Below are 56,689 nucleotides of genomic sequence, written 5' to 3'. Positions count from 1 at the left end.
CAACGCGATGGCGAGGGATCGCCCCTTCGATTCAGAGTCAGTGATGTCACGCTCGAACTCAGCATCGAGTTACGACACTCGGCGTCTGCGAGCGGAGGGGTCAAGGCTTTCGTCGTCTCTGCTGACACACGTGGTGAACGGACAAAGGCGGAGACACAAAAGCTGACCGTGAATCTGCAGGTGGATCGGCCAGACGACAACCTCATCGGGGATGAGGGACGCGGCTTCGATCCCCTGCCTGGCGAAGTGCCGCTGGGCTGAGGGCCCGAGTGAGCGCACACCTCCGCCAGCGGGCCGTAGAAGTCAGCAATCCCCGTGACAAGACATTCGGTTCAGGAACCATCATCGCGCCTGGCCTCGTGCTCACCGCAGCCCATGTCGCATGTCGCCAGGGGCCGGATGGTCAGCCTGTGCTGGTCCGCGCCCTCGACGGAGGACCGGCAGTCGATGCGCGGGTGATTTGGCATGACGAAGATCTCGACAGCGCCATCCTGCAAACCGATCGGCAACAACTCGGTGTGGACGTACGGATCGTGAGGTGGGGCGAACTCACCTGCGAGCATCCGGCCGAGCGGCCTGTCTGCACAGCAATCGGTTTCCCCAAGGCGATGCGGCGACGTTTCCTCCGCAGGTCGCGGGAAGTCGTGGTCAGCGATCCGAAGGTCGTCAACGGGTACATCTATCCGACGACGGCGGCCCGGTCCCAGCGTTACGCACTCGAAGTGAGTGACGCACGTCCATCCGAGCGCACCCTGTGGCAGGGGATGTCCGGTGCCGGCATCTTCTGTGAGGGACTTTTGGTGGGTCTGGCAACTCAGGCGCCCGAGAATTGGGACGCGTCGCTCCTTCTGGCGACTCCTATCTCGTGGCTCCTCGCGGCCGAAGGCTTCGCCAAGTCGATCAGCGCTGCCACTGGACTGCCGGCCCAGCTTCAACCTGCCGATCTACAAGCACTGCTCGACGACGCCCCTGACCCACGGCTATCTGCTTCCTACCTGCTCTCGGCCCAGGCCCAGGTCGTGCCCATGTCAGGGTTAGAGGAGCAGTCTGAACTCTTGGCGCAGTGGTGTCACAGCGGACGTCGGATCGACGTTGCCGCAGTCACCGGCACCGGTGGCGCCGGCAAGACTCGACTCGCCAGCGAATTGCTGCGCCATCTGGGCGAGCCCCAGACCGGCATCGATTCACCACGGCCCTGGGCAGGCGGATTCCTCTCCGAAAGGCCGCTGCGGACGGCGCAATACGAGGCCCTCACCACGGCGAACCGACCGTTGCTTTTGATCGTCGATTACGCCGAAACGCGCCTCGATCAGGTCGACGAGCTGCTGAACATCGTGAGCGGCAGCGGCGGCACCGCTCAGCCCATTCGGCTCCTGCTGCTGGCCCGCGATCAAGGTAGCTGGTGGCAGCCGTTTCGCCGTTCGCGCCGGGGCACTGCGTCGATGGGGGCGGGTCTCGGTGTAGAGGTGAACGACTGCATCGACGCCGCCGCCCCTGGATCGGCATACGAAGCCGCAAGGCATGCCTTCGCGGAGCGCATCCGCATCTTGAAGGGGGCAGGGATTGAGGACGACTGGGATTCCGCGGCAGCCACACCGGCAACGTCAAGGCGCATTGCGCCGCCCGAAAGACACTCCAGCGTCCTGACCTTGCACATGAAAGCTCTTGCGGATCTACTCGCCGAGATCAATCCAGCATTCGCCTCGTACGGGCACCCAGTCGACGTGCTCTTGGCCCACGAGGAGCGCTACTGGCAGCGGATTGCCCGTGCTCGCGGCCTGGACGGGACCTTCCAACGTCAGCCTGGTCTCCTGCGCACCATGGTCGCAACGCAGAGTCTGGCCGGTGCCGGCGATCGAGCACAAGCACGAGCAGCCATCGCCGCGGGACTGGAGGCCCATCACCATGGACTTCCCACAGGCGCCGGTCCAGATGCCCATCTCGTCGACGCCGTTGAGGACATGCTCGCTGTGCTCTATCCGTCCGGCAGCGGCGCGCGGTGGGGGTCCATCGGCCCGGATCTGCTCGCCGGAGAGGTCATCAGCGAGGTCGAGGAGGAAAGCGACCACCAATTCATCGCCAGCCTCCTCCAGCATCCGTCGCTGGCGCAGGAACAACGGCAGCAAGGGCTCACAGTTATCTCCCGAGCGGCCGATGCTCAGCCCGAACTCGCGGCGAGTGCTGCGAAGGCCGTTGCAGAAGCACCTGATGTACTTCTTTCACTGGCGACTCATGAGGTTGCCGACCAACTTGGCACGGACTCTGCACTGCGGTGGATCACTGAGGTCAAGACTGCCGTGGAGGACCGGGGCCGGCAAGCATCCATCGACCCAGCGCTCTCCAAGTGGGCGACCAGCATGGCCGACCACGCACTGAACAGGCTCCGCACCAGAGCAGCTGCGGCAGCCGAGCCGGTAGCTGTCACTGCCCCTCCAAACTGGGCAGATGTCCAGGACGAGGCCGAGCAGGTTCTCTCTTTGCTGCAAGACGCTCGGTCCCATGCCATTGAGCACGGTCTGGTGTCCAGGAAGGACTGCTCTGGTTCCTTCCAGCACATCGCCGACGTGATCGCGCAGCTCAGTTGGATTATCGGGGCACACGTCGATGCAACCGTTGTAGAGGGCACCTTCGGGGGCAGGCTGGATTTCCTTACGGATAAGCCGGTCGTCATCGGCATCGCCAATGCCTGCCACTCGATTGCTGGCGTCCCCTTCGACGACGGGCACACACGCGCACTCAGCGAAGCAGTTGACCGTGTGGTCGCCCTTTCAAGGCGGGTCCAAGCATCAGAATCGAGACCCAGCCCCTCCCCTCCTGCGGGCCGGGTCGGCAGGGGTGGCAGCTACATGTCGCTCGATGATTTCCTCCGTTTGCAGGGCGATCGCTACCGCAGCAGGCCGGAAAACCCGGACGAATAGCCGATCTACCTTCCAGGGGGACGACATGCTGTCGTCCCCCTGGAAATTTCAGGCTTCCTTCGCGACCTGCCGCTGAGACGCCGCCTTATCGCGTGCAGCTCGCACCCTCGCGTCGATGCCCCCGGCAACCTCCTGTTGCCGGTCGTCAGGAGAATGCTGGTAGATCAACGCTGCCTTCTCGGAAGACTGACCCGCCCGGACCATGGTGTCCTTGAGCGTGGCTCCGGACTGGGTGGACAGCGTGTGTCCGGTGTGGCGGAGGTCGTAGAAGCGGAAGTCGTCCGGCAGGCCGGCCTTGGCACGGGCCCGGCGCCATTTGCGGCCGAAGGTGGAGCGCCGGAAGGGGGCTCCCTTCTCGCCGACGAACAGCAGGCCGTTGGGGTCCTTCTCGGCGAACCAGTCGAGGTGCCGCTTCACCTCGATGTAGAGGAAGGCGGGCAGATAGATGGTGCGCACGCCTGCATCCGACTTGGTGTCGCCCTCGACGCGTCGGCCGGTGGTCAGCTCTGGTGCCGCCTCGCTGACCTTCACAGCGAGGGGTTCCAACGTGACGCTGGGCCGTCGCAGCGCCGCCTGCTCCTCCGGCCGCATCGGGCCGTACGCCCCGAGGTAGACCATCAGCCGCCATCGCGGACCCATGGCGTCCGCGACCGCGTCGACCTGCTCGACGGTGGCCGTCGGCCGCTCCTTGGCCTTCTCGCTGCCAGCACCCTTGATGCGGCAGGGGTTGCGGCGGATCAGCTCGTCGTCGTTGGCCGTCTCCATGATGGCCTTGAGGAGCCGGTAGGACTTGGCGACCGTCGTCGCGCCCGTTGCCTGGAGTCGCTCGGCACGCCAGGTGCGCACGCCGGGCGGCGTGATCTCGTCCAGGTCCATGGCCCCGAATATGGGCAGGATGTGCAACCGCAGGAGCCTGCGGTAAAGCTCCTCGGTGGTCGCGGAAAGGCCGCGCTCGTCGACCCATTTCAGCGCGTACGCCTCGAAGTTCACGGCGCCCACGTCGGGGTCGATCCAGTGGTTGCGCTCGATGTCGGCCTGGGTAAGGGTCAGCCAGGTCTGCGCATCGGTCTTCGTGGCGAAGCACTGGCACCGCAAGCACCAGCACGCCCAGCAGGAGGCGGCAGCCCAGCAAGCCCTCGTCCACCTCCAGGCCGCCTACGGAACGGTCGCCGAACCCGTACTCGGCAACCTCACCCGCCGCGCTCCCGGCCAGCAGACCAAGCACCGCTACGCCCACCACCTCCAGCAGGCCGTCCCCGAACACGCCGAGCGCATTGTGGAAGACCGGGCCTGGGACGCACTCGCCACCGTGCTCGCCGAGGCAGAGGCGCGGGGCCACGACGCGGCCACGGTCCTCGACCAGGCGCTCAGCCAGCGTTCCCTGGACGACGCCCGTCACCCCGCCCGCGCGCTGACCTGGCGCATTCAGCGCCTCGGCCAGCGCCACGCCCCTGGCCCTCGGGCGCAGGCCGCCATGGCCCGCAGCACCGCGCTGCAGCCCACCGCGCCGGCCTCCACCGCAGCAGCGGTCCCGTCCTCGCAACAATCACCAGCCCGACGGCGCCGCCCCTGAGCGTGGGCCCTTCAGTCGGCTGAGGTGCTGCCGCACGCCGTCGGCCAGTTCGGCGTAGAACGGCACGCGTGCGGCTGCCTGGAGGATTTCCGTGCAGGCGGTCAGTTCGCCGATCCGGCCGGCCGGGGTCTCCAGTACGTGGGCGAATTCCTTGCGGATCCGCTCGGCGACGTCCGGCACTGGCAGGGAGTGTAGGTAGAGGGTCGCGGCGTCGTAGCCGAGGGGCGCCGTGCCCCAGCCCTCCCAGTCCAGGAGGGTCAGGGCAGGGCCGGTGAGGTTGGCCCAGTGGAGGTCGCCGTGGGCCGTGGTCCAGGTGATCTCGCCGGGGTTGACGCCGGTGAACTCCGGTACGCGGCGCCGGATGTACTGCTCGCGCACCGCCTGGCGGCCCGTACCGACGAGTGCGATGTGTGCCAGGGCCTGGTGGAGGTCCTGCCACCAGGTGTCCGGGAGATCTGCCTGGCGGTGGAGTACCGGGCTCTTGGCCACCGGCGGCGTCGTGACGAACTCGTAGTGCTCCGCCCGGTAGTCCCAGCCGTCTGCCGACCAGTCGCACAGCCCGAGCAGCCGGGGCCGGGGCACCGCGGGTGGGAGGGACCGTTCCGCCTCCCGGGGGCCTTCCCACAGTTTCCCGCCGCTCTTGCCCTGGGGGTCACTCACCAGTCGCAGCCATGCGGCACCCGTGGGCGTGCGGACTGCGCGGGACAGTGTCCTTCCCGCGTATCCCCATACTTCTCCGCCCGTGGTGTCGGCGAGGCCCAGCAAGGCACAGGCGTGGCCGCGGGCGGAGAGCATGCGGTCCCTGACGGCAGGCTCAGGGGCGGTGAACATCGTCGGCTACCTTCTCCGGCTGACGGCGGCGATACCGGCCTCGACCAGCTCGGAGACGAGGGCTGCGACGTGGCCGACGGGGAGCCCGGAGCTTACCGACAGTTCGCCCAGGGTTGCGGTGTTTCCGTCGAGGAGGAGCTTGATCACGGCGAGGACGGGCCTGCTGAACGTCCACTCCTGGCCGCCGGCGCTGAATACGACGTGGCCGATCTCGTCCACGCCGTACCAGGCTCCGGCAGCGGTGAGCCGGACACACAGGCTCCCTTCCGCGGGGATGGCGTCCACGAACGGCAGTGATGGCATCGGCCGGCCCGGGTCCGTGCTGCCCCGTGCGTTGATGAACTCCTCGATCACCCCCTCGTGCAGGGCATCGGTGAACTCCTTGTGCAGGGCTTGGAGATACGTGGTCCGTTCGTCCGGCGGGGCGAAGTACGGCAGGTTCGCGCGGACGGTGTTCGAGACCCGCAGCTGGTCCGCGAGCCACGACAGGAGGTCCGCTCCGGTGGTGGGTTTCAGGCCGCATGTCAGGTGGAGGGACCGGCCCTCGGTGGCGGCGACGGCGTGCCACCACCCGCGGGGCAGATAGAGCATGTCGCCGGCCTGGAGCACGACCTCTGCGACCGGGGCCCCGGTTGGTGGCTCGGGTGCCTCGGTGTCGACGCGCAGCGGGTCGACCCGGGTGGTGCCGTAGATCTTCCACCGCTTGGCGCCTTCGAGTTGGAGGACCACTACATCGTGGTCGTCCCAGTGGACTCCGAAGCCTTCCTTCGGAGTCCATGAGGCGTAGAGGTTGACCTGCACGTCGGTGCGGAAGTGCCGCTCCAGTGCAGTCGCGAGGTCTTCCACGCCGGGGTGCAGTGCGTCCACGGCGTCCAGGACGAGCGAAGCGCCGTCCTTGAGCTGGTGGTGCAGGTTGGCGGGCTCGATCCGGTGCCAGACCGTGTGGCGCTTGGACACCACGGGGTGGGCGTAGTGGTGTTGTGGGATCTGGCTGCCGTCGTTGAAGAGCCGCAGCCGTGGGGGTTCGAGGCGGTGCCGGGCGATGATCTGGTTGAGGTCGTCCCACGTGAACAGGTCCGAGAAGTCGCCGACGCGCGGCCAGAGACGGTAGGCGCGGCCGAACGCCTCGGCGGGGAAGTCCCCGCCGAGGCTCCGGACCGCCGAGGAGATGGCGGTCATCTACGGCTCCGATCAGTCGTTGCCGTCGCCCTTGCCGGTGCCGCCGCCGTCGCTCAGCCGGTCCTGGCTGCGGGCGGCCTGCACGGAGCGCTTCGAGACGATCAGGTCGTTCATCGCGTGTTCCTTTCTCTCCGGTTCTCCCACCGGGGTTCCGGCGGGAAGTCTGTGGGCGCCTAGACGGGCGGCGCCGGGTCGGTGTCGGGTGCGGAGGCCGGGGCTGTCAGGGTGTGGTCCGCGTCCTGCTGCACGGTCAGGGTCAGGAGCGTGAGGGTGGCCGATGCCCAGCAGCCAAAGGCGCCCCAGCCAGATGTCCAGCCGCGGCTCCCCGCTGCGGTGGCGGCCCCTGGCTCCGTGCTCGGACCGCGTCACCTCACGCCCCCTGTTCGTGGTGGATCTGGCGGAGCATCTGCTGGACGGACCGGGCCAGCGACTGAAGGCGACGGGCGGCCGACACCAGCCCATCGCCTGGCCCGGACCGCAGCTGGATCTGGGCGTTGTCGATCTGGGCGTGTTCCCGGTACCAGGCGACCTCGCCCGGCCGGTGCTCCTGTACGTGCTCCTTGGCCTGTTCGATCAGCGGGCCGAGATGGCCCTTGAGGGTGTCGATCAGCCGGAGGACCTCGTCGTACGGGGGAAGGACGATGGTGGAGCGCAGAGCTGTGGCAATATCCGCCTGGATCTGGTCGATGCCGTCGGTGCTCGCCGGGCGCAACTGGCCCGGCAGCGGCTGCTGATCGGCACGGGTGGCATGCATGGTGCAACTCCTCGAAGACGGTGGTGGTCGTCACCGCCGCCAGGGGCGAGGAGAGGCCGGCCGTACGCGGCCCTTGGCGGCTGAGTACGAGTCAACCGCCGGAGCAACAGGCAGATCCGCAACCGGGTTGCGAGGTAGTAATCCCTTTGCGGGTGGGTCAGTTGACGGCCACGCCCGCGCGGCCGGCGAACGCCCGGACGCCCGGGAGGGCCCGGTCATGCCGGAGCAGACCGCTGGCCAGGTTCTTGACCGACCCGCGCCGGATCTCCTGTGGTGCGGCCCGTTCGGCCGCCAGCAGAGCCCGGTAGCACTGCTCGGGCTTGCCCCACTGGTCGAAGCAACGGGCCACGTCCGTGAAGAAGCGCCCCTGCCGCTCGGCGGTCGGCAGGGCAGCGGGGTTGATGGTCCTGGCCAGGTCGATCGCCTGCCCGGCATCACCGAGCAAGTAGTGGACCGACAGCTGGTGCAGCAGCACCTGCTGGGTGCCGGTGTCCATGTGGGCCTCAGGGCTCGTCCGGCCACATTCGGCGGCCTCGGCGGCCTCACCGATCAGCGCGTGCGCGGTGGGACGGTCGCCCATTTTCGCTGCCGTGTATGCGGCAGTGGCCAGAAGCGAGACATTCGCGGACAGCCGGGCGGTCTCAGGGTTGCTGCGGTCCGCGCGTACGTCCTGCGCGGCCCTGACGGCGATGTCGGTGGCGCGTGCGAGGTGGCCTTGGCGGCGCCAGGCGCTGGACACCATCCGGTGCGCCTCGGCAATCGTCAGGGCGTCCCCGCCGATCCGCGCGGAGGTCAGCGCGCGGTCCGCGGTGATCGCCACCAGGCCGTCCTCGCCGAGCTTGATGCACAGCCGAGTGGCGATGTTGTAGAGATCGGCAACCGCCGTGGCCGACAGCTCTGCCGGTTCCAGGGCCTGAGCTTGCGCGATCCGACCAGGCAGGTTCCGAGCCAAGGTGTCGTAGCGGGCGGCCCGGAAGTCCTGCCGGGACGCCTTCACCGCGGCAGCGACGCCGGCCGGTGACACCTCACTGTGCCTGGGCACGGTCGCAGTGCCGTAGAGCAGATGGTCTTCCAACGGCGCGAGGGTGCTGGCCTCGGCCGTCGTGGCACCGGCCAGGGGGGTAGTAAAGACCACCGCCGCAGCGGCCAGAAGTTCGCGGCGTCGCACGGGGTCGTCACCCTCCTCCGGACCAAGATTGCGATCAACCCTAGCCGAGGAGGCCCGACGCCGAGTCGATACTGGCGCTGGTCCAGGCGGCGCAGCAGCGAGAAGTTCAGCCAGGGAAATGCCCAAGGCATCGGAGATCTGACGCAGCGCATCCAGGCTGTTGACCGGGATCACGTCCCGCTCGACCTGAGACACCCAACTCTCCGATCGGCCGATCATCGCAGCCAGGTCCCGCTGCGGCCATCCCTTACGCCTGCGCGCCTTGGCGACCGTCTTACCGAGTGTCAGTTTGCTCCCCGCCACTGGGCACGCCCCCGAAGTCCCGTATTCGCATCGAGTGAGCATGCAACGGTACTGGCGGAAGGGGCCCGGCTGTAGAGGACAAGGCCAGCAGAGCCGCATCGCACCCCTTTACTCATCCACGCAAAACCCCAACCTGGCCCGTTGCGGCCCGTACCTTCCCCTCGTCAGCCCCCGCCAGGAGCGAAAGACAGCCCTGTGCCTGCACTCACCGCTCCACGACTACGGCCCAGGTCTGAGACCTGGGTCTTAGCCGATATCTGGACCGTTCGGGAGCCGCGCGCCTTACCGGTTCCATAACGCGCCGGGCATCGAACGGAGTTCACCCACGCATGCCCTTCCGGGGCGCTTCGGTCGGTACGTCAGAGCCGGCGGGCTCGCCCTGTGCAGCGGTAGGGCGGTGGATCGGCGTACGGCATCGCCCCTCCCCCTGGCCATCGGCGGACGGGTCGATGGCCAGGACCACAGTGCAGTCGGTGTAGTCCGCACCGCCGGCCCGGCCTTGCGCCGCCCGGCCCAGCTCGACTGAATCGACTGGAGCACGGTCAGGCGGGCCGCCCGCGGGCCGGCCAGATCGCTGCCAGGACACCCGGCGACGGTGATCACGGCCCGCCCCCGACACCTCCCGGATGAGGAGCTCCAGCGCCTCCGAAGAGTGGAAACGGTCAGGCGACCGCCCCCTCACGCGTGGAATGACCACAGTGTGGGGTCGTGCGCTCGGACCGCACGGCGACGCGAGCAAGCCTGTCAGGAGGTGAGGACGGAGATGCCGTCTCCGAGCAGTTTCAACCCGAGAACGAAGAACAGGACCGCCATCACGGCGACATTGTGCTGGGCTGCCCAGTCTTTCCAACTGCCGAGCGTGGTTTTCGCTCGCTCTCCGCCAAGGAGGAAGACCCCCAGTGGGGCGAGCAGGCCGAGGGTGGCGATCAGCACGAAGATTGCCAGCGAGGCGATCTGCTGCCCGACCGGCAGTCCGGCCGAGCCGATCGAGGCGCCCGCGGCGATGGTCAGCGGGGCGTTCTTGGCGTTGAGCGCGGCCAGGCCCACTCCGAGCCCGGCGACCTTGACCGGCGTGAGGCGGTCGATCGCGCCCATCCACTTCGGCAGCTGGGCTTGCGAGGGATCCTTCGGGCGCCGGTGCCACTGCCGGGTGCCGAAGAGGACGAGGAGCACGCCCAGGACGAGCTTGAGGGCTCCCACCCAGGTGGCCGGGTGGTGATGTGCGGAGGCACCTGCGGGGGAAGCGATCGCCAGCATCACCGCGCCCAGCGCCGAGAGTCCCAGGACCCAGCCGGCGGTGAAGAGCACTCCGTTCAGACGTCCCCGAGGCGTGGCGAGGATGAGGATGATGGCGATGATCGGGAGCGGGCTGATCGCGACGCCGGCCGCAAGACCCAGCACGTCGCCGAGAACTTTGCCCATGGTTACCTCCTGTGGGTAGGCCCAGGGCGGCGATCGAGTAGAGCAAGGCTTGGCGGGAATGTGGGCGACCTCAACTGCCTGGGCGGACAGCCGTGCAATTGTCGTGAGCATGCACCGGAGAGCCCTGGGCCCGGGGCGCAGGCTTCCCGGAAGCGGTCCCTGTGAACGGCGAACCCCTCGGCGCTCAGCACCCGACCGGGTCTTCACGGCCACGAGGAAGCGGCTGGCGAGAACGTGACGACCACGTGCTCCGCGGCTCGCAATTCAATCTTCCTGCGCCTTTCCGGATCTGTCCTCGGGAGTCTCTCAGGACGCGGGGACACTGGCCGTGGCTCGCTCGCATACCCGCGTTGCTGCCGTCCCGGAGCGGGACAGCAGGACGGCACCCGAGGCTGTCTTCGTTCTCGGCACCCTGACGGGCGTGACACGCCCCTACGGCCTACCGGGCATGGACCAGCCGGCCATTGTGGATGTGTCGTGACCTGGTCAGGCCGGCTCCCCGCAGTGGTCGAGCTTCTAGCGAATCCAGCCCCCCGGCGGGTGGCGACACCACCCATGGCCGGAGGTGCGAGACGGCATGCATGGAGTAAGGATTAAAGAGATGAGGGCGATGGCGCCTCACACCCGAGCGCTTGGCGACCCTCGGACCAATACGTGGCAGGGGAATCTCCGATGACTGCGACGCCAGGTGCAGCCCAGCCAGCTCAGCCCCAGCGCCCCGGCATGAAGGATGGGGTGTGCAGCGAGTTCACGATCTTTGCCGAGATCAAGCCGGGCCATGCCGATGCGCTGCGTAAGGATCTCGCCACGCTCTCCGGAGGGATGGATGACGAGAAGGCACGCGCGGCACTGCGCCAGATAGGCACCTTGCACGAAGGGCGGCACGTGATCTTCGACAACGACACCCGGTTTATGTTCTGCAGCTCCTTCGACGGCTCCTGGGACACCTACATCGACGACTTCGCCAAGACGGTCATGGGGGACCGGTTCGCAACGATCTTCGCGCACTGCGAAGGATTCCCCGGCATCCACGATCCAGGAGCGAAGGACTGGTTCGTCGCCCACCAGGAACCCGCAGAGCTCTTCATCACCTCCTGCCCCGATCTGACCGTTCAGCAGATGTGGAAGGACCAGCGAGTGGACGAGGCGTTCGAGAAGGTGCTGGACACCACTGAGTTCCGGGCGGCGCTGGAGAACCCCGCCAACGCGGAGTTGGTGGCCACGCCCGCCTTCCAGAAGCTGCTGGAGGAAGCCTCGGTCTAAAACCCGGACACAACCAACACTCAGAGCCGACCAACATCGGCGGGATCGCGGCAGCGGGCGCGGGCCGGCCAACTCAGGGCTGCGCAGGCAGAGACCGATGCGGAGGCACAAAAGATCATGAACACGGCGGACAGCAGCAGCGCGGCCAGCGTGCACGTCGAGATCGACGACATCCAAAGCGGCGCACTGCGTCCGAGGCCCGTTCCCTACGAGGGAAAGTTCATCTTCCTGCGCGTCGACGACCGCCACGCCGGCCGCGCCTTGCTGCGGCGGCTGCTCCCGGTGACCTCAGGCGGTCTGCCCAGCATGGACCGGAGCCAGGGCGCCTGGGTGGCTGTGGCGTTCACCTATCAGGGGCTGAGGGCCCTGGGGTTGCCCCAGGAGTCCCTGGACAGCTTTCCGCAGGCGTTTCGCGAGGGCATGGCCGCTCGGGCAGAGCTGATCGGCGACGTGGGCGAGAGCGGCCCGGCCCACTGGGAGGCACCGTTCGGAACGGGCGATGTCCATATCGCGTTGAGCGCCCTCTCCTCCGATGCTGCGCAGCTGGACACGGAGCTGGAGCGAGCCCGCGTCGCCTACGAGGACACGCCCGGCGTCCAGGTGATCTGGCAGCAGGACGTCCACCAGCTCCCCACCGGGCGCACCACCTTCGGTTTCCGCGACGGCATCAGCCATCCCAACATCGAAGGGGTCGGCCTGCCCGGCTCCAACCCGCAGGAAACCCCCATCAAGGCCGGCGAGTTCATCCTCGGCTACCCCGACGAAACCGGCAATCTGCCGCCCATGCCCAGCCCCGACGTGCTGGGGCGCAACGGAACCTACGTGGCCGTGCGCAAGGCCCACACCAACGTGGCGGCCTGGCGCCGCTACCTGCGCGCGAACACTGCCAGCGCCGAGGAGGAGGCGCTCCTGGCGGCGAAGATGGTCGGGCGCTGGCCCAGCGGGGCGCCGGTGACCCTGAGCCCGGAACACGATGATCCGGAGCTGGCGGCCGATCCGCACCGCGTCAACAACTTCCTGTACCGGGAGAACGACGATCGTGGCTTCCGGTGCCCTGCCGGTGCGCACATCCGGCGCGTCAACCCTCGGGATTCCACCATCGTCGGCGACGCGCGGATGCACCGCCTGATCCGCCGCGGCACCACCTACGGCCCGCCGCTGCCGGAGGGAGTGCTGGAGGACGACGGCGCCGAGCGCGGCCTGGTCGGAGCATTCATCGGGGCCCACCTTGAGCGGCAGTTCGAGTTCATCAAGGCCGAGTGGGTCAACGACGGCAACTTCATCGGCTACCCCGGCGAGAAGGACCCGGTAGCCGGACATCACGATGGAACCGGCAGCGCCACCATCCCGGAAAAGCCGGTCCGGCGCCGCCTGCAGAACCTGCCCAGCTTCGTGGTCATCCGCGGTGGCGAGTACTGCTTCCTGCCGGGGCTGCGTGCCCTGCGCTGGATCGCGGAGCTGGAAGGCTGACGGCAGTTCCTGCTCCCGCCTGCGGCCCCACGACGGTCTTCGAAGAGAGGTCGAAGTCATGGCAGCACAGTTCGTCCGCTACACGCCGGACGTCGATATCGTTGAGCCGCACTTCGCCCAGAACCTGCAGACGGTGATCGAGAAGACCGAGAGCTACATCACCGAGTCGGTCGAGGCAGGTGGCACCGGCCGGGCTCTCCGCGACGCCCATGCCAAGGGCTACGGGCTGGTCCGAGGGGAAGTGGAGATCCTGGACGGGCTTCCCCCCGAGTACGCCCAAGGCATCTACGCGACTCCGGGAACCCACGATGCCCTCATCCGCTTCTCCAACGGCTCGCCGCACGCCGGAGCCGACGCGCGACTGGGCGCCGCCACCGGACTGGCACTGAAGATCTTCGGCATCGACGGCCCGACCCTGCTGGAAGACGAACCGGACACCGGCACCTTCGACTACGCCAACATCAACGGACCGATCTTCTTCTGCAACACGGTCGAGCACTACCTGTTCATCCAGGAACTGTTCCTGGACGCCCCGTCCTACTTCTCCCACGGCCGACCCGGCGCACACCGCTTCTTCACCGACTTCGTGACCGGAAAGGGAACCCTCGACCGGGACAACTGGGCATGGGACGAGTTCCTGGCCTTCCTCCGCCTGTCGAAGACCCCTCCGGCAAACGTGCTGCTGTCGAGCTACTGGACGATGGGCGCGGTCCGGCACGGGGACTACATCGCCAAAGTACGTATCACCCCCGACCCGCACTCCGCCGCCGCGGTGGTCCAGCGCGCCATCGACCCGACCTCGGCGGCAGAGGTCTTCCGGCCAGCCCTGGTGGCCGAGTTGCAAGAGCGGCCCTACGCCTTCGACATCCAGATCCAGCTCTGCACCGACCTGGCGCGGATGCCGGTGGAGGACACCACCGTGGAGTGGCCCGAGCAGCTCTCGCCGCCAGTCACCGTGGCCAAGCTGCGATTGCCGCGACAGGACATCTCCGGTCAGAACAATCTGGAGAAGATGGACGCACTGTCCTTCACGCCCTGGCGGGTCACCGCCGAGCACGCGCCCCTGGGCAACATCATGCGAGCCCGCAAAGAGGTCTACCGGCACTCCTCCATCGAACGCCACAAGCTCAACCAACAGCCGCGCACAGAGCCCCGCAGCGCCGACGAGATACTTGGCCCGGCTCACCATGGCGACTACGCGAGGGGCGAGTAGGGGAAGGCGCTCCTCGCCCCTGTGCCGCCCCGCGACTCAGGCTCCTGGCAGACGCGGCCCGTGGCCTCAGGTTCCCGGGTCGAACCACTTTCCACCCCGGACTTCTTGTCATGCCAGAGCCCGCTCATCTCGCGTGAGCCCGGCCGATTCCCAGATCCCTCTCAGCATGGCGCCGATGCCGTCTGGTGCCATCATGCCCATCCCCCAAGCGTCTGACAGTCCCGAGCCCATTCCTGGCCCCCCAACGTGGCCCCCCACGCGAAATCGCACCCCCGCCGGCAGCGGACCGGTGTGCCACAGGCGAGTGGACAGTCCCACCGAACAACGCGAAGTCCAGCTCGCCTTCCCCGCCGACCTGGTGCGTACCGCCGCGCCAGGGGTGCCCGGAAAGACCCCTGACACCGTCCCGGCACAGGTCACCGGGAGTACGCGGCCAAGTGCCTGACCAGCCCGACCAGTGCGAGGGCCCAGGCGGCGACAGCGGCCCAGAGCAGTACCTGGCCCGGCGTCCGCAGCCAGCTCACGGCTGCGGCGTCGGCGACGGACAGGGTGGCGACGGCCGTCATGCCCATCGGGAAGACCGTCGCCCAGCGCGCCATGTCGTAGCGCGGACGCGGCCAACGCACCTCGGCGAAGACAAGGACGGCGTACCAGCACACGGACAGGGCGAACGTGACCAGCGTGAGCGGACGCAGTACGTCGTGCAGAGCGGTGCCGCGCCAGGCGGGCACGGCCAGCAGCTTCGACCCGGCGAGCGCGCAGATCGCCAGCGTCCCGCCCGCCACCCACTGGTCGCCCGCGCCGGTCCGCAGCTGGCCGAGGTCGAAGCGGCGGAAGGCGAATGCATAGAGCGCCAGGCCGAGCAGGAAGCAGCCCAGCGCCGGCCAGGCGAGCCGCCCGGACGGCAGCGAGAGGGCCAGAGTTCCGGCCAGCACGGCCAGGCCCTGCGTCGCGACACACACCAGGAACACCGTCCCCGGCAAGCGCCGCCGCCAGTGCCGCACCACCGCCGTCAGCAGCACCGGCCAGATCAGTACCGCGACGACCAGCGCGGCGACGGCGACACCCGACCACCCCCGTAGTGCGACCCAGGTCCCGAGGAGGGTCGTCGCGGCCACTGCGGTCAGCGCGGGCGGCGTGCCCGCCTCGGCCTCCCACCGGGCCCGGTCGCGCAGCAGCTGCCGCGCGAAGTCGACGGCGAGCGCGAGCCACGCGATGGCGGCGAGGACGAACAGGATCCATGAGAGCGCTTCCCGTCCGACCAGGTGCAGCCCGATGGAGACGATCCCGGTCGCCATCACCGCTGTTCCTGCTCCCGGGGGCAGCTCCACCCACCAACCGACTAGCCCGTCCTCGGACGGCGCGCGATCGCCCATCTCCCCACGATGTGCAGCAGTGGAACGAGCCGCAACTGCAATGCGGTGTCCGACGGGTGAGCGGGCGTCATTCCGGCGGACATCCTTCTCCCACAGGAAATCGAACATTAGTTCGCGTGCCTGCCCCGTCAGCAAGGAAGCCAACGGCGAGCGCGGCGATCGCCCCCAGACCTTCCGGCTGCACCCACCCGACGATCGGACTTCTGCTTTCCGTTGGTCAGAACATCGGGGCGGGGGCGAATGGCGCAATAGATGATGACGACATCGTGGGTTCAATCCAGACCGAGCAAGAGGGCTTCGAGGGCGGCCGTCAACCTCTGTAAACGGTTGTACAGCCAGCCGCACTCGGGACCTCGTCAAGCGCGACTCGCTCCGCAGGATGATCCGAACGAAACGGCCTAGCATCGGCCAGGAGGCCCGGACGGCAAGGAGCCGGCGGGACGATGTGGAAGCCCCCGGACCCTCACGCAGCGTTGCACGCGCAATCTGACGGTACGGCGGACTCCTGGAAGCCACCCTTCAACACCGATCGGCAGCCGAAGACGCCGCACCACAAGCGTCGCGAACGACCGTGCCCCATCCGTGCCCTTCAGCCCGGTCAACACCGGTCACGAGGGGCACGACGGGACACTGCCGGAGGAGGGAGGTAAGCGGCATTTCCCCAGGTCAGCACCCAATGGTCGCCTCGGGCCCCATTGATTCCCAAGCTCAGAGCGCGAGTTCGATTCTCGTCACCCGCTCCAAAGACTCAGGCCCAGTTCAGGGAGCCAACTCCCCGACTGGGCCTCTGTGTTGTCTGGACCGAGCGAGGCGTCCCGTGCCCGTCGCGTGCCCGATCAGCCGGGACGGTCACCGCCTTCGAACGCCTTCCTGCAGGCCCGGTACGTGCTGCTACTCCCACCGAGCCGCCATCCTCGCCTGCGCGCTTCGGAACGCGCTCAGTCAGCGTGAAGTGGGCAACGCTCATCGGCTGCAACATGGGCGCCCCCTCCCAGACATAGAAGCCTCCGTCCAGCCACCCCATGCCTCCATGGAGTTGGGCCTGGATGGCCTTGCCGGCTCCGGGGCGGAGGTGATGGCCAGGTGGCTGGTGAGGTGGCGGATCATGTGCCAGCCGAATCCACTGCCGCCGTTGAGATCAGGTGTGCGGTCGCGGGGGGCTGAGCTGAGGTCGCCGACCGCGGCGGTCAGCGCGTCCGGGCCGGTAAAGAGGTGGAGGGCGTAACGGCCGCCGCCGCTTCCTGGTGCAGCTTCCCTCAGACATGGACGACAGAAGCTCGGCCATCACCTTCAGAGAAAACCTGTCACGGCGGTGGTAGACATGCCGCCACCCGGGGGTTAGGCTTTTCGTCGTAGCCAAGAGATCGATAGGCGCGACAGAGGTCGAACTGCCGCGCATGCAGTGCCAGAAGAGGCACGGCAGTGGAGTCGCGGGGCCGAAAGGTATGCAGGTGGGCCCCGCGACTGGCTGCTGGGCCGGGCGGCCCCTGGGGCCGCGAGCGGGATCACAGGATCCGCAGTAGCAAGCAGGCCGGCAGAAGGATGAGAAGGAGGCAGACGCCATCAGGATCGCCCGGGCGAGGAAGTGAGTCCGCTCGGGTACCGCAGGCCCCGGATTGGAAGGTGGTCCCCGGTCACGCATCCGCGATCCCCGCACTTCCCGCCCTCTCCCGGGCGACGGTGCGGAAACAGAAAGCCGGCACCGCAGTAAGCCGGCAGATGGTGTTCAATCCCTCGGGGCCCTGGTGCGTGTTCGGCACCAGGGCCCCACGATGCATTCCCCCATCAGAGGTGCAAATGACCGCAGAAATCTCTCACGACCGTCTCAACGACGAGGACTATCCCGCCTACACCATGGGTCGAGCCGCCGAAATGCTCGACACCACCCCCGCCTTCCTGCGGGCCCTCGGTGAGGCCAAACTGGTCACGCCGTTGCGTTCCGAGGGCGGCCACCGCCGCTACTCCCGCTACCAGCTGCGTATCGCCGCACGCGCCCGCGAACTCGTCGACCAGGGGACCCCCGTCGAGGCCGCCTGCCGCATCGTCATCCTCGAAGACCAGCTCGACGAAGCTCAGCGCATCAGCGAAGAACTGCGCACTTCACCCTCCGGGCCCCGCCTCAAGACCGACGTCTGAAGTCCGCTTCCGCGCCCGCGCACGGCGGCCGCGCCGGGGACGTTCAGTCGGCGTCGGACAGGCCGGCGTCACAGCTGACCCGCAGCAGCCACGCAGACGAGCTCCGTCGATATCGTCGCCGGAGCTCTTCGCCGTCAGCCTGACGCCAACCGGGCTGAGCACCGCGGTCGAGATGTCCCCTGATCTGGCGGCAACGTCCGAGGCTCCGCGCCTCTGGTTCCTCCGGGCCGGGCGGGCCATCGGGACATGGGACCGATGAGGCCCACGAGCCGGCAGACCGCAGTGGTCAGCCGACGGCGAGGGAGATGGCGACGTAGTGCGCGGTGAAGCCTGCCACCGTCAGGGCGTGGAAGACCTCGTGAAAGCCGAACCAGCGAGGTGAGGGGTCGGGGCGCTGGAGGGCGTAGACCACCGCGCCCACGCTGTAGAGGAGACCGCCGGTCACGACCAGGGTGAGTACGGCCACTCCGCCGGTGTGCAAGAAGTCGGGCAGGTAGCGCACCGGTGCCCAGCCCAGGGCCAGGTAGCAGGGGGTGTACAGCCAGCGGGGAGCTCCGACCCACAGGACGCGGAAGGCGATGCCGACCAGCGCCCCCGTCCACACGACCCACAGCAGGACGGGTCGCTGAGCCGAAGTGAGGAGGAGCACGGCCAGGGGGGTGCAGGTGCCGGCGATGATGAGGAAAATGTTGGCGTGGTCGAGACGACGCAGAACGGCCTCACCGAGCGCCCCCCAGGTACCGCGGTGGTAGATGGCGCTCGTCCCGAACAGCAGCAAGGCGGTGACGGCGTACACAGTGCAGGCCAGGGCAGCCTGCGGGGTCCGGGCCAGGCGGATCAGGACGACGCCAGCAATCAGCGCGGCGGGGACCGTTGCGGCGTGGAGCCAGCCACGAAGCTTCGGCTTCATCGGCTCCACCAGGTCGGCCCCTCGCTCCACCAGAGCGGCAATCGGGTGAGGGCCCTCACCGGCACTGGCGCGGTGCGCTCCGCGGGGTTGGCCGGCTGGAGCACGTTCCCCCCTCACCGGGGCGAGGGGCTCACTTCCGGATTCGGCGGCGTCGCGGGACACAGCTTCCGTCCTCCTTCGGGCTGTCGGGCCTCGCTGACAACCAGGTAGCCACGGCAGGAGTGACCCCGCAACAGCGTTCGGGGAGGTCAGCCTCGGACCGTCGGGCCTGCATCGCCACAGCCGTCAGGTCAGGCCCGGGCCGGGTGCCCCAGCAAGGCCGACGCCGTCTCCAGTGGTGTGAGACCGGTCGGCGGCACGAGCGCGGCAGCCGGGCGGCACACGAAGCCGAGGCGGCTCAGGGCTCGGGTCACTTCACCGGCGGAGAAGTCACGGCGGTCCTGCCGGGTGATGATCTCCCCGACCTGCTTGACGGGGTAATGGCGGCGGCCGATGAGCACGGACTCACCCGTAACGGGTTCGGGTTTGATGCCCTTCATTGCATCCTGCACCTCGGTCTTGAGCAGGTCGAAGGGGAAGCGGGCGATGACGACGCGCATAGTGCCTCTACAAGGTCGAAGAGAAGCCGGAAACGGATCGCCGGCCCGGGCGGGAGCGGTATCAACGGGTGAGGACGACGACGCTCAGGGCGTGCCCGTCCTCACCGATCACGGGCGAGGCCCCGCAGCGCGCGTTGCGTCGCCGGCTGCCTTGCCGGAGCGGTCCGCCTGGGGGTGGCTCTGAAGCATCGACGAAAGCCTCCGTGACGAGGGTGATCCGACGAACTGAGCGTGATTGTCCGGGACCGGCCTAGGCGGCCGGGGCCGAGGAGGTCTGCCGCGCAGTCGGTGTCGCGGTTCGGGCTGATCCGGCGGCACGGCGGGCCTGGGCGGGGCGGCTGCGGCGGCCGCGCGTGGAGGAGCCGCTGCGCTTGGCGCGTTCGACGACCGGTGCGGCGATGGTGACCGGGATGCCGGAGGGGGCCTGGGCGCCGGTGATGCGGCTCAGTTCGGCCTCTCCGGAGCGGACCTGGGTGGACTGCGGGGTGATGCCCGCGTCGGCCATCAGGCGATTCATGGTGCGGCGCTGGTTGGGCAGGACGAGGGTGACGACGCTGCCGGACTCGCCGGCGCGGGCGGTGCGTCCCCCGCGGTGCAGGTAGTCCTTGTGATCGCTCGGCGGGTCGACGTTGACGACGAGGTCGAGGTTGTCGACGTGGATGCCGCGGGCCGCGACGTTGGTGGCCACCAGGACCGTGACGTGGCCGGTCTTGAACTGGGCCAGGGTGCGGGTGCGCTGGGGCTGGGACTTGCCGCCGTGCAGGGCCGCTGCGCGCACGCCGCTGTTCAGCAGGTGTTGGGTGAGGTTGTCGACCGCGTGCTTGGTGTCCAGGAACATGATCGACCGGCCTTCGCGGGCCGCGATCTCGGTGGTGGTGGCGTGCTTGTCGGCACCGTGGACGTGCAGCACGTGGTGCTCCATCGTGGTCACGGCGCCCGCCGAGGGATCGACGGAGTGGACCACCGGGTCGGTGAGGTAACGCCGGACCAGGAGGTCCACGTTGCGGTCCAGGGTGGCCGAGAAGAGCATGCGCTGCCCCTCGGGCCGGACCTGGTCGAGCAGGGCGGTGACCTGAGGCATGAAGCCCATGTCGGCCATCTGGTCGGCCTCGTCCAGCACGGTGATGGCGACCTGGTCGAGGCGGCAGTCGCCGCGCTCGATGAGGTCCTTGAGCCGTCCCGGCGTGGCGACGACCACTTCGACGCCGCCGCGCAGTGCGCTGGACTGGCGGCCGATCGACATCCCGCCGACGACAGTGGCCGTCCGCAGCTTCAGCGACCGGGCGTAGGGGGTGAGCGCGTCGGTGACCTGCTGGGCCAGCTCCCGGGTGGGGACCAGGACCAGGGCCAGCGGCTGGCGGGGCTCGGCGCGCTGTCCGGCGGTGCGGGCCAGCAAGGCCAGACCGAAGGCCAGCGTCTTGCCCGATCCGGTACGTCCGCGGCCGAGAACATCGCGTCCGGCCAGCGAGTTCGGCAGCGTGGCGGCCTGGATGGGGAACGGGGCGGACATGCCTTCCGCGCTGAGGGCCGCCAGCAGCGCCGCCGGCATGTCCAGCTCGGCGAAAGTTTCGGCCGGGGGCAGGGCGGGAGTGTGGGTGACGGGCAGGGCGAACTCTCCCTGCAGTGTCGCGGGACGCCGTCCGGAGCCCCCGGAACGGCCCGTGCCCGAGCGGTTCGGCCCACCGGAGCGGTAGCCACGGCCTGAGCCGGACGAGCCGGCAGAGCGGGAGTAGCGGTCATTCGTGCGAGCTGTGCGGTTCAAGGAGAACCTTCCTCGATGGGGTACGTCGAGGAATTCCCGGCAGCGATGAGCCGCACACAAAGAATCGCAAGAACGAACCGATGAATTGAGATGAAACGAAGCGGGGCGGAAATATGTCGACCCTGCACGCCGAAGCGGGAACGGCAACGTCGCAAAAGAAGAGCGAAACAGTTGCCGGATCATGAATCCGGGCGGATTGCCCGCCGTGTCATAGCGGTCGGGAAGTCGAACTGACTGCCCGCACGCCGCGTGTGCGGCCGTTGTGGGGCACACGGGAAACACCGAAAAGCAACGAGCTGGGCCCCGCACCCAAGGTGCGGGCCCCAGCTACGGTGTACGCGTCAGCGTCAGGCGGGAACGATGTTCTCGGCCTGCGGGCCCTTCTGGCCCTGCGTGACGTCGAAGTTCACCTTCTGGCCTTCCTGCAGCTCGCGGAAGCCCTGGGCAGCGATGTTCGAGTAGTGGGCGAAGACGTCGGCGCCGCCACCCTCCTGCTCGATGAAGCCGAAACCCTTTTCCGCGTTGAACCACTTCACGGTGCCAGTAGCCATGTCATATCTCCTTCGGGGCAGTGCCGGAGCCCACACCCTGCGGACTCCGTATCGCTGCGTTGATTACCCGTCCGGAAATAAACACCGGAAAATACGAAAGCGCTCCGCCATGTACGACAGCGAGCACGCTTGAAGTCTTTGGGAACCACAACTGCAACTGGGATCGACGGTAGCACGGTACTGGCGGCCATGCGCGGCACATGATCCCGACGCTTTTGAGAGGGTAAAAAACCCTTACCGCACCAGTGGCCATTTCTGCAGTTGCGGCATGAGATATTCAGCATCGGCGCTCGCCCGTATTCGACCGGAAATGCGTCGACCTCCTCGGCCACCGCCCAGGCTCCGCAGGCACGGGCCGGGCTCCATCCGTGCCTGGCCGAACCACACCACACCGCGCAACCGTCGGGGGCGGATCGCGGCGCGGCACGGCCTGTACCGGGCCACCGAATCAGCAGTCCAAGCGGCGCGGGGGTTCAGAACACTCAAGATCACCCGGGAGGACGAGGGTCCGTGCTCGCGGCCACGGCAACCGCCTTCGCCCTATCTGCCACGTCAAGAACTTCGGCTCGTTCGAGGCAGGCCGCCTCGGTCCTGCAAGGTAAAGAGCGGGCGCTGTGAGCCGTGCCCGCCGGGGATCGTCCGACGCTGCCTGAGGCAACCCCGACGAACCTTTGCAAGCGGGGTGGTGAGCACGCCGGCCCTGCACACTTGCACCAGCAATCCCGCCGCGGGTACCCGCGTGCCCCTCTCTTCCGCCTGCCCGCAAGGGAATCTTGACGGCAAGCAGTTGCCTCCCGACGACGCCCGTGCCCTCCGCATGCCCCGACGAGCGGTAAATCACGGTCAATACGGGTCTCCACCGCCCCTTTTCACTCTGCCCCACAGCCCGCGTTTACGCAGGTCAGACCCGCAATGGCGCGTACGCGCCCCGTTGATTCCCAAGCTCAGAGCGCGGGTTCGATTCCCGTCACCCGCTCCACACGGAAGCCCCAGGTCAGCGACCTGGGGCTTGTTTGTTGCCTAGACCATTTCTAGGCAGCGTGCCATTCGCGTGCCATAACGCACCGACCACCGCGGCGAATTGGCGCCCGCAACCTCCTCTGCAGCGACTTGATCGTCCGCCATCTCGAATCGCGAGACGCGATCTACGTGGCCTGCGTCACATACCGCTGGGTGGCCTGCAACGATGCACCTGCGAATAGCCACGGCCGAGACCGTTCTGCACCGTCTGCGGTTGCACGCATGCCATCGAGCGTCGAGCGCCCTCTGGTTGCGCGAGAACTGCGAAAGTCCAGGTGCGCTGTCAGTGCGCGGCTCTAGCGTGCGGCCATGACCTTCACATACGTGCCGCCGGTCCCTGCGGAGCAGATCCGCCAGCTGCCCACCAGAGACGTCGCGCTCCTCCTCCTGCAGCACCTCACGGACAGCAACAGCCGACATCTTCAGTTCGGCGGGCTGGTCAATTCGGCACGCCAGGCTTTCCAGAGCGAGCCCGATGAAGACGCACTACTGGACGGGCTTGCGGACGCTTAGACGTGGCTGGAGTCACGCGCCCTGCTGTCACGAGACCACACGCAGTCCGACGCCTTCCGACGAGTCTCTCGGGAGGGCAAGGAGCTGGCGGAGGACCCGGCCGGGATAGTTCAGTACCACCGCCGTTCCGCCACCACGGCCATGACGCCGACCCGGCCGGTCCGCCGGGAGACCCGCTGACGCTGCTCGCCACCGAAACCGACCTGACCGGACTCGACTTCACCGGCCTGGACCTGCGCCCGGCACTGCGCCGTGATCCGCGCCCCCGGACGTTCACCCGCTGCACCTTCACCGAAGCCAACCTGCGCGGCGCCCACCTCGCCGAAGCCGTCTTCACCGACTGCACCGCCACAGCAGCCGACTTCACCGGCGCCCTGCTCGATCAGGCCCGCTGGCAGGGCGGCAGCGCCGCCGGCGCCAAATTCACCGACGCCGACTGCGGCGACCTCACCTGCGACAGCGCCGACCTGGCCAACACCAAGTGGGGCGGCGCCCTGCTCGCCGATGCCGCCTTCACCGGCTGCCGCATGATCGGAGCCCGCCTCACCGGCCACCGCGGACTGGGCCTCACTCTCGCCCGCTGCAACCTGGCCGTCGCCAACCTCAACGGCCTGAGCCTGCGCGGCACCCACCTCGTCGGCATCCGCTTCACCGAAGCCGACCTCGGCGGCGTCGACTTCCGTGACTGGATCCTCGAAGACTGCCGACTCGCCGAAGCCAACCTACGGGCCGCCGACTTCACCGGCGCCGATCTACGCGGCGCCGACCTCGGCGAACTCACCATCGCCATCGCCGCACAGTTCCGCGGCGCGGTCATCTCCCCGAGCCAGGCCGCCCAAATCTGCACCGCCCTCGGCCTGAACGTCATCAGCTGAAGCCACACCGCCGCGCGGGGCGCGGGCCGCGGGGCCGCCAGGGTAGGCGGGCCGGCCACGCTGGTCGCCCTCGTGGTCGGCGCCGGCGGCCTCAGCGCCAGACCTACGCCGGTACGGGGTCTCCCAGGATTCCGCGCAGGACCGTACCCGCGGACGGCGAGGCTTCGGCTACCTGCCTCAGTTCGAGGTCGACGTCCTTGCGACGCAGCTCCGCGAGTTCCTCGGGACGCATCGAGGCGAAGGCGCCAAGGAGGATCATCAGCCGCCAGCGCAGCCCGATCATGTCGGCTCCGCCGTCTGTGCAGTCCCGGAGGTGTCCGGGGCAGGTGGGCATGCGTCGGATGGTGAGCGTGCGGTCGGTCAGGTGATGGTGCAGAGCCGTTTGGTGGCCCGGGTGAGGGCGACGTAGAGGTCCCGCTCGCCGCAGGGACGGGCCGAAGCGATCTCCTCGGGGGCAGCGACGACGACGGTGTCGAACTCCAGGCCGCGTGCCTCGGAGGCGGGCACGAGGGTCGCCCACTCGGTGATCCCGGCGGCGGCCAGTTCCTCCATCCTGGGGTCGGCGCAGATCACTCCGCACAGGTCACCCGGGTTCGCCGCAGCCTGCGCCTTGAGTTCCCCGGCGATGGCGGTGGCGAGGGTGCAGGGATGGGCGGTGAGACTGCGTGGCGCATCGCCGTGGCGGATCGAGGTACTGGGGCTCTGGTCGGGGGCGATCCGTGCGAGCAGGTCGCGGGTGGACGCCAGGATTTCCTGGGTGGTGCGGTAGCTGACGGTCAGGGTGTGCAGGGCGAATCGGGTGCCCAGGTGCGGGCCCAATGCCTCGGTCCAGTCGCGGGCGGTGGCAGCAGGGCCCGCCTGGGCGAAGTCGCCGACCAGGGTCATGGACCGAGCCGGGCAGCGGCGGACGACCATGCGCCACTGCATGGCGCTCAGCTCCTGGGCCTCGTCGACCACGACGTGTCCGAAGGTGCGCGCGGGCGGGCCGTCCACCAGGCTCGTGGCCTCGTCCAGCAGCGGCAGATCGGCGCCCGTCCACGGCGCGTCCACCCTACGCAGCAGACGTTCGTGCTCGTGGCCGGTCAGCGACGGCAGCCGTGCTGCCAGCACGTCCGCGTCGGCGAGCAGAGCGTTGACGACGGCCTCGGGCGTCAGCCACGGCCACAGCAGTCCGACGGCGCGGTCCACCTGGACGCTCTCTGCTAGCTCCGCTCGCACGGTGTCCCGGTCGAACTCGTCGGCCACGTGTGCGGCCGGGCCGTCGAATCCGAGGGTGCGCAGGTCGGCCTGGGTGGCCCGGTCGAGGTCCAGGCCGGTGCTCTGGGCGACCTCGGCATCGATGCGCTCCAGCGCGTCGACGGCGCCACGCTCCACCGCGTCGATGACCGCGTCGATGAGCTGTTCCTTGAACACCTCCCGCGCCCGGTTGTGCGCCAATCCGCTCCGGACGGCCTCGTCCCGGGCCTCTGCGACTTCCTGGCGGTCCAGGCGAATCCATTCCTGGCCGACCTGCACGGCGAAGTCGCCGCTGGGCGCCTGGAGGGCGCGCACCAGACCGGCCAGCGCCTGGGCCATGGGGGCGTTGCCCTTGAGGCGTGCCACGTCGGCCGGGACGCCGGCGGTGGGTTGCGTCCCGGTCAGGTCCGCGGTGGTCGCCAGGACGACGTCGTTCTCGCCGAGTGAGGGCAGGACGTGGGCGATGTAGTCGAGGAAGCGGGTGTTCGGGCCGAGCACCAGGACGCCCTGCTCGGCGGCCCGGGGGAAGGCGTAGAGCACGTACGCCGCCCGGTGCAGGGCGACCACGGTCTTGCCGGTGCCGGGGCCGCCCTGCACCACGGTCACACCCCGGTGCGAGGAGCGCACGATCTCGTCCTGCTCCACCTGGAGCGTCGACACCGCTGTGCCCATCCGTCCGGTGCGCTGCGCCTCCAGTGCCGCCACCAGCGGGCCGTCGCCGACGACGTCACCGGCGGTGGGTGCGGAGCCGTCGAGCACTTCATCCCTGACCTCGCCCACCGTGCGTTCTTCCAGGCGCAGGTGGCGGCGTCGGCGCAGTCCCAGCGGATGGACGGGGGTGGCCGTATAGAAGGGGCGTGCCGCATCCGCGCGCCAGTCCACCAGCAGGGGCAGCTCCCGGTCCTCGGTGTGCAGGCCGAGCCGCCCGATGTGCAGGACCGTGCCGTCGGCGTGGTCGATCCGGCCGAAGCACAGTCCCTCCTCGGCCTCTTCGAGACGGCCCAGCCGGCCGGTCAGGTACTCAACGGCGATATCGCGCGCATACACCTCGCCGGCGTTCTCGGCGGGTGCCTTCCATACCCGCCTGAGCTCCTCGCGCACGTCGGTGAGCTGCTGGTCGAGCAGCTTGTACATGGCGGAGACATAGGCCTGTTCCGCCTCGGTCTGACCTGCGTACCCGGCGTCAACCTGCGACAACGTGGGCCTCCTCGTGGTGCGGTGTGCGTGCGATCCCCCGGCGCTGTCCGGGCCGGATCAGGCCGTGACGGCGTCCTTCGCGGCCACGGCCTGCGCGGTGCCGCCCGCCTCAGTACTGGCGGGCGGGGCGGGGATCGCGGCGGCGACCGCGGCCGCGACGAGGGCGACGCCGCAGCCGATCAGCAGGCCGACACGGAAGCCGTTCTCCGAGGGGAGGGGGTAGCCGCCCATGGTGACGGTCATCTGCGAGAGCACGGCGGCCACGACCGCGGCCGACACGGAGGTGCCCAGCGAGCGCATGAGGGTGTTGAAGCTGTTGGCCGACGCAGTCTCGGACAGCGGGACACCGCTCATGATCAGCGCGGGCATCGCGCCGTAGGCCAGGCCCACCCCGGCGTTGGCGACCAGGGTCGCGGCCAGCACGCCCCAGGTGGATCCCATCAGCGCGATCGAGAGGCCGTAGCCGACGGCGATGGCCAACGATCCGGCGATGAGCGTGACCTTCGGGCCGCGCGCGGCCGAGAGCCGACCGCCCAGCGGGGACACGGCCATCATCATCAGACCGCCGGGCGCCAGCCACAGGCCCATCGCCAGCATCGACTGCCCCAGGCCGTAGCCGGTGGCCTCGGGCAGCTGCAACAGCTGCGGCATGATCAGCGCCTGGGCGTACATGCCGAAGCCCACCAGCACCGACGCACCATTGGTCAGCAGCACCCGCGGTCGGGCCGTCACCCGCAGGTCCACCAGCGGGTCCGCGCTGCGCAGCTCCCACCGCCCCCACAGCAGCAGGATGGCTGCGGCGACGGTGAACAGACCGAGGGTCCGGGCGCTGCCCCAGCCCCAGTCGCCGCCCTTGGAGACCGGCAGCAGCAGGCAGACCAGCCCCGCCCCAAGGCCCAGGGCGCCGACGAAGTCGAAGCGCCCCCCGGCCGCAGCGCGGGTGGCGGGGGCGGGCACCAAGGACCAGATCATCACGATGATGCCTACGGTCAGGACGCCGGCGCCCCAGAACAGCGCACGCCAGCTGGCGTAGTCGGCAACCGCCGCGGCGATGGGCAGGCCGAGGCCGCCGCCGATACCCATGGACGCGCTGACCAACGCGATCGCGGAGCCCAGACGCTGGGGCGGCAGGACATCGCGCAGCAGGCTGATGCCCAGCGGCACCAGGCCCATGCCCATGCCCTGTAGCGCCCGGCCGATGATCATCGGCACGACGGAGGAGGTCAGGGCGCACAGCACCGACCCGATCAGCAGCGGTATGCAGCAGGCCAGCAGCATGCGCCGCTTGCCCAGCAGGTCACCGAGGCGTCCGCTGATGGGCACGAACACGGCGGCCGAGAGCAGCGTCGCGGTGATGACCCAGGAGGCGTTGGCCGGGGAGGTGTGCAGCAACTGGGGCAGCTCGCTGATCAGCGGGGTCACCAAGGTCTGCATGATCGCGGCCACGGTGCCGGTGAAGGCGAGCGTGGCGACGATCCCGCCGGTGCGCGAAGTGGTCTGTTCGGGAGAGATGACAGGCTCCTCAGGGGTGCAGGGCCGACGAATGATGTGCACCATACACATGGCGTGCACCACGCACAAAGATTGCGAAACGCACACAATGTGTGCCGCGCATAATGTGTTCACGCGACACATCTCTGTCATTCTTGAGACCGGACCCACGGAACCCGCAGGTCACCGCAGTAATGGGAAGGACATTCGCCATGGGCGGCCCCACGCATCTGGTCGAGCTCGAATACCTCGTATTCGGTCGGCATCGGTACCTCAGCGATACCGACAGCCGTCCCGCGGGCAGCCAGATGGAACGCAGCGTCTACATCCTGCTCAGCCGCATCGCGGCCCAGGGCCCGATGTCCATCGGCGAGCTCAGCGACGCCTTCGGCCTCGACGTCTCCACCCTGAACCGTCGCACCGCCGCCATGAAAAGCGCCGGCCTCGTCGACCGGATCCCCGACCCCGAGGGCGGCATGGCCCGCAAGTTCCGTATCACCGAAGCAGGCACCCGCCGCCTCACCGAAGAGCGCGAGGCCCATATCCGCGCCCTGGACCTCGTCATGGCTGACTGGCCAGAGGGAGAGATCGCCGCTTTCGCCGGCTACCTCCGCCGGTTCAACACCAGTATCGAACGCATCGACGGACGCACCTGGCCGCGCCCCTCACACCCCGACGAGACCTGACCCCAAGAGGCACCGGGCCGTGGCGCCCCACACGGCAAGCTCGCAGTCCCTTACGAGGCGACCGTCCTCGTAACAGCCATCAACGAGTGGCGGTGAACAGCACATTCGATACCGCATTAGGTGCACTGTCCCGGCGCATTGGCGGCTCGGCGCCGGTGACCCGACAGCATGCTCACGCCTTCCCCTCAGGGCGATCTCGTCGAGCAGTCCGCGAACGCGCTGCCCGATCCCGTCACGGGTGGCCGCCCGGCCTCGACACCCTGACCGGCGGGATCGGGCAACTGCCGGTCGAGGCGCCGCTTGCCGGGGAAGACGGGGCAGGTGTCGCCGCAGCCCATCCTGATGACGACTTCGGTCGCCTGCACGGCCTCGGGAGTGAGCACCTTGGGCACCTCGGCCGAGATATAGGCCGTCGGGGCCACCGCGTGAGCGCCGCGCCCGAGCACCAGTTGCGATCAGGCGGCCCCGGAGAAGGAGCTGGCAGGACGATGCGGAAGCCCCGGGAACTTTGCCCAGCGGTGCGTGCGCAATCTGACGGTACGGCGGACTCCTGGAAGCCACGTTTCCACACGGATCGGCGGCCAAAAGCACTACTCCACAAGCGTCGCGAACGACCGTGCCCCATCCATGCCCTTCAGTCCGGTCAACACCGGTCACGAGGGGCGTGACGGGACACCGCCGGACAATGAGGAAAGCAGCATTTCCGCAGGTCAGAGCTGAACGATCGGCCCAGACCCCGTTGATTCCCAAGCTCAGAGCGCGGGTTCGATTCCCGTCACCCGCTCCATAGTTGAGGCCCAGGTCGGCGACCTGGGCCTTGTTTGTTGTCTAGACCATTTTCGGGTCGACCAGCCCTCCACCAGCCCTATCCACCTAACGGAAGGGCAGGTTTCGCCAACTCCCGCACCGACTCAGGCACCTTGAGAGCCAAGCGTCTCAAATGGCAAGACACATCTTCTGTGGTTTGCGTCACCCGCGCCTAAGTTGTCGTGGGATTGCCGATGCAAAACGGGCCTGCGGCAAGGGCGCGCCCGCTGCCCCATGCCGACATCCGCGCCATGCGGGAGTTCGTCTCCGCAGCAACCCGCGACGGCCAGCCCGTCACCGAAGAAGCGGTCCACGACGGCCTTGTCCGCGAGTACGGCATGGGACGTAAGCCCCAGAGCGCCAACCCGGGGGCCAGGCCCTGCTGCGCGACCTCTCCAGCAGCGGCTCCATCGCCATCTTCGTCACCATCAGCGAACCGCCGCTGCCGCCCTCAACACGCCCACAGCTAAGGGCGATCACCACCGCCGTCCGCACCAAATGACCTGCCCCCGCGTCAGGACCAGGGCCAAGTGGTCCGAGCCGCCGACCGGCGGCGCAGTGCAGTGCACGAACATCGAAAAGCACAGATGTTCGCTTCCTGATTTTTAGTCAGCAAGGAAGGGGATTTCTGGAAGTCACCCCCCAGCATGGTGTTTTGGGGCGCGCCCCAGCAACCAGAGCCGCCTAAGCCGCGTCTTCCACGGAAAGTCACGTGCCCCACTGATCGAATTCGTCCGGGGTTGATCGAAATCTTCCGGGCGCCGCAGATCCGGCATAGGGCACGCGATCTGAGTAGCATGCTGGGCTTTAGGAAACGAGAGCCATTCAGTAATCGCACACACGAACAGTGGACGGGGGCTAACTCATGATCATCAGGTGCGGCAGGCAAAGGATGAGGATCATCCTTGCGGTCGCCACGGCTTCGGCAATGGCAAGCGGGTTGGTGGGCACTATCGGAGCCGGAACGGCTGGCGCGCAGTCGTCGCCCGCATTCGGCTATACGTGCTCGGCGGCCCTGATCGGCGATCAGCCTTTCACAGCAGAGATCCACTCGGACATCTCGAATTCGGTCGCGGTCGGCGCGCCCAGCAAGCCCATCGCCGTCAACGCGGTGGCGACGGTGGGCGCGAGTTTCACCCAGTGGCTCAACAGGGCGGGCATGAAGACCCTCGGGGGCACGGTGGACGCGAGGGCCCATGTAGCCGCGCCACAGGACGACTTCGACGTCACGGTCCCCTTCCACATGGCCACGACCAGCGTCCCGGCATCCGGTCCCTTCAACGTCACGGCAACCGCCGGCGCGACCACGCGCACCTTCAGCCATCCAGGCCACGGGACGGTCACCGCCGGCAACCTCACCCTCCACCTCCTCGCGAAGAACGCGACCGGCACCATCACACTCGCGGGCGACGCGCCATGCACCCTGAACACCGGCCAAAGCAACGTCGTGACGTCCTTCAACATCACGAAGCCGAGTTCAGCGCCCTCCGCCCCTCCGAGCCCTTCGACCGGACCGGTGGCCTCCGCCACTCCGCGGCCGACGACCGGACCGGTGGGCGCTGCCGTTCCCAAACCGACGATGTCAGAGGGCACCGGGCCCGCAAAGGACAGCGCGGCCACGCCCGGCAATCCGAGCCCCAGGGCTTCCAGCCCCACACCGGTGACGGACTCCCCCCGTCCGACGCCGAGGTCGACCAAACCCACGATCGCCCCTAAGCCCTCGACCGCCGGCCAGGACACCGGGGACCTCATCCTGCTGGCCGTGGGCGCGCTCGTCGCATGCGCCGCCGCCTTCCTCCTCGGCACGCGGCTGAAAAAACACCACCGCACCGGTGATGACGGAGGGGATCAGCGGTACATCAACCCGAAGCCTGACTGGCCTACCGAAGGTGCCAAGGCCGGAAGGGGCGACGTCAGTTGCCACCGGAAGGTCTTGATTGCCGCTGCCCCCCAGCATCGAGGGTGTGACGGTAGGGCAACATCGCACGGCAGCACGGGCCGGAAGGTTACGGACGGCCGGACTCCTCTGAATGAACGTCATGTTCCACACCAGGCCGGTCATCAGGGCGTCAGCGCGCGGGCTAGCGGTGGCGTCGATCTGGACAGCCAACTCGCGGGCTTGCTACAGAGTAAAGACGTCGATGTCGTGGCCGACGAGAAGCCCAGCACCGAATACGTTCGACAGGCGTAGTGAACGACCACCCGCCTGCGTAACGGAGGCTCAAGCAGGGCGGCAGGCAGGTACAGGCGCCTGCCTGCCGGGGTGGCGAGGACGGCTACGGAATCCGACTATCTGCGTGAAGAGGGAGGTGCCTCTGTTGGCTGAGATCGACACTTTGCTTAGCCAGATCATGCCTGCAGTTGAAGCGGGTGCGTACGGCGTCGGCGTGCTGACCAGAGCCGAGGACGAGGCGGCCGGAGCGACGGTGCGGCTGGGACAGCAGCTGCTCGCCCGGATCCTGCACCGTGGAACCGACGCCGCGTCGGTTGAGGCCACCGTCAGCGACCTGGCGGGGAGGGGTGAGGACCCGGACGTACGAGCCGCACTGCGCCGGCAGATCAAAAAAGCGCTGAGGGACGACCCGCAGTTCACCGGTGAGTTGTCGGCGATGCTGCCTGAGCGCCCGGCCGCACAGGCCACCGGGGCGCGCAGCGTCTCCGTCACGGACAATGCCGGGATCATCTCCACCGGCGATGGCGCGACGAACATCCTGTACCGGTGAGCGTCGCGCCGGATCCGCAGGAGTCGGGGCCCGCCGCACATACTCCTGACCAGTCGGGCAGCGAATGGCCGCCGATCACGGTCGGAGACGTCTCGGGCATTCTCAGCATCGGCGACCACAATGTCAACGTGCTCTTCACCAAAGGGTTCTCCGCCGAGGGCGCACTGACCAAGTTGGTCGAGCAACTCGTGCATGCAGTGCGCGCCGAGCGCCGCTCCGTTGATAAGGAGCTGGCCGACAAGGCCGATCTGCTCGCTAATGAGGTCCACGCGCGCCTGCGGCAGGAGGAGGAACAACTGCGGCTACGGGATGGGGACCTGCTTGTGCGCTGGCGACCGGTGCCTGGGAGAGTGCTCGGCCGCGGGGGAGACATCCGCAACGCCCCGGCTGGGGCAACGGATGCTGCCCCGCTGGACCTGGCCGGTCAAGGGGACGAGATCACGGCCGTCCTCGAGCGGGCAAAGTCCCGCTGGCTGATGGTGCTGGGGCGGGCAGGCTCAGGGAAGAGCGCCCTGGCCCTACGTTTCGCACTGACCCGCCTGGAAGCGCGTCCTGGTGCCCACAAAGCACCGGTGCCGGTGATCTTCAGTCTCGGATCATGGAATCCCAAAACTACCCCGCTGCGAAATTGGTTGATCAGCCGGTTGGAGCGGGATCAGCCCTTTCTCGCCGAGGCTGGCCCCAGCGGTAATAAGACGTGGGCCGCCACGCTGGTGGGTGCCGACTACGTGCTACCGATCCTGGACGGGTTCGACGAGATCGCCGTCGGTCTGCGCAAAGACGCGCTGATAGCACTCAACAGCTGCACCATGCCGCTGCTCGTGACCAGTCGCCGCGCCGAAATCGAAGCCGCCAGGGAAGAAACCAAGGTGGTGCCCTCCGCCGCCGCTATCGAATTGATCGACCTCAACCTGGACGCCTCCGTCAATTACCTGCAGAAGGCCACCGGCACAACTCTCCCCGACGGTAGGGACGTCGCCCCCGAGGACGGGTGGGCTTACGTCCTGAGTGAGTTACGCCGCCGTCCCCACACACAGGCCAGCGCCAATCTCGCCGCCGTGCTGACTACCCCCTTGATGGTCACACTTGCCCGATTTATCTACGAATCCGAGCGCAACCCATCGGAACTGCTGACAGCCGAGGAGCTCGACACCCGAGAAGCCCTTGAAAAGCACCTCTTGGACATCTTCATCCCTACCGCCTACAAGCGCTTTCTCAGCACCGAGCCCGCAGCAGGAGAACCCCGGCGCTGGGACCCCGAACGCGCCCAGCACTGGCTCGGCTACCTCGCCGCACATCTGACGGAACTCAAAACGCCCGACATCGAATGGTGGCGGCTGGGGACCACCGTGAAGCTGCGCTGGCTCATGCTGCGGGTCGGGGTCACGGTCGGAATCGCGTCCGGACTCGTGGCCGGGCTCGTTTTCGGGTCCGAGGGCGGGCTCCTGTACGGGCCCGCGTACGGGCTCATGGCGGCAGGCATCACCGGCCCGGTGAACGGGCTCGGGCTGGGTCTGACCTTCGGGCTCATGCACGGGTTCGTCACGAAGATGAAGGTCGGCGGACCGAAGTTCGAACCGTCGCTCATGGAGATCAGGCTTCGGGGCTGGACGGAGAACGGGACGAAGACAAGACTGCGGGAGAGCTTTCGCCCCAGAGTCACGGGCGGGCTCGCCGGTGGTCTCCTGTTCGGACTCCTGTGGGCGCTCGGAAGCGCGGCCTTGCTGGCCCTCCGGGGTGTCCCCGGGCCCGTGATCGCGCTGGGTGCGGGGGAGCAACTCGCGGGCGGGATCGGCCTGGGGTTCGCGATGGGGCTCATCGCCGCGCTCGGGGCCGGGTTCGAGACTGTCATCCCGAAAGAGAAACACGCCCTCCCGTCGGTCCTGTTGAACACGAACCGCGCCACCGTACTCAAGCAGATACTCACTATCGGGCTCGTGATCGGGTCCGGGTACGGGATCGTATTCGGGCTCGCGACGAACAGTGCCCTGGCCGGACTCGGGGCCGGACTGGCGGCCGGATCCGTGATCGCGCTCGGGGTCGGCACCATGACCGCCTGGGGACGTTGGGTAGTCCTGGCCCGAATCTGGCTGCCCCTGACGGGATGGTTGCCGAGGGACCTGGACGCGTTCCTGCAGGACGCCTACGAGCGAGGCATCCTGCGCCAGGTCGGCACGGTCTACCAGTTCCGCCACGCCCGGCTCCGGGACCACCTGTGCGCGACCGCCGGCACCCCGCCTGAGCGCATCCTTCACCGTACCGGCAACCTGGACCGCCTGTTCAACGTCGCCGACACCGATGGCGACGGCTACGTCGACGGGGCCGACTACCAGCGGATCGTCGATCGCTACCGCACCGCCTACAAGCTCGCCGCGGACGCCCCCGAGGCGAAGGCTCTGGCGTTCTTCTACCAGGAGTACTGGGCCGGTCTGCAGCGTCACGCGAAGACCGACGGCCGCCTGTCTCGCGAACAGCACCGCACCGCTGCCGGCGCGACTACCGCAGACCCGGCTCTGCACGAGCCGGTCGCGGTCTTCGGAGCGACGGTGTTCGAGGTTATCGATGCGGACCGCGATGGCTACATCGGAGAGAAGGAGCTGACGCGGTACCTCGAAATGTGGGACCTTGCCAGAGACGCCTCGCGCGTGCTGGGCCAGCTGGACACCGACGGCGACGGCTGCCTCAGCAAGGGTGATCTGAGCCGCGCGATCAACGCGTACTTCTACTCCCCCGACCTGGGTGGCACGGGCAGCGTGTTCTTCGGCGTCGCGTAACCCCCCGCCCGGGGTGTTCAGCGGTCGATGTCACGATGGGCCCCGGCGAGGGCCAAGGCCCCGGCAGACCCGGCCTGGCCCATGGAGTTGGTCCAGGCGTAGACCTCGGTGACCACACCGTCCGGGGCGGCTCAGCCTCGTCCGCGTACCACAAAACTCACGTCAACGGTCGGCTCCACCGTTGACCGGCTGCCACCGACACGGTCCTCAGCCGGAGTGCTGCCGCTTCCCCGCCTGGAGCTGCTCGGCTGCCTCCCGGCGCTGCTGGCGCACCTCGGCGTCGATGCTCTTCGCGAGCTTGCGCTGGTGTTTCTTCTTGGAGTGCTGGTAGATCAGCTGAGCCTTCGGGCTGGACTGGCCCGCGCGGACCATGAGGTCCTTGAGCTTCGCGCCTGAGTCGGCCGCAAGAGTGTTGCCGGTGTGGCGAAGGTCGTAGAAGCGGAAGTTGTCAGGCAGTCCCACCGCGATGCGTGCCTTGCGCCACTTGCGCCCGAAGGACGACCGCCGCAGAGCGGCCCCACGCTCGCCCACGATGAGGAGTCCGTCCGGCTCCTTCTCCGCGAACCACTGAAGGTGGCGGCGCAGCTCGGGCACGATGAAGTCGGGTAGGTACACCGCACGCTTGCCCGCCCGCGACTTCGGATTGCCGATCACCTTCTTGCCGTTCGTCAGCTCTGGTGTGGCGCGCCTGATCCACACCACGCCCTCGTCGAGGTCGATATCGCTGCGGCGCAGCTCCGCGAGTTCTTCGGGACGCAAGGACGCGAAGGCACCCAGGAAGATCATGATGCGCCAGCGTGGTCCAATGGCTTCGGCCAGCGCGTAGCCAGGTACTTGTGGGCCATCGCCGAGCACTCCAGGTGCCGGCCCGGCCGGCCGCGGCCCCACGGGGTCTCCCAGCTGGGCTCGCCGTCCCGTGCCGCCTTCCACATGGCGAAGTCGCGCGGGTCCCGCTTGCCTGTCTCGCCCGCGCCGGACGGCTGCAGCAGATTGTCCAACTCCTGGTTGGACAGCTCCAGATAGCCGGGGAAGGACTTCACGTCGAAGTAGACGTTGCCGTCGGCGGCGTAGGCGTGGCCGCGCTCGATCAGGCCGCGCATCATCTCGACCATCTCGGGGACGTGCCCGGTGGCGCGCGGTTCGTAGGTCGGGCGCAGGCAGCCGAGAGCGTCGTACGCCGTGTTGAAGGCGACCTCGTTCTCGTAGCCGATCGACCACCACGGGCGGCCCTGCTCGGCCGACTTCGCGATGATCTTGTCGTCGATGTCCGTCACATTGCGCACGAACGTGACGTCATAGCCGCGGTAGGCGAACCAGCGGCGCATGATGTCGAAGTTCAGTCCCGACCGGATATGCTCGATGTGTGGGGCGGCCTGCACGGTCGCGCCACACAGGTAGATCGAGACACAGCCCGGCGTGAGCGGGGTGAAATCGCGAATCTGCCGGGCGCTGGTGTCGTATAAGTGGATGGTCATGGCGTCCCCTCAGGGGGATCAGGATGCAGCACGGGCAGCCTTGATGAAGGCTTCGATCAAGGCAGGGTCTTTGACCCCTCGGGTGCTCTCGATGCCGCTGGAGACATCGACGCCCCAGGGGCGAGTGGCCTGGATGGCGTCGGACACGTTGCCGGGAGTCAGACCGCCGGCCAGAAGCCATGGTGAGCCGGGAGACTGGAAGGTTTTGCGGGACCAGTCCCAGGGGACCCCTGCGCCGGGGGTGGGCGCGTCGAGGAGAAGGATGTCCTCGCCCAGCTGCCCGCGCCGAGGCAGGGGTTCCCGGTAGGCGGTTCCCCGGATGAGGGTCCAGCCTTCTTGCCCGAGCTCGGTGTAGTGGGCCCGTCCTTCGTTCCCGTGGAGCTGCAGGGCGCGCACGCCGGTGAGATCGGCCAACGAGCGGACTTCCGACGCCGCCTGATTGCGGAAGACACCGACGGTCATCACAGTGGACGGGACGCGCCTGACGAGCCGTATGGCAGTGGTCGCGTCTACCCGGCGAGGGCTGTCGGCGAACATGAAGCCGATGGCGTCGGCCCCGACCTCGACCACCTTGTCCACGTCTTGTTCGGTCTTCAGCCCGCAGAGCTTGATGAACAGGTGATTTTGCATCCGGGTCCTCACATGGATTCGCCCGCCCCGGAAGCGCGTCCGGGTCGGGCGAGTAGACGTCGGGTCAGGCGGTCAGCGGCTGGCGAGGGCCAGCTGGACGCCGAGGCCCACGAAGGCCACGGCGAAAGTGCGGCGCATCCATGCCAGCACCTTCGGCTTGGTGATGATGTGGTCGCGAACTGCCGCTGCGAAGGCGCCGTAGATAGCGAATACGACGAACGTCATGATCATGAATACGGCCGAGAGTTCGAGCATCTGCGGGAGCGTGTTGGTGCTGGTGGCGGGGACGAACTGGGGCAGGAACGCCAGGAAGAACATGGACAGCTTCGGATTGAGGAAGTTGATCAGAATGGCGGTCCCGGTGACGCCGGCCGCCGACTTCTCGGTCTTCGCGTCGCCCTCGGTGTCGATCTTCATCGAGCCCTTCTCCCGCAGGGTCTGCCAGGCGAGGAAGAGGAGATAGGCGACACCGGCCCACTTGAAGCTCTCGAAGGCCACTGCGCTGGTGTGCAGGATCGCGGCCAGGCCGGCGATCGCCGCAGCCAAATGCGGGACGATCCCGAGGGTGCAGCCGAAGGCTGCCACAACCGACATGCGCAGTCCGCGAGTCACTCCCGTGGCCACGGTATAGACAGCGCCGGTCCCGGGTGAGACCACGATGATGAAGGCCGTGATCAGACACTCAATACTCATGGATGAGTGCTCCCTTGGGGGCGTGCAGTCGGACAGCGCTACTTTGCCAGGAGCGAGCGAGTGGCGGCCTCGACATCGGGTGAACGCATCAGGCTTTCGCCGACGAGGAACGTGGTGATGCCGGCCGCCGCCATGCGCTGGAGGTCTTGCAGGGTGCTCAATCCGCTTTCGCCGACCACGAGACGGTCCTGGGGAACCTTCGGCGCCAGGTTCTCGGCTGTGGTCAGGGTTGTTTCCATGGTCTTCAGGTTGCGGTTGTTGATTCCTATCAGCCGGGACCGCAGGCGGGACGCGCGCTCCAGCTCCTCCAGGTCGTGGACCTCGACCAGGACGTCCGTACCGAGTTCGTGTGCGGTGCCTTCGATGGCTGCTGCGGTCTCGTCGTCGACGGTGGAGAGCATCAGAAGGATGGCATCGGCGCCCCACGCGCGGGCCTCAAGAACCTGGTAGGGGTCAATCATGAAGTCCTTGCGCAGCAGAGGGATTTCGGCGGTGGTACGAGCGCCGGTGGGGCACGGTTGCCCTGCTTGGCCACCGGAACGCCGGCACCTGCCACGATCAGTCCGGCACAGGTAGAGATGTTGTACGAGCCCGAGCAGTCGCCCCCGGTACCCAGGATGTCGACTGTGCCCGCTGGTGCGGTCACGGAGCGCATTTTGCCCCGCAGGGTGGCGGCGGCGCCGGCAATCTCGTCGACGGTCTCCCCCCGGACGCGCAGGGCCATCAGGAAAGCGCCCATCTGCGAGGGGGTCGCGTCGCCCGACGTCATGACGGTGAAGGCTTCGGCAGCCTCCTGCCGGCTGAGCGAGTGGCCGTCGGCTGTCTTGGCGAGAAACTCCTTGAACGTCCCCATCAAGCGGCACCTTTCGGGGGGAAGGGCTGGTCCCAGTCCGGCGTGACGTTCTCGCGCTGGTAGGGGGTCCGGTCGGTGAGACCGGTGTCGAGGGTGCGGGCGAACAGGTGCCCGCTGTGCACGGCGGCGGCGATGATCCCGGGCCGCAGGGAGTCCCCGACCCGGACGACGCGCCGTATCCCGGCCTCTTCCAGGGCCTGGGTGCCCAGCCCGGTCAGCTCCTGGTACAAGGAGTCCCGGGGGTTTTGGCCCGTGGAGAGCACCACGGCGTCGGCGGCCACGGCGGTTTCGAGTCCGGTGTAGGTGCACGCCAGGTAGGCCGTGCCCGGTTCGACGCGGGCCAGCGCGGCGGACGTGTGCACGGCGACGCAGCGCTCCATGACGCGCCGCTGGACACGCTTTTGTTCCGCGGTGAACTGGGTGAAGGCCGCGACCACCGGCTCCGGGGTCGCGAAGACCACCTCGCACCCGGCGTCCGCGAGACGTTCGGCGATGACGGTGGCCATGTAGTAGTGCTCGTCGTCGTAGATCACGACGCGGCCTTCGGGAAGCCGGCCGTCCATGATGTCGTCCGGAGTGAAGACCGCGACATCGCCCAGGCCCGGAATGGGGTCGCTGCGGTGGCGCCCCACGCCGTTGTTCCGCCAGGTCGCTCCGGTGGCGACGCCGACGACGGAGCACCCCGCTTCCAGAACGAGGTCGGCCGTGACGTGGTTGCCGGGCAGCAGCTGCACGTTCTTCATGCGCTTGAGCTGTTCGAGGCGCCAGTCCCGCACCCGGCCGTAGGTCGCGAGGCCGGGCAGCCTCGATTCACGGGTGGCGCGCCCACCGAGTTCCCGGCCGGCCTCGCAGAGGATCACCTCGTAACCGCGCTGGCCCAGGCCGCGGGCGGCTTCCAGTCCCGCGGGCCCTCCGCCGACCACGAGGATGGTGTCGTCGGTGTCCTTGGGCGGGATGGTCTCGGGGTGCCAGCCCCGCCGCCATTCCTCGCCGGTCGTGGGGTTCTGGGTGCAGCGGAAGGGCGCTCCCATGGAGTCGAAGGCCAGACAGATGTTGCAGCCGATGCACTCGCGGATGTCATTGAAGGCCGGCGCTCAAGGAGGACCACCCCGACACCGAACTGCACCTGATCGGGCCACTCCAGTCCAACAAGGCCCGCGAGGCCGTGGCCCTGTTCGACGTCATCCACTCCCTGGACCGCACGTCCCTCGCCAAGGCACTGTCGCGCCAGTGCGAGAACCAGACACGGCACCCGGCGATGTTCGAAACGCGTTCTGCACAGCCGCATTCTCATAGCGGCAGCCCACGCCAGGCCGAATGCCGACGAGCGCAGGGCGACGCCACACCGCCGGCGGCAGACCGCCATCCGGGACGCGCGTGGTGGCTCTCGGGTCCCTTGCACCTACGCCAAACGGCACCACCGGGTAGCCGGCACCGCATTCCCTGCCCTGCAGTGTCAGCTCGGAGCGCGGGTTCGATTCCTGTCACCCGCTCCATATCCGTGCCGGAAGGCCAAGCTCACGCCTGCCCCTCAGGGGCGATCTCGTCGATCAGTTCGCGAATCCGCTTCTCGATGTCGTCACGGATGGGGCGGACGGCATCGACGCCCTGCCCGGCAGGGTCGGTCAACTGCCAGTCGATGTACCGCTTACCGGGGAAGACCGGGCAGGTGTCGCCGCAGCCCATCGTGATCACGACGTCGGATGCCTGCACCGCCTCGACGGTGAGCACCTTGGGCACCTCGGCCGAGACATCGATGCCAGCCTCGGCCATTGCCGCGATGACGGCCGGGTTCACGGCGTCGGCGGGGGCGGACCCGGCGGACCGCACCTGTACGCGGTCGCCCGCGAGGTGCGTGAGGAACGCGGCGGCCATCTGCGAGCGGCCGGCGTTGTGGACGCAGACGAACAGCACGGAGGGCAGGGCGGCGTCAGACACGGGCAGGGCCTTCCTCGGGCAACGGTTCGGCGGTGGTGAAGAAGCGCCGTGCGTACAGCGCGACGTAGACGAGGCCGATCAGCACCGGCACTTCGATGAGCGGGCCGACCACGCCCGCGAGGGCCTGTCCGGAGGTGGCGCCGAAAGTCGCGATGGCTACCGCGATGGCCAGCTCGAAGTTGTTGCCGGCGGCCGTGAACGCGAGCGTCGTCGCACGGGAGTAGTTGAGTCCGACGGATCGTCCGAGTGCCATGGAGCCGGCCCACATCAGGGCGAAGTACACGAGCAGCGGCAGCGCGATGCGTGCCACATCGAGTGGCTGCGAGGTGATCGCGTCGCCTTGCAGCGCGAAGAGCAGCACGATCGTGAACAGCAGTCCGTACAGCGCGAACGGCCCGATCCTCGGGAGCAGCTTCGCCTCGTACCACGTACGCCCCTTGGCCTTCTCGCCGATCCGGCGCGTGAGGTACCCGGCAGCGAGCGGGATACCGAGGAAGATCAGCACGCTGCGGGCGATCTCCCACACGGACACGTCGAGGCCGGCCTGCTCAAGCCCGAGCCACCCGGGCAGCACGGACAGGTAGAACCAGCCGAGGGCCGAGAATGCGATGACCTGGAAAACGGAGTTCAGCGCCACCAGGACGGCGGCGGCCTCGCGGTCGCCACAGGCCAGGTCGTTCCAGATGATGACCATGGCGATACAGCGGGCCAGCCCCACGATGATCAAGCCAGTGCGGTACTCGGGCAGGTCCGCCAGGAACAGCCATGCCAACGCGAACATGAGCGCCGGGCCGACGATCCAGTTCAGCAGCAGCGAGGGCAACAACAGCCGACGGTCACGGGTGACGGTGTCGAGCCGGTCGTAGCGCACCTTCGCGAGAACCGGGTACATCATCACCAGCAGGCCGAGCGCGATGGGCAGCGATACGCCGGTCACGGTGACCTTGGCGAGGGCGTCCCCAAGGCCGGGTACGACGCGGCCGAGACCGAGGCCGAGAGCCATCGCGGCGAGGATCCAGACGGCGAGGTACCGGTCGAGGAACGACAGGCGGCCGGCGACGGCCTGCTCGGGCACGGCGCTCACAAGGCAGCCCCAGCGGCCTCAGCCGGGGCAGGAAGGGGCTCGCCGGCGGGGCGCGTCAGGATGCCCGCGAGGCGGTCCGTCATCTCGGGCAGCAGCCAGTAGTAGACCCACGTGCCGCGCCGCTCGCAGTCGATGAGGCCGGCCTGCCGGAGCAGCTTGAGGTGGTGCGAGATCGTCGGCTGTGACAGGTCGAACGCAGGGGTCAGGTCGCAGACGCAGACCTCGCCTCCGGCGCGCGAGGCGATCATCGACAGCAGGCGCAGCCGCACCGGGTCGCCCAGCGCCTTGAACACCTTCGCCAGCTCTTCGGCCTGCCCCTCGTCGAGGGGAGCTGTCAGCAGCCCCGGGCAGCACGCACCTGCCTCATCGGTCTGACCGAGCACCACAAGCTCTTGTTTCGACATGCTTCTATGTTGACGTTTTTCGATCCAAGGCGCAAGCTTGCATCGAAAGACATCAATGCAAGCCGATGGGAGACCGCCATGTCCCGCGCACAGCTCGCCCTTCGCGTCAGCGACCTCGAAGCGTCGATCACCTTTTACTCGAAGCTGTTCGGCGCCGAACCGGCCAAGCGACGCGACGGCTACGCGAACTTCGCCCTCACCGAACCGCCGCTCAAGCTCGTGCTGATCGAGGGCGAGCCCGGACAGGACACCCGCCTCGACCACCTTGGCGTGGAGGTCGAGTCCACGGACCAGGTGACGGCCGCCACGACCCGCCTCAAGGACGCCGGCCTCGCCACGTTCGAGGAGAACGACACCTCGTGCTGCTACGCCCTCCAGGACAAGGTGTGGGTACACGGCCCCGGCAAGGAGCCGTGGGAGGTCTACGTCGTCAAGGCCGACGCCGACACCCTCGGCAAGAGCGACGATCCGTCCGCAGGAACCGGCAGTGACGCCTGCTGCGCGAGCAAGACGGTCGAAGCGGACCAAGCGGACCCTGTCGCGGGTTGCGGCTGCGGAAGCTGATGCCCGCCCCTTGCCCCCCAGCAAAATCTGCGACCAGGGGACACCCCGGACGAGAAGGGCCCGGCAGGACGATGCGGAGTCCCCTGGCTCGTTGCGCCCGCCTTGCATGCACCAACCTGTTGGCACGGCGGGCTTTTGGGCGCCCCCCTTCCTCACCGACCAGCGTCCAGAGCACTGCACGACAAGCGCCACGAATGTCCGTGCCCCATCCGTGCCCTTCAGGCCGGTCAACAGCGGTCACGCGGGGCAGCATGGGGCACCATCGGACGATGCCACGAGGCAGCATGTCTGCAGGTCAGAGCCGGATCATTGCTCCAAGCCCCGTTGATTCCCAAGCTCAGAGCGCGAGTTCGATTCTCGTCACACGCTCCACGACAAAGGCCCAGGTCAGCCTCGGCTTCTGCCGGTCGACGCAGACCTCGGCCGGGGTGGCGACAACCAGCGCGACCGCGGGCATCTGGTGCCGTTTGGCGGCGGCGATCAGGTTGGCCCGCACCCACTGTTCGACGTTGGTCGCGTTCCCTGGCAAGTCGTTGTGTTCGATCACTGAAGCCCCAGACTCCCGCGTGGGAATGACAGCCAGAGGTGGGTGCAACCGTGGGCGGCCCCGAGTTTGATCACGGTGGCGGATCGCCAACCGACGGCGCTGCGCCGCGGGGCCCCGGCACACCGCATGACCAGTACCGACGCTGGGTCGCGTCACCGGGCGCGATTGATCTGCTCCTCTGTGCAGAATGCCCTCGTGCGAGCTGCAGGGCGCCCAGGACCGGGCGCAGGGCTTCGACGGCGCGCACGCCGCCGTCGAAGCCGTAGGAGACAAGACCGACGGCCTTGTTGTTCCACTCGGCGTAGACGCGGTCGAGGGCGTTCTTCAGGACGCCGGGGAAGGAGTGGTTGTACTCGGGGGTGACGAGCACGTAGCCGTCGTAGGCGGCGACGGTCGTGGCCCACTGCCGGGTGTGCGGGTGGGTGTAGCGGCCCATGGCAGGGGGGAACGGTTCGTCGATCTGCGGCAGGTCGACCTCGGCGAGGTCGATCAGGTCGTAGTCGGCGTCGCCGCGCTTCTGAGCCTGCTCCAGGACCCACTGTGCGACGCGTTCGCCGGCACGTCCGGTGCGGGTGCTGCCGAGCATAATCGCGATCTTCGTCATCGTGCCTCCGGTAGATGAAAGGGACGGTCGGTTCCCCGCCCCCGGGCGGTCGGTCTGCGACCGCGCGTGATGAGCCCCATGGGCGCCCGCTTGCCGAGGGGCGGTGCCGGTGTCGGCCCGCGGGCGGGGAGTCAGAGGGCAGGGGTTCAGTGGCTGGTGGCCGGGGCTCGGGGGGTGAGGAAGGAGTCGAGATGGGTGAAGACCGTCTCGGGCTTCTCGCGGATGGGCAGGTGTCCTGCGCCGGGGATGAGTTCGAATCGCGCGTGGGGGAACGCCGCGGCGTAGGCGCGGCCGAAGCCGGGGGTGACGACTGTGTCGTCGGTGCCCCAGATCACCAGGACCGGGCAGGTGACGGTGGAAAGGCGGGGCAGCATGCCGGAGTCTGCCATGGCCGGCCCGGCGTAGGCGCGCATGGCGGCCATCGACTGCGCGGACGGTCCGCCCTGCGGCGCCAGTCCTCCGGCCGCCGGAGCCGGTGGCCCGGCGGGCACGGTGATCTGCTGGCCGGGTATGACGGGGCCGATGGCGTCCATGAGGACGAGCCGGGAGATCCGGCCCTCGCGGTCGTCCAGGACGGTCTGGGTGGCGACCCAGCCGCCGAAGGACGTGCCGATCACCGTCACGTCGTTCCACCCGAGGTGGCCGAGCAGGTCCAGGTAGGCAGCGGCGAGTGCGGGCACGCAGTCCAGGACGTCGGGCCGTACGGTGCCCTCCCAGCCCGGATGGGTCGGCGCGACCACCCTGTGATCCGGTGCAAGGTGGTCGATCAGGGGCGTGATGCTGGAGGGGCCGGGGCCGCCGTGCAGGACGAGGACCGGGCTGCCGCTGGTGCCGGCCTCGCGCAGGTCGAGGTCGAGGCCGGGCCGTACCGGGACGGTGCGCTGCAGGGGTGCGGTCATGAGGTGCTCCTGGATGCGGGGGGTCGGTGGCTGAGGGGTCCGGTGGCTGAGGGAGCGGTGGCCATCGGGGCGGGCCTCACTGGGCTGCCGGGCCGGACGTGAAGAAGGCGACCATCTGCTCCAGGCCCCGCTCGCCGAACATCGTGTCCAGGTTGGCGGCGGACTCGGCGGCGGATTCCTCGCTGCGCGGGAAGAGGGCCTCCTCGTACGCGGCCAGGGCGGCTTCGGTGTCGCCGGGGTGGGCGGCGATGGCCAGGGCGAGTTCGGCGCCGTCGAGCATGGCGAGGTTGGCGCCCTCCCCGGCGAAGGGGGACATCACGTGGGCGGCGTCACCGAGCAGCGTCACGCCCGGGACGGGGTCCCAGCGGTGCCCGACGGGCAGGGCGTGGATACGGCGCGGGGTGATCGTGTCCGCGTCGGCGACCAGGGCGCGAAAGCTCTCGTCCCAGCCCTCGAAGTGGGCGAGGACCGCGGCCTTGGCGACGGCCTGGTCGGTGAAGGCGACCGTGTCCAGCCAGCCTTCGTCGGCCTTGAGCGCGGTGTAGACGTGGAGACTGCCGTCGCTCTCCCGGTGCGCGAGGACACCACGCTCGTGCCCCAGGGCGATGAAGAACCCGCCGCCGATGACCGCAGCGCTGCGCGGGTGGCGGGTGTCGGCGTCGAACAGGTCGGTCTCGACGAAGGAGATACCGGTGTAGGCGGGCCAGGCGCTGGAGACCAGCGGCCTGATCCGGGACCAGGCGCCGTCCGCGCCGATCAGGAGATCGGTGGTGATGGCCGAGCCGTCGGCGAACGTCACCTCATGACGCCCGTCGCCCAGCGCCCGGGCCCCGGCGACCTTACGGCCCCAGTGGATCGTGCCGTCGGGCAGGGAGCCCAGCAGCAGGTCACGCAGGTCGCCGCGGTCCACCTCCGGCCGGCCGCCGGTGCCGTCGTCCTCCTCGGCCACGTGCACCGTGCCGTCGGGGCCGAGCAGGCGCATGGCCTGACCACCCTCGTGGACGATCTTGAAGAAGTCGTCGTGGAGGCCGGCGGCGTGCAGGGCCTTCTGCCCGTTGGTTTCGTGGATGTCGAGCATCCCGCCCTGCGTACGGGCCGCCGCCGACGCCTCCAACTCGAAGATCGCCGACTCGATGCCGTTGACGTGCAGGACGCGGGCGGCGGTCAGGCCGCCCAGCCCTGCGCCGATGATCGCTATCGGGAAATAACTGGTGCTCAAGGGGGCCTCCGGAAGCAGTAGGGGAATACCTCGGTGCGCCGAGCCATCGCCGCCGACGCCGCAAGGCTCCTTGCTAGGGCGGCGTGCACGGCGGGGCGGCAAGGGGGGCCTCGACCACTGCCGCCACCGTAACGAACATGTTCGCTACGAACAAGTTCCATGCCGGGGTAGCGGCGGGCGGCGAGGAGGACTTCCGTGTCTCCTGGCGGCGTCCGCCGTCAGGCGGGCCCCCGCCCCGGGCTCAGCCCCCTGCGCCCGGGGCAGGTGTGTGCGTGATGCCGTTGACGAGGACGTCGAAACTCCAGCGGATCCTGTCCGGCACCGAGCCGCCGATCAGGGCGGGCATGTGCGCGGTGATCGCCGGATGCGTGGCGGGGTCCACGGCGTGCAGGGCACGCACGGTGGCGTTCCAGTCGCCCTCGGAGGCGGGGTCGTGCTCACGGGTGGAGTGCTCGGCAGCGGTGGCTGTCGCATCCTGGAGCAGTTTGTCCACCCCCCAGGCGACCTGCTCGCGGTCGGCGCCGCTTTGCGAGAGGAGATCGAGGATGCGCTCCACCAGGCGCAGGTAGTTCTCGCCGCTCGGGCGGGCGACGAGTGCGGCCCGCGCGAGCTGCGGGTGCTCGAACAGCACCTGGGTGTACGACGTCATGACGGCACGGAGCTGCTCGCGCCAGTCCCCACCGCCGTCCCGCCCGGTCAGGTCGACCTCGCCGAGCAGGGAATCCAGAACGGCCGCGTGCAACTCGGCGGTGTTGGCGACGTAGACGTACAGCGACGCCGGGCCGGTGTCCAGCTCCTGCGCCAGGCGACGCATCGTGACCTTCCCCAGGCCCTCCGCCCGCATGATCCGCACGGCGGTGTCCACAATCCAGCGCCGGGACAGGGCAGGCTTCGCCGGACGGTCCCGGCGGCTGATCGGCTCTCTTCCTACAGTCATAACCCGATCGTAACGAACATGTTCGCTGAGCGGGATTGCCCGGTTCACTCGCGCAGGGCGAAGCAGTGTTCGGCGACCGCGGGGATCGGGTGGGAAGCCTCGCTTGAGGCGCGTCGCCGGCTGGCCGGCGGCGGCAGCCGTCACGTTGATGGTCGGCGCAGCGGTACCACGTTGTCGACGGCAGGTGGCCGCTGTGCCTGCTGATCGTCGTCGTGAATGAGCACGGCGCTGGCGAGGGTGAGTCTGGCTACCAGCTGGCGGAGTTCTTCGATCTCGGCTTTCTGTCGGGCGACGGTCTCCCTGAGCTTGGTGACGGTTTCCCGCAGACGTTTTTCGGGCTCCGGGACCTGTCGGGTCTCGGTGCGCACTCGCTCGTAGAACTCGTTCTTCAGGTCGGTGTGCCGTCTGAGGAGGGCCATACGGTGCACGCCCGCTTCGGCGGCGAGGGCGACCGCGGTGAGTGCGTTGTGGCAAAGGGAGTCCCTGTTCGATGAGCAGGGGCTTCTTCGTGTGCGGGGCATGACCGCGACGGGGTAGGGGCAGGCAGCGGGCGGCTTGTTGTTGATCGAGGAGGTCGCGATGCCGTCGGTGCTGGGGTTGATGGAACAGCGTGAGGCGCGGGCGAGGCGGGATCTGGAGTCCTGGACGGAGGCCCTGGAGCAGGCTCAGGCGGAGGTGGATGCCGCGCGGGAGCGAGTCGAGCCGGCCCGGGTGGGGCGTGAGGAGCTCGTGTCGGTGCTGGCCGGGGAGAGCCCGGTGAATACGCCGGTTTCCGTGCCTTGTGGTGGTGAGATGGCTGCCGCCGTGGGATCGAGCGGCCCCGGCGCGGGGCATGGCGAGCGGCCGCCGGTGTGGCGGTCGGGCATGGGCGAGGTGGTGCTCAGCGGCCTGTATCGGGAGGTGTTCGCCGCGGTGGTGGCCGCTTCGGGGCCGGTGAACGGGGTGGAGCTGACGCGGGCGGTGGGCCGGGAAGCGGAGATCAAGAACGAGGTGGAGAAGATCCGGCACCGTGCCTACGTGCTGGAGAAGCGGGGCTGGCTGGTGCGGGCGAAGGATGGACGGTTCATGCCCGCGCCCGCAGCAGTCGGCCGGGGCGTTTCTCCGGCCAGCGCGGAGCGTCTGCGGCCAGGCGCCGGGACAGCCTGATCACGGCGGCCCACCACACCATCTGGGCGTGGTGGTCGGGGCGGCGTTCGTGGTCGCGGTTGAGGCGGCGTGAGCGGGAGAGCCAGCTCAGCGTGCGTTCCACCACCCACCTGCGGGCCAGTACGACGAATCCGCGTCGCCCGTCGGAGCGGCGCACGACCTCGACGCGCACTCCGTGGCGGGCGAACGCCTTCGCCAGCGCCGGGCGCCCTGGTAGGCGCTGTCGACCCACACCAGCTTCAGCAGCCGGCCCGGCTGGTCCATGAACGTCTCCAGCAGCGCGGGGGCGGCCTTGGAGTCGTGCACGTCGGCCGTGGTCACGGTGACCTCGAGGAGCAGGCCCTCGGTATCGGTCAGGATGTGGCGCTTGCGTCCGTCACGCGACTTGCCGCCGTCGTATCCGCGGCTGTCCTCGCCGACGGTCTCGGAGGCGTCCACCGACTGACTGTCGATGATTCCCGCGCTGGGTTCGGTGTTGCGGCCTGAGCCCACTGACCTTGCGGACGGGACGGCCGCCAACCTCACGGGTTTCGCCCACGGCGCCGCCGGATTCGGGTGGTCGCTCATCGCGTTGGGACAGCGCACCGGGCGCCGGGAGTGCGTCGAAGCCGGCCTGCGCGCGTTCGCGTACGAAGCCCGGCATTTCGACCCGGCCGAGCAGGACTGGTACGACCTGCGCACGCGCCCCGGTGGCATCGCCAAAGGCGGACGCCATTTCGCCAACGCCTGGTGCAACGGCGCGGCCGGGATCGGTCTGAGCCGCATCACAAGCTGGGCAGCGCTGGGCGGAGCCGACGAAACACTGCGGCGAACGGCCTTCAAAGCGCTGGGCGCGACGATCCGGAACTTCTCCCGGCTGCAAAACCACACCCTGTGTCATGGCACGTCCGGGAACTCCGAACTCCTCCTCCGAGTCGCCCAACTCTGCGATGAGCCTGCGTTCCGGATGGAGGCCAACGTTCAGGTCCAGGCCCTTTGGCGGGACGTCGACACCATCGGCGAGGAAGCCGAGGAGCGCGGTGCCACCTTCCTCCCCGGGCTCATGCTGGGAATCTCCGGGTTCGGCATGCACTGCCTGCGGCTGGCGGCGCCGGAACGGATTCCCTCCGCACTGCTCCTCGATCCGCCGCCGCGCCGCTGAAGGCCGACTGACGGAAGGACCCGATTCCCCTGTCCGTCGAATCCTGCAAGGCACTTCTTGCAGCGCGTCAACGAGTCGGCGGAACTCGCGCGGCCGGATGCCGGGGCGAGCCCGCCTTCTACGTCCACACCGACCCGGCCAACGCCGCAGGCTCACACCGGTGGGCCTCAGGGGTGTGCGGCCCGCCGCGCCCTGAATTTGCCAGAACAGCATGAATCTTTGCTGCCCGCGTGGTGCCGGTCGCACGCTGAGGGCATGAGTGAGTTCGAGTTGATGCGAGACGGTGCACAGACCTGGGATGTCGTGGTGGTCGGGGGTGGGGCCGCCGGCCTGTCCGGGGCCTTGACTCTGGCCCGGGTGCGCCGGTCAGTGCTGGTGCTGGATAAGGGCGAGCCCCGCAATGCTCCGGCTGCCGGTGCCCACGGTCTGCTCGGCCGCGAGGGCATCTCCCCCCTGGAACTGGTCCGGCTCGGGCGCGAGGAGGTCTCTTCCTACGGCGGCCGTGTCGTTTCGGGACAGGTCACGCGGATCTCCCGGGACGGGGCAGGTTTCTCAGTCGTCACCGGGGGCGGGCAACGCGTCCGGGCACGCAGAGTGCTGGTGACCACTGGCCTGGTCGATGTGCTGCCGGATGTGCCGGGGCTGGCCGAACGGTGGGGCCGGGACGTGCTGCACTGCGTGTACTGCCATGGCTGGGAGGTCCGGGACAAGGTCATCGGAGTGCTCGGCAACTTCCACCAGGCGCTGCTGTTCCGTCAGATGTCGAAGGACGTCACGCTGTTCCTGCACACCGGCATGGAGCCGGCCGACGAGCAGTGGGAACAGCTGGCCGCTCTCGGTGTCGGTGTGGTGGACGGTGAGGTCACCGGCCTTGAGGTCGACGGCCAGGACCAGCTGGCGGGTGTGCGGCTGGCGTCGGGGAGGGTGGTGCCGGTGCAGGAGCTGGTGGTCACTCCGCGGTTCGTCGCGCGCGCCGGTTTCCTGGACGGGCTGGGCGTGACGATGCAGGAGCACCCCATGGGCCTGGGCGAGCAGCTCCAGGTGGACGCGTCCGGGTCCACCGGAGTGCGGGGCCTGTGGGCAGCGGGGAACGTCAGCGATGCGCTGGCCGGGGTTCCGGCAGCCGCAGCAGCCGGAGTCACCGCCGCTGCTGCGATCCACATGGACCTGCTGAGGGCCGATGCCGAAGCCGCCGCCGCCCCCCGTGCGGCGAAGGGCGGTGTGTTCAGCGGCCCGATGGAGGCCGAGGTCTCGCGGCGTATACAGGGCAACCGTGCGCACGGTCTGGATTCTCTCCTCGGCGGGAACTGACGAGGGAGCGCCCCAGGTGGACGGGCCAGGTGGTGCGGGCCCAGAGGTGGGCCCGCACTCCCTGGCGCCCGAACAGGATGAGGAGTTCGACGAACTCGTGTGCCCCCGCCGCAGTAGGGTCTGCCCCACCCTGTTCCAGGGGGTTCGTCGGCGTGCCTGAGTCCGGCCCCGCATGATCGGCTGTCCGCCTGATTCGCGTGACGGAAGGTGGACAGGTGAGAGTCCGGATCGGGTACTCGGCATGGATCGTGGGCGTGGTGCAGTTCTTCGTCGTCCACGGGATCGCCGAGTCGGCTTGGGCCAGACCGTATAGCTGGGCGCGGAACAACATCAGCGACTTGGGCAACGCTCACTGCGCCCTGCAGCCAGAGCCTGAGCCGCGCTATATCTGCTCCCCCGAGCACGGCCTGATGAATGTTTCATTCGTCGCCCTGGGAGTGCTGCTCGTTGTAGGCGCTGCCCTGACCGGTGGTGTCCTGTGGCGCAGAGGCCGGGCCGCTGCCATGGCCCGCCTGCTGCTCGCCGGTGCCGGTGTCGGGTTCGTGCTGGCCGGGCCGGCTCCTGCGGACGTCAACGAGAACCAGCACGTTTGGGGCGCCCTCCTCGTCATGGCAGCAGGCAACATCGGTCTCGTCCTGGCGGGGTTCGCCCTGGCAGAACACCTACCGACCCCCCTGCGGTGGGGCACCAGCCTGCTGGGAGTCACAGCGATCACGGCCTTCGGGCTGTACCTCTCCCGCCACTACCTCGGTCTCGGTATGGGAGGTATGGAGCGGGTCGCTGCTTTTCCTCTCCTGTTCTGGGCGCTGGCTGTCGGCGTTCGTGGCGTCATCCGTCGGGCAGGTCGTATGCACGAGGCGATACCGACGGAACGTCTCAGCCGCGCTGGTTGAGAGCTCTGGTCAGGTCCCGGTTGGCCTCTCGTGCGGCATCGAGGTCGGACCGGGTCTCTTCCAACTTGGCGGTGAGCTCCACGTTTTGCTGCTCCGCCCGGGTCAGCCGCAGGGGCGCAAGGGCGGGACGGAGGGGACCTCGGCCGTGTTCCCGATGTCCGCGGGCGTCAGCCGGAACTCCTCGGGGTACTCCTCCCGGCGGGTCCGGCGGGTGGGTTCACTGGTGCGCCACATGTACAGGCACTGCCCGCAGCGCAGCACCTCCCACACACCCGGCACAGGTGAGGCGAAAACGCGCTCGACGGCCTCGTGCGCACAGCGGGGGCAGATCACGGAGTCGGCCATGGCGGCACTTCCTTTCTGTAGGCAGGGGGTTGTTCCGATGAACGGAACCGACGGGGTGTCAGCAGCCGGCGGTGATCCGCCGGAGCCGGTCGAGCCAGTCGGCGGCTTCCGGGAGGTCACGGGCCGGGGTGCTGTAGTGGCCGCGCCGGTCCGGGGCGGCGGGCGTGGTCGCGTCGATGATGAGCTTGTCGACCATGCCGGGGATGTCGGCCTGCGGGGCCAGTTCCACGACGGACAGGTCGGGGATCCTGATCAGGTCGCGGGCGGGGTTCATCTTCGTCGACAGCGCCCACATCACCTGCGGCAGGTTGAACGGGTCGACGTCCTCGTCGACGACGATGACCGTCGCTGCGTAGCCCAGGCCGTGCGGGGTCGTCAGTACCCGCATGCCGACCGCCTTCGCGAAGCCGCCATAACGCTTGCGGGTCGAGACGATGACCACCAGACCGTGCGTGTACATGGCGTTGACTGCCTGGACCTCGGGGAAGTCCTTCGTCAGGTGCTGGTGGATCGGCACACAGGTGTTGGCCGCCATCAGGTAGTCGATCTCGGTCCACGGCTTACCGAGGTAGAGGTGCTCGAAGATCGGGTCTGTCCGGTAGGAGATCCGGTCGATGCGCACCACGGGCAGGCTGCGCCCGCCGGAGTAGTGCCCGGTGAACTCGCCGAAGGGGCCCTCGATCTCCCGCTTGCGGCCTTCGACGACACCCTCGATGACGACCTCGCTGCCCCACGGCACCGGCAGCCCGGTCAGCGGGGCCCGCGTGACCGGGGCCGGGGCACCGCGCAGCGCACCCGCCATCTCGTACTCGTTCTCGTCGTACTTCATCGGGGTCGAGGCGACGATGGAGATGACCGGGTCGTTGCCGATCGCGAGGGCGACGGGCAGATCCTCGCCGCGTTCCTCCGCCGCACGCAGTTGCAGGGCGAGGTCGTGCACGGGCACCGGCTGTATGGCGAGCTTGCGGGGACCCTTGACCTCCATGCGGTAGATGCCGACGTTCTGCTTACCGCTGTGTTCGGGGTCGTCGGGGTCCCGGGAGACCACCGCCGCCTTGTCGATGTAGAAGCCGCCGTCCCCGTCGTTGAGGCGGATCAGCGGCAGCACCCGGAAGATGTCGGCCTCCTCGCCCTCCAGGGTGTTCTCGGCCCACGGCGGATTGTCCCGCCACTCGGGCGTCATCGGGAATGCGCCCCACCGACGGATGAACTCGGTCACCTGGTCCCGGGTGCCGGTCTCCTTCGGCAGCCCCAGTGCGAGGGCGTGGTTGGCCCACGAGCCGTGTACGTTCATCGCGATGCGGGCGTCGGTGAAGCCCGTGACGTTGTCGAAGTACAGCGCGGGGGCCGTGTCACCCAGGCGGGTCACGGCGTTCGCGGCGGCGGCGATGTCCGGCTCGGGCATCACCTCCTCGGTTATGCGCAGGAGTTGGCCTTCCTTGTCGAGGGCGTCGAGGAAGCTGCGGAGGTCGTCGTGAGCCATGGGCGGTCCTTGGGCGATGTAGTGGTGTTCTGTTCAGACGGCGGGCGATGTAGTGGTGTCCTGTTCAGACAGCGGGGCGTGCCGCACGGGCGGAGCGGATCCCCGCCCAGCGTTCGGCCGCGGGCGACGGCAGGCCGAACTGGTCGAGAATGCGGGCGGTGATGTGGTCGACGATGTCGTCGACCGTCTCCGGGTGGTTGTAGAAGGCGGGCATGGGCGGCAGGATCGCCACGCCCATCCGGGACAACGCCAGCATGTTCTCCAGGTGGATCTCGTTCAGCGGTGTCTCCCGCGCCACGAGGACGAGCCGGCCGCGCTCCTTCAGGACCACGTCGGCCGCCCGGCCCACCAGTCCGTCGGCGTACCCGGCGCGGATGCCCGCCAGGGTCTTCATGGAGCACGGAGCGATGACCATGCCGTCGGTGCGGAAGGAACCGGAGGAGATCCGGGCGCCCTGGTCCTCGGGGGTGTACACCTCGTCGGCGAGGGCGGCGACCTCCCGCACCGCGAGCCCGGTCTCCAGCTCGATCGTGGTACGCGCCCACCGGCTGAGCACCAGGTGGGTCTCCACCGAGGGCAGCCCGGCCAGATGCTGCAACAGCCGTACGCCGAACACGGCACCCGTCGCGCCCGTCATGCCTACTACCAACCGCACGCTCGTCTCCTTCGTCGGGTCCTCCGGGTCGGCTGCCCGGACTGGAGGTGTCAGGACGGATCGCGGGCTGTTTCAGACGCCGCCGTCTCATCGCGTTCCACGCTAGACACGAAGAACGAGGGCAGAGCATTACGCTGAAGACAGGCCATGGACAGAAACGGACAGCGTGACGTGGAAGGCCAGGTCGCCCCGGCGCGGCGTCCAGAACTCAGCGGACGGCCGAGTACCGGTGCCTACTTCCTGCTGCGCATCGATGACTCGCCGACGGCGGGCCTTCTTTGCCCGAAGGTCTCAAAGCCGCGTGCCCTACGCGTGCCACACGTGCCGTAGCGGTGCACCGGATTGGGTCCTACTCAGCCGCCGACGTCTCGACGGTCACGAAAATCCGGTCGAGATGGTGCCGGAGCACCGCGAGGGCCGACTCCGGACTCCGCTGGCCCACGAGGATGCTGGTGCCCATGGTCGCCGTCATCGCGAGCAGGCTGATCGCCTCCGTGCGCGCGTCGGTGCCGGGATCGGCCAGACCTGACGCCTGGGCCTGTTCGAGCAGGCCGGTCAGGGTGTTCTCGGCGGCGTCGGGGTTGTCGATGAAGGGCTGGGCGGCCAGCGCGTCGTCCGTCACGGACAGGATCGAGTAGGAGCTGTAGAGGAGGTGGAAGGTGCGGCTCTCCTCATCGGTCGGGAGGGAGGCCAGCAGCAGCGCCTCAATGGTCGCGCGGGGGCCCGGGTTCGGACCGGCGGCGGCCAGGCGGGCGCCCACCCGTGCCGTGAAGCGGTCGGTCAGGTGCTGGAGCCCGTGGAAGAGCAGCTTCTCCTTGGTCTCGAAGTAGTACTGCACAAGCCGCAGGGATACGCCGGCCTCCGCGGCCACGTCTCGCATGCCGACGGCGTGCAGTCCTCGACGCCCCGCGGCCCGGATGAGCGCCTCGGCGATCTGGGCACGCCGTTCCTCGTGGTCCACGCGCTTTGGCATGTGCCGGTGTCTCCGCCCGTCGGTGGTGGGTTCGCGGTCCGGCTCCACCCGGACTCCTTCATGGTACCGCTGTACCACCATCGTGATACCGTCGTATCACGAAGAACGGATCTTCCCGGAGGTGCCCCGTGCCCGAGAACACGACCCGTGTGCGCCGCGATGTCGGCCGCTACGTGAACGACGAGCTGCGCGAGCGCTACTTCGCCGCCTGCGACGCCGTCTACGCGATGGGTGCGCCCGCCCGCTCCGAGACGGACGTCGAGACCAGCTTCGGCACCACGCACGTCTACCGGTACGGCCCCACGGACCCGGCAGCCGAGTCCCGTACGCCGGTGGTCCTGATCCACGGCGCGGGCTACTGCTCGGCGATGTGGTATCCCAACACCCCCGCGCTCAGCGCCGAACGGCCCGTCTACGCGCTCGACACCCCTGGCGACGCCGGGCGCAGCGTCCACCGCGAGCCCATGTGGCAGCCGGAGCGCGCCGCCCAGTGGCTCGACGAGGCGCTCGACGCCCTCGGCCTCGACCGGGTCCACCTGGTCGGCTCCTCGTACGGTGGCTGGCTGGTGCTCAACATGGCCCACCGCCGGCCCGGACGGCTCGCGTCGGTCACCGCCCTCGACCCCGGAGGCCTGGAGAAGGTGGGCCTGCGCTTCTTCGCCTGGGTCTTCGTCAGTCTCTTCGCCAGCTTCGCCCCCAAGGCGCTGCGCCCGCGCCTCGCCTCCTGGCTGGAGCAACCGGTCATCGCCGTCCCCGAGTTGCGGACGTGGATCCAGGCGGGCGCCCGCGCCTTCCGGATCCGCCGCCCCGCGCCGCTGCCGCTGACCGAGGACGCGCTGCGCTCCCTCCGGACCCCGCTCCACCTCATCATGGGCAAGCGCAGCCTGCTGGTACACCCGCAGCGGCAGCTGGAACGGGTGTCGCGACTGATCCCCGGAGCCCGCGCCGAGATCATCGCCGCGACGGGTCACGGCCCGCAGATCGACCACCCCGACGTGGTCAACGCCCGGATGCTGAGCTTCATGCAGGACATCGACTCGCCCGACCCGGCCGAGGTCAACGGCGTGGTCGACGCGTAAGACCTGCGGCTGGGGAGACTCCGGTACGGCCGGGCAAGCAGGAACACCAGCACCGGTGTGGGGGCTGCCAACCGCAGGCTCCTTGAAGGAAACCCCGACGCGTCAACCGCCCGCCTCAGGGCCGGCGAACGACGCAAGGAGCCGCCTGCTCCCGTCGTGCCCCATCCGTGCCCTTCAGACCGGTGAACAGCGGTCAATACGAGTACGGGCAGACCCCCGCAGCAGCTCCTGCGGTAGGCTGTTTTCGCAGGTCAGACGCCACATAGCTGCCCCGCGCGCCACGGATTCCCAAGCTCAGAGCGCGGGTTCGATTCCCGTCACCCGCGCCATAGTTGAGGCCCGGGTCAGCGACCTGGGCCTTGTGTGTTGTCCGGACCAGTGCAGGCGTCCCGCACCAGAGCCGCACCAGAAGGCTTCTGGCCCGCCTTGCCGCGGGCGGCTCGTATGAGGTCGTCCAGCCCGCTCGCGACTTTCTGGTGCCGCTCAAGCTCCGAGTGGCCGGCGCGGCGCGCGTACCTTCCGCCAGTTCCGCCCGAAGGTGACCGCCGCAACGGCTTGCCCTTCTCCGCCACGAACAGCAGTCCGTGCGGCTGCTGCTCCGCGTACCGGTCGAGGTGACGTAGGCAGTCGGTCCGAAGGAGGGGCGGCAGGACCACAAGCCGCTTGCCCGCTTCCGGCTTGGTGTCGCCGGCCGCACGACGACCGGGGGCAGGTGAGACGGTTCGGGGCGCGTGCGGGCGCCAGGGCCACGGTGAGGAACTCCAGGCCGCCCACGGCTCGGCCTCATCCGTTCGCGCGCGGTGTGTCAGCGGGACGTGAGTGAGGCGTTTCCGGAACGTCAGTGGCCCCGGGAAAAGTGGTGTCCACGCCGCGGGAACGACCGACGAAGAGTCCCGCACGAAACGCAGGGGAACCCGTTCATGCGCACTTCCCGGATTCGTACCGCCACCCTGGCCGCCGTCACCGCCGCGCTGGCACTGGGCCTGACCGCCTGCGGCGGCGCCGACAGCGGCTCGAAGGCGGCCAGCGGCAACAACGCCGCCGGTACCGCGCAGAGCCGGTCCGC

Annotated in this window: 50 protein-coding genes and 6 pseudogenes (1 of these 56 cut by a window edge); 19 read left to right on the top strand and 37 right to left on the bottom strand. The window is 68.7% G+C overall.

Annotated elements, in window-relative coordinates; genetic code table 11:
- Both ACWGJY_RS09405 and ACWGJY_RS09400 read left to right on the top strand, forming a co-directional pair.
- Positions 1-261, top strand: partial view of a trypco2 family protein gene (locus tag ACWGJY_RS09405; protein ID WP_327688921.1) — the 3' portion only. It extends 66 nt beyond the left edge of the window; the window shows 261 of its 327 coding nt (coding positions 67-327); its start codon lies beyond the left edge, outside the window; it ends in the stop codon at positions 259-261.
- A gap of 8 nt (positions 262-269) precedes the next feature.
- Positions 270-2,918 (top strand): S1 family peptidase, encoded by a 2,649-nt coding sequence (locus ACWGJY_RS09400; RefSeq protein WP_327688920.1) that lies wholly within the window; start codon positions 270-272, stop codon positions 2,916-2,918.
- A 48-nt stretch (positions 2,919-2,966) separates the two neighbouring features.
- Here the strand turns inward: ACWGJY_RS09400 and ACWGJY_RS09395 are convergent, their stop codons facing one another.
- A complete protein-coding gene (locus ACWGJY_RS09395; RefSeq protein ID WP_453260181.1) occupies positions 2,967-4,013 on the bottom strand; it encodes a tyrosine-type recombinase/integrase in 1,047 nt (348 codons plus the stop codon).
- On the opposite strand from ACWGJY_RS09395, the gene ACWGJY_RS09390 reads away from it, so the two are divergent.
- Positions 3,991-4,491: a hypothetical protein gene (locus tag ACWGJY_RS09390; RefSeq protein WP_453260180.1), complete on the top strand. Its 501-nt coding sequence runs from the start codon at positions 3,991-3,993 to the stop codon at positions 4,489-4,491. The two genes, ACWGJY_RS09395 and ACWGJY_RS09390, sit on opposite strands and share 23 nt — an antisense overlap.
- On the opposite strand, the gene ACWGJY_RS09385 is transcribed toward ACWGJY_RS09390, so the two are convergent.
- From ACWGJY_RS09385 to ACWGJY_RS09360, 6 genes and pseudogenes are all read right to left on the bottom strand, one after another.
- The gene (locus ACWGJY_RS09385; protein WP_453260179.1) at positions 4,465-5,322 is read right to left on the bottom strand and encodes a hypothetical protein; all 858 of its coding nucleotides are present in this window, start codon (positions 5,320-5,322) and stop codon (positions 4,465-4,467) included. The genes ACWGJY_RS09390 and ACWGJY_RS09385 overlap by 27 nt on opposite strands.
- Before the next feature lie 6 nt (positions 5,323-5,328).
- Complete coding sequence (locus ACWGJY_RS09380) at positions 5,329-6,501, bottom strand: cupin domain-containing protein (protein ID WP_453260178.1); 1,173 nt, start codon at positions 6,499-6,501, stop codon at positions 5,329-5,331.
- Between the two features lie 370 nt (positions 6,502-6,871).
- Positions 6,872-7,255 (bottom strand): DUF6415 family natural product biosynthesis protein, encoded by a 384-nt coding sequence (locus ACWGJY_RS09375; protein ID WP_453260177.1) that lies wholly within the window; start codon positions 7,253-7,255, stop codon positions 6,872-6,874.
- Positions 7,256-7,412: 157 nt separating this feature from the next.
- Positions 7,413-8,423, bottom strand: coding sequence for an XRE family transcriptional regulator (locus ACWGJY_RS09370; protein ID WP_453260253.1), 1,011 nt, complete (start codon positions 8,421-8,423; stop codon positions 7,413-7,415).
- A gap of 114 nt (positions 8,424-8,537) precedes the next feature.
- Positions 8,538-8,768, bottom strand: a pseudogene (locus tag ACWGJY_RS09365) (helix-turn-helix domain-containing protein); the annotation flags it as partial.
- Between the two features lie 702 nt (positions 8,769-9,470).
- Complete coding sequence (locus tag ACWGJY_RS09360; RefSeq protein ID WP_453260176.1) at positions 9,471-10,148, bottom strand: GAP family protein; 678 nt, start codon at positions 10,146-10,148, stop codon at positions 9,471-9,473.
- A 723-nt stretch (positions 10,149-10,871) separates the two neighbouring features.
- Here ACWGJY_RS09360 and ACWGJY_RS09355 point away from each other — a divergent pair.
- The 3 genes from ACWGJY_RS09355 to ACWGJY_RS09345 all read left to right on the top strand — a co-directional run bounded on the left by ACWGJY_RS09355 (position 10,872) and on the right by ACWGJY_RS09345 (position 14,094).
- On the top strand, positions 10,872-11,411 hold the full coding sequence (locus tag ACWGJY_RS09355; RefSeq protein ID WP_327156122.1) for a hypothetical protein: 540 nt from the start codon (positions 10,872-10,874) through the stop codon (positions 11,409-11,411).
- Positions 11,412-11,528: 117 nt separating this feature from the next.
- Positions 11,529-12,881, top strand: a complete 1,353-nt coding sequence (locus ACWGJY_RS09350; protein WP_453260175.1) for a Dyp-type peroxidase — start codon at positions 11,529-11,531, stop codon at positions 12,879-12,881.
- Positions 12,882-12,939: 58 nt separating this feature from the next.
- Entirely contained in the window at positions 12,940-14,094 is a 1,155-nt protein-coding gene (locus ACWGJY_RS09345) for a catalase family protein (protein WP_453260174.1), read from the top strand.
- A gap of 416 nt (positions 14,095-14,510) precedes the next feature.
- On the opposite strand, the gene ACWGJY_RS09340 is transcribed toward ACWGJY_RS09345, so the two are convergent.
- Positions 14,511-15,470: a tellurite resistance/C4-dicarboxylate transporter family protein gene (locus ACWGJY_RS09340; RefSeq protein ID WP_453260173.1), complete on the bottom strand. Its 960-nt coding sequence runs from the start codon at positions 15,468-15,470 to the stop codon at positions 14,511-14,513.
- A 1,797-nt stretch (positions 15,471-17,267) separates the two neighbouring features.
- Here ACWGJY_RS09340 and ACWGJY_RS09335 point away from each other — a divergent pair.
- Positions 17,268-17,606 (top strand): MerR family transcriptional regulator, encoded by a 339-nt coding sequence (locus ACWGJY_RS09335; RefSeq protein ID WP_453260172.1) that lies wholly within the window; start codon positions 17,268-17,270, stop codon positions 17,604-17,606.
- A gap of 286 nt (positions 17,607-17,892) precedes the next feature.
- Here the strand turns inward: ACWGJY_RS09335 and trhA are convergent, their stop codons facing one another.
- From trhA to ACWGJY_RS09315, 4 genes are all read right to left on the bottom strand, one after another.
- On the bottom strand, positions 17,893-18,546 hold the full coding sequence (trhA, locus tag ACWGJY_RS09330; protein ID WP_453260171.1) for a PAQR family membrane homeostasis protein TrhA: 654 nt from the start codon (positions 18,544-18,546) through the stop codon (positions 17,893-17,895).
- A 260-nt stretch (positions 18,547-18,806) separates the two neighbouring features.
- Positions 18,807-19,115 carry an SCO5918 family protein gene (locus ACWGJY_RS09325; protein WP_327156055.1) on the bottom strand — a complete coding sequence of 103 codons (309 nt, stop codon included), beginning with the start codon at positions 19,113-19,115 and terminating at the stop codon, positions 18,807-18,809.
- Positions 19,116-19,365: 250 nt separating this feature from the next.
- Positions 19,366-20,877: a DEAD/DEAH box helicase gene (locus ACWGJY_RS09320; RefSeq protein ID WP_453260170.1), complete on the bottom strand. Its 1,512-nt coding sequence runs from the start codon at positions 20,875-20,877 to the stop codon at positions 19,366-19,368.
- A 347-nt stretch (positions 20,878-21,224) separates the two neighbouring features.
- Positions 21,225-21,428: a cold-shock protein gene (locus ACWGJY_RS09315; RefSeq protein WP_006604711.1), complete on the bottom strand. Its 204-nt coding sequence runs from the start codon at positions 21,426-21,428 to the stop codon at positions 21,225-21,227.
- A 1,329-nt stretch (positions 21,429-22,757) separates the two neighbouring features.
- Here ACWGJY_RS09315 and ACWGJY_RS09310 point away from each other — a divergent pair.
- A complete protein-coding gene (locus ACWGJY_RS09310) occupies positions 22,758-22,961 on the top strand; it encodes a hypothetical protein (protein WP_453260169.1) in 204 nt (67 codons plus the stop codon).
- A 2-nt stretch (positions 22,962-22,963) separates the two neighbouring features.
- Entirely contained in the window at positions 22,964-23,836 is an 873-nt protein-coding gene (locus tag ACWGJY_RS09305; protein ID WP_453260168.1) for a pentapeptide repeat-containing protein, read from the top strand.
- 154 nt (positions 23,837-23,990) lie between these two features.
- On the opposite strand, the pseudogene ACWGJY_RS09300 reads toward ACWGJY_RS09305, so the two are convergent.
- The 3 genes and pseudogenes from ACWGJY_RS09300 to ACWGJY_RS09290 all read right to left on the bottom strand — a co-directional run.
- Positions 23,991-24,125: pseudogene (locus ACWGJY_RS09300) on the bottom strand (tyrosine-type recombinase/integrase); the annotation flags it as partial.
- A gap of 71 nt (positions 24,126-24,196) precedes the next feature.
- Positions 24,197-26,269: a HelD family protein gene (locus ACWGJY_RS09295; RefSeq protein ID WP_453260167.1), complete on the bottom strand. Its 2,073-nt coding sequence runs from the start codon at positions 26,267-26,269 to the stop codon at positions 24,197-24,199.
- 57 nt (positions 26,270-26,326) lie between these two features.
- Positions 26,327-27,781 carry an MFS transporter gene (locus tag ACWGJY_RS09290; protein ID WP_453260252.1) on the bottom strand — a complete coding sequence of 485 codons (1,455 nt, stop codon included), beginning with the start codon at positions 27,779-27,781 and terminating at the stop codon, positions 26,327-26,329.
- Positions 27,782-27,972: 191 nt separating this feature from the next.
- Here ACWGJY_RS09290 and ACWGJY_RS09285 point away from each other — a divergent pair, with 191 nt between their 5' ends.
- Positions 27,973-28,446: a MarR family winged helix-turn-helix transcriptional regulator gene (locus ACWGJY_RS09285; RefSeq protein WP_453260166.1), complete on the top strand. Its 474-nt coding sequence runs from the start codon at positions 27,973-27,975 to the stop codon at positions 28,444-28,446.
- Between the two features lie 189 nt (positions 28,447-28,635).
- Here the strand turns inward: ACWGJY_RS09285 and ACWGJY_RS09280 are convergent.
- Positions 28,636-28,850, bottom strand: a pseudogene (locus tag ACWGJY_RS09280) (phosphotyrosine protein phosphatase); the annotation flags it as partial.
- 1,295 nt (positions 28,851-30,145) lie between these two features.
- Between ACWGJY_RS09280 and ACWGJY_RS09275 the strand changes: the two are divergent.
- The 3 genes from ACWGJY_RS09275 (at position 30,146) to ACWGJY_RS09265 (ending at position 34,750) form a co-directional block, all read left to right on the top strand.
- Entirely contained in the window at positions 30,146-31,444 is a 1,299-nt protein-coding gene (locus ACWGJY_RS09275; protein WP_453260165.1) for a DUF6801 domain-containing protein, read from the top strand.
- 160 nt (positions 31,445-31,604) lie between these two features.
- The gene (locus ACWGJY_RS09270) at positions 31,605-31,976 is read left to right on the top strand and encodes a hypothetical protein (RefSeq protein ID WP_453260164.1); all 372 of its coding nucleotides are present in this window, start codon (positions 31,605-31,607) and stop codon (positions 31,974-31,976) included.
- Positions 31,973-34,750 carry an NACHT domain-containing protein gene (locus tag ACWGJY_RS09265; RefSeq protein ID WP_453260163.1) on the top strand — a complete coding sequence of 926 codons (2,778 nt, stop codon included), beginning with the start codon at positions 31,973-31,975 and terminating at the stop codon, positions 34,748-34,750. Before ACWGJY_RS09270 ends, ACWGJY_RS09265 begins: the two co-directional genes overlap by 4 nt.
- A gap of 207 nt (positions 34,751-34,957) precedes the next feature.
- Here ACWGJY_RS09265 and ACWGJY_RS09260 read toward each other — a convergent pair.
- The 10 genes and pseudogenes from ACWGJY_RS09260 to ACWGJY_RS09215 all read right to left on the bottom strand — a co-directional run.
- Positions 34,958-35,575: pseudogene (locus ACWGJY_RS09260) on the bottom strand (tyrosine-type recombinase/integrase); the annotation flags it as partial.
- A pseudogene (locus tag ACWGJY_RS09255) lies at positions 35,572-36,225 on the bottom strand (cysteine--tRNA ligase); the annotation flags it as partial. The pseudogenes ACWGJY_RS09260 and ACWGJY_RS09255, both read right to left, overlap by 4 nt.
- Before the next feature lie 18 nt (positions 36,226-36,243).
- Positions 36,244-36,855: a phosphoribosylanthranilate isomerase gene (locus tag ACWGJY_RS09250; RefSeq protein ID WP_453260162.1), complete on the bottom strand. Its 612-nt coding sequence runs from the start codon at positions 36,853-36,855 to the stop codon at positions 36,244-36,246.
- 72 nt (positions 36,856-36,927) lie between these two features.
- The gene (locus ACWGJY_RS09245; protein ID WP_453260161.1) at positions 36,928-37,548 is read right to left on the bottom strand and encodes a LysE family translocator; all 621 of its coding nucleotides are present in this window, start codon (positions 37,546-37,548) and stop codon (positions 36,928-36,930) included.
- Positions 37,549-37,586: 38 nt separating this feature from the next.
- On the bottom strand, positions 37,587-38,009 hold the full coding sequence (locus tag ACWGJY_RS09240) for an indole-3-glycerol phosphate synthase TrpC (protein WP_453260160.1): 423 nt from the start codon (positions 38,007-38,009) through the stop codon (positions 37,587-37,589).
- Positions 38,006-38,401, bottom strand: a complete 396-nt coding sequence (locus ACWGJY_RS09235) for a hypothetical protein (protein ID WP_453260159.1) — start codon at positions 38,399-38,401, stop codon at positions 38,006-38,008. Before ACWGJY_RS09235 ends, ACWGJY_RS09240 begins: the two co-directional genes overlap by 4 nt.
- Entirely contained in the window at positions 38,401-39,432 is a 1,032-nt protein-coding gene (locus ACWGJY_RS09230; protein ID WP_453260158.1) for an FAD-dependent oxidoreductase, read from the bottom strand. The genes ACWGJY_RS09235 and ACWGJY_RS09230 overlap by 1 nt, the downstream gene beginning before the upstream one ends.
- A gap of 487 nt (positions 39,433-39,919) precedes the next feature.
- Positions 39,920-40,339 carry an arsenate reductase ArsC gene (locus tag ACWGJY_RS09225; RefSeq protein ID WP_453260157.1) on the bottom strand — a complete coding sequence of 140 codons (420 nt, stop codon included), beginning with the start codon at positions 40,337-40,339 and terminating at the stop codon, positions 39,920-39,922.
- The gene (gene arsB / locus ACWGJY_RS09220) at positions 40,332-41,423 is read right to left on the bottom strand and encodes an ACR3 family arsenite efflux transporter (protein ID WP_453260156.1); all 1,092 of its coding nucleotides are present in this window, start codon (positions 41,421-41,423) and stop codon (positions 40,332-40,334) included. Before arsB ends, ACWGJY_RS09225 begins: the two co-directional genes overlap by 8 nt.
- On the bottom strand, positions 41,420-41,827 hold the full coding sequence (locus tag ACWGJY_RS09215; RefSeq protein WP_453260155.1) for an ArsR/SmtB family transcription factor: 408 nt from the start codon (positions 41,825-41,827) through the stop codon (positions 41,420-41,422). The genes arsB and ACWGJY_RS09215 overlap by 4 nt, the downstream gene beginning before the upstream one ends.
- 78 nt (positions 41,828-41,905) lie before the next feature.
- Between ACWGJY_RS09215 and ACWGJY_RS09210 the strand changes: the two genes are divergently transcribed.
- Complete coding sequence (locus ACWGJY_RS09210; RefSeq protein ID WP_453260154.1) at positions 41,906-42,391, top strand: ArsI/CadI family heavy metal resistance metalloenzyme; 486 nt, start codon at positions 41,906-41,908, stop codon at positions 42,389-42,391.
- Between the two features lie 337 nt (positions 42,392-42,728).
- Here the strand turns inward: ACWGJY_RS09210 and ACWGJY_RS09205 are convergent, their stop codons facing one another.
- The 6 genes from ACWGJY_RS09205 to ACWGJY_RS09180 form a co-directional block, all read right to left on the bottom strand.
- Complete coding sequence (locus ACWGJY_RS09205) at positions 42,729-42,938, bottom strand: AAA family ATPase (RefSeq protein WP_453260153.1); 210 nt, start codon at positions 42,936-42,938, stop codon at positions 42,729-42,731.
- A gap of 70 nt (positions 42,939-43,008) precedes the next feature.
- A complete protein-coding gene (locus tag ACWGJY_RS09200; protein WP_453260152.1) occupies positions 43,009-43,542 on the bottom strand; it encodes an NADPH-dependent FMN reductase in 534 nt (177 codons plus the stop codon).
- A gap of 146 nt (positions 43,543-43,688) precedes the next feature.
- Positions 43,689-44,441: an alpha/beta fold hydrolase gene (locus tag ACWGJY_RS09195; RefSeq protein ID WP_453260151.1), complete on the bottom strand. Its 753-nt coding sequence runs from the start codon at positions 44,439-44,441 to the stop codon at positions 43,689-43,691.
- Between the two features lie 76 nt (positions 44,442-44,517).
- Entirely contained in the window at positions 44,518-45,660 is a 1,143-nt protein-coding gene (locus tag ACWGJY_RS09190) for an FAD-dependent oxidoreductase (protein ID WP_453260150.1), read from the bottom strand.
- 241 nt (positions 45,661-45,901) lie between these two features.
- Positions 45,902-46,597: a TetR/AcrR family transcriptional regulator gene (locus ACWGJY_RS09185; protein WP_453260149.1), complete on the bottom strand. Its 696-nt coding sequence runs from the start codon at positions 46,595-46,597 to the stop codon at positions 45,902-45,904.
- A 140-nt stretch (positions 46,598-46,737) separates the two neighbouring features.
- A complete protein-coding gene (locus ACWGJY_RS09180) occupies positions 46,738-47,118 on the bottom strand; it encodes a hypothetical protein (RefSeq protein ID WP_453260148.1) in 381 nt (126 codons plus the stop codon).
- 34 nt (positions 47,119-47,152) lie between these two features.
- On the opposite strand from ACWGJY_RS09180, the gene ACWGJY_RS09175 reads away from it, so the two are divergent.
- On the top strand, positions 47,153-47,743 hold the full coding sequence (locus ACWGJY_RS09175; protein WP_453260147.1) for a hypothetical protein: 591 nt from the start codon (positions 47,153-47,155) through the stop codon (positions 47,741-47,743).
- Here the strand turns inward: ACWGJY_RS09175 and ACWGJY_RS09170 are convergent.
- Positions 47,661-48,310: pseudogene (locus tag ACWGJY_RS09170) on the bottom strand (IS5 family transposase). The gene ACWGJY_RS09175 and the pseudogene ACWGJY_RS09170 overlap by 83 nt on opposite strands.
- Between ACWGJY_RS09170 and ACWGJY_RS09165 the strand changes: the two are divergent.
- From ACWGJY_RS09165 to ACWGJY_RS09155, 3 genes are all read left to right on the top strand, one after another.
- Positions 48,195-48,884: a lanthionine synthetase LanC family protein gene (locus ACWGJY_RS09165; RefSeq protein WP_453260146.1), complete on the top strand. Its 690-nt coding sequence runs from the start codon at positions 48,195-48,197 to the stop codon at positions 48,882-48,884. The pseudogene ACWGJY_RS09170 and the gene ACWGJY_RS09165 overlap by 116 nt on opposite strands.
- A 255-nt stretch (positions 48,885-49,139) precedes the next feature.
- A complete protein-coding gene (locus ACWGJY_RS09160; RefSeq protein ID WP_453260145.1) occupies positions 49,140-50,195 on the top strand; it encodes an NAD(P)/FAD-dependent oxidoreductase in 1,056 nt (351 codons plus the stop codon).
- A 215-nt stretch (positions 50,196-50,410) separates the two neighbouring features.
- Entirely contained in the window at positions 50,411-51,088 is a 678-nt protein-coding gene (locus ACWGJY_RS09155; RefSeq protein WP_453260144.1) for a DUF998 domain-containing protein, read from the top strand.
- 102 nt (positions 51,089-51,190) lie between these two features.
- Here ACWGJY_RS09155 and ACWGJY_RS09150 read toward each other — a convergent pair whose 3' ends face one another.
- From ACWGJY_RS09150 to ACWGJY_RS09135, 4 genes are all read right to left on the bottom strand, one after another.
- Entirely contained in the window at positions 51,191-51,433 is a 243-nt protein-coding gene (locus ACWGJY_RS09150; RefSeq protein WP_453260143.1) for a non-oxidative hydroxyarylic acid decarboxylases subunit D, read from the bottom strand.
- A 58-nt stretch (positions 51,434-51,491) separates the two neighbouring features.
- Positions 51,492-52,916: a non-oxidative hydroxyarylic acid decarboxylases subunit C gene (locus tag ACWGJY_RS09145; protein WP_453260142.1), complete on the bottom strand. Its 1,425-nt coding sequence runs from the start codon at positions 52,914-52,916 to the stop codon at positions 51,492-51,494.
- 64 nt (positions 52,917-52,980) lie between these two features.
- On the bottom strand, positions 52,981-53,571 hold the full coding sequence (locus tag ACWGJY_RS09140; RefSeq protein ID WP_453260141.1) for a non-oxidative hydroxyarylic acid decarboxylases subunit B: 591 nt from the start codon (positions 53,569-53,571) through the stop codon (positions 52,981-52,983).
- Between the two features lie 349 nt (positions 53,572-53,920).
- Positions 53,921-54,544, bottom strand: a complete 624-nt coding sequence (locus ACWGJY_RS09135) for a TetR/AcrR family transcriptional regulator (protein WP_453260140.1) — start codon at positions 54,542-54,544, stop codon at positions 53,921-53,923.
- 128 nt (positions 54,545-54,672) lie between these two features.
- On the opposite strand from ACWGJY_RS09135, the gene ACWGJY_RS09130 reads away from it, so the two are divergent.
- A complete protein-coding gene (locus tag ACWGJY_RS09130) occupies positions 54,673-55,623 on the top strand; it encodes an alpha/beta fold hydrolase (RefSeq protein WP_453260139.1) in 951 nt (316 codons plus the stop codon).
- The last annotated feature ends 1,066 nt before the right edge of the window (positions 55,624-56,689 follow it).

This window comes from Streptomyces sp. NPDC054765, from assembly GCF_053612065.1.
Note: the sequence above shows the minus strand (reverse complement) of the source record. Positions and strands in the feature narration are given on the sequence as shown.

Excerpts from the sequence above, each read along its gene's own strand:
- ACWGJY_RS09385 (WP_453260179.1), bottom strand. The coding sequence starts at position 5,322 with ATGTTCACCGCCCCTGAGCCTGCCGTCAGGGACCGCATGCTCTCCGCC.
- ACWGJY_RS09380 (WP_453260178.1), bottom strand. The coding sequence starts at position 6,501 with ATGACCGCCATCTCCTCGGCGGTCCGGAGCCTCGGCGGGGACTTCCCC.
- ACWGJY_RS09375 (WP_453260177.1), bottom strand. The coding sequence starts at position 7,255 with ATGCATGCCACCCGTGCCGATCAGCAGCCGCTGCCGGGCCAGTTGCGC.
- ACWGJY_RS09360 (WP_453260176.1), bottom strand. The coding sequence starts at position 10,148 with ATGGGCAAAGTTCTCGGCGACGTGCTGGGTCTTGCGGCCGGCGTCGCG.
- ACWGJY_RS09355 (WP_327156122.1), top strand. The coding sequence starts at position 10,872 with ATGAAGGATGGGGTGTGCAGCGAGTTCACGATCTTTGCCGAGATCAAG.
- ACWGJY_RS09350 (WP_453260175.1), top strand. The coding sequence starts at position 11,529 with ATGAACACGGCGGACAGCAGCAGCGCGGCCAGCGTGCACGTCGAGATC.
- ACWGJY_RS09345 (WP_453260174.1), top strand. The coding sequence starts at position 12,940 with ATGGCAGCACAGTTCGTCCGCTACACGCCGGACGTCGATATCGTTGAG.
- ACWGJY_RS09340 (WP_453260173.1), bottom strand. The coding sequence starts at position 15,470 with ATGGGCGATCGCGCGCCGTCCGAGGACGGGCTAGTCGGTTGGTGGGTG.
- ACWGJY_RS09335 (WP_453260172.1), top strand. The coding sequence starts at position 17,268 with ATGACCGCAGAAATCTCTCACGACCGTCTCAACGACGAGGACTATCCC.
- ACWGJY_RS09325 (WP_327156055.1), bottom strand. The coding sequence starts at position 19,115 with ATGCGCGTCGTCATCGCCCGCTTCCCCTTCGACCTGCTCAAGACCGAG.
- ACWGJY_RS09315 (WP_006604711.1), bottom strand. The coding sequence starts at position 21,428 with ATGGCTACTGGCACCGTGAAGTGGTTCAACGCGGAAAAGGGTTTCGGC.
- ACWGJY_RS09310 (WP_453260169.1), top strand. The coding sequence starts at position 22,758 with ATGACCTTCACATACGTGCCGCCGGTCCCTGCGGAGCAGATCCGCCAG.
- ACWGJY_RS09285 (WP_453260166.1), top strand. The coding sequence starts at position 27,973 with ATGGGCGGCCCCACGCATCTGGTCGAGCTCGAATACCTCGTATTCGGT.
- ACWGJY_RS09275 (WP_453260165.1), top strand. The coding sequence starts at position 30,146 with ATGAGGATCATCCTTGCGGTCGCCACGGCTTCGGCAATGGCAAGCGGG.
- ACWGJY_RS09270 (WP_453260164.1), top strand. The coding sequence starts at position 31,605 with ATGCCTGCAGTTGAAGCGGGTGCGTACGGCGTCGGCGTGCTGACCAGA.
- ACWGJY_RS09250 (WP_453260162.1), bottom strand. The coding sequence starts at position 36,855 with ATGCAAAATCACCTGTTCATCAAGCTCTGCGGGCTGAAGACCGAACAA.
- ACWGJY_RS09245 (WP_453260161.1), bottom strand. The coding sequence starts at position 37,548 with ATGAGTATTGAGTGTCTGATCACGGCCTTCATCATCGTGGTCTCACCC.
- ACWGJY_RS09240 (WP_453260160.1), bottom strand. The coding sequence starts at position 38,009 with ATGATTGACCCCTACCAGGTTCTTGAGGCCCGCGCGTGGGGCGCCGAT.
- ACWGJY_RS09235 (WP_453260159.1), bottom strand. The coding sequence starts at position 38,401 with ATGGGGACGTTCAAGGAGTTTCTCGCCAAGACAGCCGACGGCCACTCG.
- ACWGJY_RS09230 (WP_453260158.1), bottom strand. The coding sequence starts at position 39,432 with ATGGGAGCGCCCTTCCGCTGCACCCAGAACCCCACGACCGGCGAGGAA.
- ACWGJY_RS09215 (WP_453260155.1), bottom strand. The coding sequence starts at position 41,827 with ATGTCGAAACAAGAGCTTGTGGTGCTCGGTCAGACCGATGAGGCAGGT.
- ACWGJY_RS09210 (WP_453260154.1), top strand. The coding sequence starts at position 41,906 with ATGTCCCGCGCACAGCTCGCCCTTCGCGTCAGCGACCTCGAAGCGTCG.
- ACWGJY_RS09200 (WP_453260152.1), bottom strand. The coding sequence starts at position 43,542 with ATGACGAAGATCGCGATTATGCTCGGCAGCACCCGCACCGGACGTGCC.
- ACWGJY_RS09195 (WP_453260151.1), bottom strand. The coding sequence starts at position 44,441 with ATGACCGCACCCCTGCAGCGCACCGTCCCGGTACGGCCCGGCCTCGAC.
- ACWGJY_RS09185 (WP_453260149.1), bottom strand. The coding sequence starts at position 46,597 with ATGACTGTAGGAAGAGAGCCGATCAGCCGCCGGGACCGTCCGGCGAAG.
- ACWGJY_RS09180 (WP_453260148.1), bottom strand. The coding sequence starts at position 47,118 with ATGCCCCGCACACGAAGAAGCCCCTGCTCATCGAACAGGGACTCCCTT.
- ACWGJY_RS09165 (WP_453260146.1), top strand. The coding sequence starts at position 48,195 with ATGATTCCCGCGCTGGGTTCGGTGTTGCGGCCTGAGCCCACTGACCTT.
- ACWGJY_RS09160 (WP_453260145.1), top strand. The coding sequence starts at position 49,140 with ATGAGTGAGTTCGAGTTGATGCGAGACGGTGCACAGACCTGGGATGTC.
- ACWGJY_RS09150 (WP_453260143.1), bottom strand. The coding sequence starts at position 51,433 with ATGGCCGACTCCGTGATCTGCCCCCGCTGTGCGCACGAGGCCGTCGAG.
- ACWGJY_RS09145 (WP_453260142.1), bottom strand. The coding sequence starts at position 52,916 with ATGGCTCACGACGACCTCCGCAGCTTCCTCGACGCCCTCGACAAGGAA.
- ACWGJY_RS09135 (WP_453260140.1), bottom strand. The coding sequence starts at position 54,544 with ATGCCAAAGCGCGTGGACCACGAGGAACGGCGTGCCCAGATCGCCGAG.